The organism is Acidobacteriota bacterium, from assembly GCA_016196035.1.
Taxonomy (GTDB): domain Bacteria; phylum Acidobacteriota; class Blastocatellia; order RBC074; family RBC074; genus JACPYM01.
In genome coordinates, this window is sequence record JACPYM010000029.1 from 230687 (window position 1) to 285243 (window position 54557).

Sequence of the window (54557 nt, forward strand, 5' to 3'; positions counted from 1 at the left end):
GGTTGACTTGCGACTGAGTTGATCCGTGTAAAAGGCCACGTTGTGATCGCTCGTATCCTTTGTGCCCGCTGGTGGGCGTTCCTGCCCTTGATTGGAGCCGATATAAACGGGCTGGACGAATTGCCATTGGAATCTGCCCGCACTGCAATAGGCATCCAAACCGCGCTGTGTTGCGCCAATGCCTGTCACCGCGCCGCCCGCCGGGCCGCCGCCCAAGGGGCCGGTGCTGGGCGTGCCCGCTTCCTGATTGTCTACGCGAAAGTCGGAGTAATAGGCCAGGAAATCAAATTTATCGCCCAGCGCTTTGATCACGGTGCAAGTCAAGTCACGCGGATTGGGTAAGGACAGGTAGTGAAACGATTCGTAGAGCGCTGTGAAAGGCCCGTCCTGCCGCTTGATTGTAGAGAGGTCTACTTCTGGGCTGCGAATACCCGCGAGCGTTACCGTTTGAGGCGGCACTTGGTCAACGGGTGGAGCGCCCGGTGCCTGGGCCTCGGCGAAGATGGCGATTTGATCTCCGGCTTTATACGTTGCGGGCAGCGTGCCTTGTAGTGTGAGCGTGTTGCCATTCACCTTCACACTCGCCGCGACGCCGGGGCCAGCGGCCAGATAACGCGCTGTGCCGCCGCCACGTCCGCCGCCGCCGCGCCCGCCTGGGCCAAGGCCGCGAATTGTCCAAGCAACATCTGGATTGGACGTAAGCACTGGCTTGTGGCTATCAAAAGAAACGCGATACGTGAGACCCGCCAAGCCCGCCTCGCCCTCCGGCAACACCGGCCCGCGCGTTTCCAACGTGACTTTCAAAAAGAGTCCGTCAACGGCTGATACTTTCACACTTTTGATGTCGAGGTGCGCGGCGACCGCCGGATTCTCTTCAGCCTTGAGCACGGCGAGTTCTTTTTCTACGCCCGCGTTGACCAGCGGATAAAGGCCGACAATCGCATCACGCGCGGCGATGTCTTCGTAAGACAGTTCAATCGCGCCATCTTTCCATAGCACCGCTTGAAAGCGGTTCACGGTCGGCGTCCAAGTGAAATCCTGAATCCCGCCCACCGGTTCGGTCAGGCTCCAGGTAATGACCACGCGGTCGGCCAACTCTTTGACGTAGCGCGTGCCGGACATGCGCGGTTTGAAAAACACGCAAATCGCCGGTGTCGTATTGAGCAACGTGCGCGCCGCTTCCTGCAACTGCGCGAAGCGATCAATCGAAACGCCGCCGCCACGATTCGCTAATCCACCGGGGCCGCCCATACCGCTCGCATTTGGCGGCGCGCCAAAGCTAATTGATCCCGTCAGACCGACCGAAAGCGCCTCCCAACTTTTGCCGGAAAACGGAAAGGCGAAGTTGCGCAGCGTGATTTGCGGATTCGTGATAGCCGCGCCGAATTCCGCGTCCCACTTGAGCGCCACATTTTCCGCGCGATAACCCGTTCCCTCTGGCGTGAAGCGCAGCGTGCGCCGCCCCAGATCGAACATATTCGCCTTGCCCAGCGCGCCCTCATTCAACTCCATCACGATCAAATCGCCCTGCGTGCGGATCGTGCCGATGGAGCGCCCCGGCTCTTGCCGTATCTGCGACTGTGCGGCGTTGTGATAAGGCAGCAGTCCGAACACGGACAACAACGTTACCAGCACGCTGAGCAATCCGCTGGTTAAATAACCCCGGCGTTTTTTCATGACATCTCCTTCGCTTGGTTACATCCAGATGGGAACTTGCCGACAGCGCGGCCACACTGTGCACGCGCGCCGCGTCCCGCAAGCTGCTACAGTAAGACATCTATTGAGACCGTGCGTCTTGTATGCTTGTAAGTTGGCATGTACCGGCTTAGAGCGGTTTGCAATTGCGTTTACGGGAGCGCGTTGTGCTGGGACGGTACCGCGCGCGTGAGCAAGCGGGGCCTGTGCGATTCGACCAATGGCGTAAGCTTGACGCGCCGCTTGCTCACGCGCGCGGTACCGTCCCGCTGCGCGGCTTTTCCCATACACTGATGTGAAAACCGATCTAATTGGCTGAGGCGCGCTGCCACAGTTGCGGTTACGGTTGACGCGCGCCTTTGATGAAGACCGCCAGTCGCGCCGCAGACGCCAGCGCGGCTTGTCCGCAGGCTTCGGCTTCAACGCAGTGGCTGAGCTTGACCGTGGCCTGCGCTTGTTCCAGATAAACATTGCGCGGTGGGTCGTCGCGCGTGAACAGTCGGAAGCGCCCGCCATCGTAGCTGCGTTCCCAGCCGCGCAAATAGGCCAGCATCCCCGCGTCGGCTTGAGCGTCGTAGCGCAGTACAGCGCGTTTGCCATCGGCCAGTGCCAGCGTCTCAACCACTGTGTTGCCGCCTTCCGCGCGCAACATCACCAGTTGCTGGCCCGCCTCATCCACGGCGGCCAGCTTGAGAATGCCGGGAATGAGGAAGCGTAATTGCAGTTTGCCGTTTTCGACCGGCACTGCGACAACGGTTTCCTCTTGCAGCGCCCACACCGTCTTGCCATCCGGCGACAGCAGCGGCGCGTGGTACGCCTCCGCGAAGGTCAGGCGGCGCGCCAAGCCCTGTTGCAAGTCGGTGACGAGCCAGATGTCGCCGCGCAGGCGGTCTTCTTCTTCCTCAGCGCCTTTCAAGGCATCGGGCAGCACCGTCAAACCAAAAAAGCGCAACAACCGCAGCGTGAAGCTTTCGGGTGCGCGCGGCGCAGGCGTGGGAGTAGGCGTTGGCGTGGCTTTCACCTGGGCAGATTTGGCAGGCGGATTGCCGTTTGGTTTTTTTGTCGCTGGTGTTTGCGCCCAAGGTGTGGCGGGTGCGGCAAGCAACAACGCGATCACCCAGAAACACCAGAAACATAAGATACGCATCACCAATTCCTTTCACTTCGATACAGAAAAAACTACAGCGCAGAGACGGTACCGCGCGCGTCAGCAAGCGGTGCGTCAAATCAGGCGGATTGGTCTAACGTCAAGCCGCCGCTTGCTGACGCGCGCGGTACCGTCTCTGTGGCCGTCTCCATAACCCAACTGTAAACTGAGCTAACGTCTGGTCACGACATAAAGCGGGAACGTTTTGAAGCCCGGCGGCAATTCAAACGTCGCGTGTTGCCGGTTGTTGGTCAACGCCAGGACGCGCTGGGTGAGCCAGCTTCCCAGTTTGTCCACGTAAACCAACCCGCCGCCTGTGCTCACCTCCGGGTTTCCGTTCAAGCCTTCGAGCAAGGCCCAAGTGAAAGCGCCGTGGCCTTTGTCGCGCAGTTCCTCGGCCTTTTCGTCATTGGAGGAAGCCGCGAAAAAGACGACGCCTTTGTAGGTGCTTTTCAATTCCTTGAGCGCTTGGGTCAGCCCGCCGCCGCCTTTCTGTTTGCCGGTTCCCGAAGCGGCGGCGGCGCGGCAGGAATCAATAAAGAGAAACGGCTTGGTGCCATTGACCGCCGTCAACCCGTCGAGCAGCGTGCTCCATTTCACGTCGAACAGTTCTGGCTCTTCGTTGGCATCGTGTTCGTGCGCGTAAAAGAAATAGTTCTGTTTGCCGTCCAATCCGCCGTGCCCCGACAAATACAACATCACCACATCGCCTTGTTTGGTGTTTTCGCGCAACCAGCGCAGGCCGCGAATGATTTCGGTGCGTGTGGCCTGCTCGTTGGCGAGCACTTTGGTGTGGACTTGATTGAATAACTGACCTTGTTGCGCCTGAAAGCGCGCGGCGATTTCGGCGGCATCCTTGTCGGCGAAATCCAGCTTGAAGGCGGGCTGTTTGTAGCTGGCGATGCCGACCGCCAGCAGGACGAGGTTGGGTTTGTCCTCATCACTGCCTTTGCCGGTATACGTGACCTTGCGCAATTCGGGCAACGATTCAGCCTTGCCATTCGAGGCAATCACGGCCAGCGTATTCGCGCCCGTTTGCAAGCGCACCTGCATTTCGACCTGACTGCCGTTGAGCGCGGCCACCTGCGCGCCGTTAAGCAGCAGCTTCATTTCAGCGGGCGGCAACGCGACGGGCGAGGCGCGTTTGGCGACGGCCTTGATCGTCAGCATTTCGCTCGCGGTGACGCTCTCTTCACGTTCGGGCGCGGTGATGACGACCACCGGCGGCAGCAACGTCAGCACATCTGGCGTGCTGTTGTTGTTGTTGGCGGCAAAGCTGGCCCCGCGCTTTTCATTCGCCGTCTTGAGCGCGAGTTCCAGATTGCCGCGCGTGCGCAGGTATTCGTTGACGACATCGGGGCGATAGAACTGCTCTTTGAATTGTGAGGCGGGGAAATAGTCTGCGGCTTGGTCTATGCCGTGATTGACGTGCCAGCCGATGTAGCGGTCGCCGTTGAGGCTGGCGGTGTAATAACCCTGTGGCGTCCAGGCGACCCATTCGTTGTCTTGCGCGACAAAGATTGAGAGCAGCGGTTTGACCTCCTTTTCTTTAGACTCCAAATCCCATAGTCGAATCGTCTGGTCAGCAGAGCCTGATACCAGTGTGCGATTGTCGGGCGAGACCGCCACTGCCCGAACATCACCAGTGTGACCAACGAATTCGCGCAGCTTTTTGCCCGTTTGCATTTCGTAAAGTGTAAGAAAGCCACTAGCGGCCCCGCTCACGACCTGTTGCCCGTCACGGGTGAAACTAAAACAGTGATGAACAAAACCAGAGGACGAATTTCGAGAGATTGTGCGTTCGACCTTGCCATTGCGTAGAATTTGCAAATTTGGGTCTGAGTCGTTGATTGTCTTAAGTGAGTAAGAACCAGTGCTGACATTCGCGCGTGTAAAGGCCGTTTCATCCTGAGGAGTGCTGTCGAGGTTCACTTTATAGCCTGTGTTAGTCTGGAACACGATGCTGCGCTGTAAGGGCCTACGTTGATTAGCATCTTTATCATCATCATCATCATTCTCGTTACCGAAAGCAATGGACTGGCTATCGTGAGCAAAACCGACTGCAAAAACCCTTTGCCCTTTTCCTGCAAGCATATGGGCGATTTGGCCGTTCTCAGGATTCCAAAGGTAGATTGGGAAGTTAGCCCCCCCAGCAGTCGCCACCAGTTTACCACTAGGTGAAAAAGTGGTAGCGCGGACGATATTGTCGTGTTTGCCAAATCCCGTCACAATCGCGCCAGAAGGAAAAGCCAGTACATAACAGTTATAGCTGGGACCTTCACCGAACCCGGAAAGCAGGCGGCTACCATCAGGACTAACTGAGATGCTGAGTACTTGTGCCCCTTGCTGAGATAGCTCCTTAATGAATTCACCCGTATGTGCATCCCAAAGCAGAACTCTTTTATCACCACCAGAGAATAAGAAACGCCCATCCGGTGAAAAGGCGACGCTGCTAACGTGGTCACTGTGTTTGTTCTCCAGGTCTTTGATCAGCGTGCCGTGTGCCGCGTCCCAAAGCTTTAACGTATAGTCATAGCTACCAGTCGCGATCTGTTTGCCATCAGGTGAAAATGCAACAGCGTAGATTTCTTTGGTATGTCCGCGTAACGGTGGGTATGCCTCTTTTATTGGGTTCGCAACGAGGTCCCATATACGCGCGGTGTGGTCGCCGCTACCAGAAACTAAATAACGTCCATCTGGCGAGAAGGCGAGCGCAAGGATAATGTTGTCATGCCCTTTAAGTAACGTACCAACGACTGCGCCTGTACGGAAGTTATGTAGCCGAATAGCGGAGGCATTCGCCCGGTCCCCTACAAGCAATCCGCCAACCGCCAAATATCGCTCATCCGGTGATAGTGCCATCGCATAAATTTTCCCTTCGATACCATCGCCGATTTCCCCTTGAATGGTGCGGGCCAGCCGCCCGGTTTCGACATCCCAGACACGAATTACTTTGTCTTCTCCGGCAGAGATCAGATATTTGCCGTCGCGCGTGAAAATCACTTTCCAGATAGTGGATGTGTGGCCGCCAGTATTGAGCACCAGACGCGGGTCGTCGGCACGAGCGCAGACGGCGGCGGCGAGCAGCAAGAGCCAGAAGGAATGAAGGGGGATGTGTTTCATCGGGTTTTACCTCACACAAAAATTGCGAAGCCTTTGGAGTGCGGCGGCTCGACGCCGCTTTGTTATACCACTCGCGCAGCCCAGCCGCTGGCGGTCACCAACTGCTTCCGCTTCTCTCGTTCGCTGGTGCAGAGCGGGAAGCCTCGTTCGCTGGTGCAGAGCGGGAAGCCTCGTTGTTCGGCCAAACGGCGCCATCACGAAGCGGCGTAACAAAGCGGCGTCGAGCCGCCGCACTCCAAAAGAGCCGCCGCACTCCAAAAGAGCCGCCGCACTTCAAAAGAGCCGCCGCACTCCAAAAGAGCCGCCGCACTTCAAAAGAGCCGCCGCACTTCAAAAGAGGAGGTGCGCACCAAAGTTAAAAGTCATCTAGCACTTTTACGGCATCTGTTTTGAAACTGTAAATCGTCCGCACCATGGCTGGTGTCGCCGTGCGCTCGAACCAGGCAGCGGAACCCCAACGGTATTGATTGGCGATGGGAACCAAGCCGTGTTTGACCGGGTTCTGATGCACATAATTCAAGCGCGCCAGATACGATTTCTCGAACGTCAGTTTCGTATCCCAATAGTTGAACCAGACGACACGGCCCGGTTTGTTGACCAGCTTGTTTAATTCGCGCGCCGTTTCAGAGTGCAAATGGTCTACCAGGTTTTTCAAGTTCTGCGCGCCGGCTGCGCTGCGGGCGACAAAGTGATAATGGTTGCTGAAGACCGCCCAAGCCTCCAATTGCCAGCCTTTTTCTTTGGCTAGGGTCAGCAGTGAGCTTTCCAGCAAATCCAACGCTGCCGGCGTTTTGAATAAATGCTGTTTGTAAATCGTCGTCCCTGTAAGCATAAACACTCCGTCTGACCCCAACCGGTGCAACGGCGCATGCGGCCAATCTTTGCTGGGTTGTAGCTCTTCCATTTGGATGTCCCCTTTGGAGTGCGGCGGCCCGACGCTGCTTTGTTAGGCCACTTGATTTTTACGAACCACGATTGTTGGCGGAACCTCCCGCGTGCCAGCCATGCGCATTTGCGGTGAGGTCAGACAGCCGGAAGCAAGGCTGGTTTTCCCATTCGCTCAATCGCTAAGTGGAGTGACAAGGCGTCGTCGAGCCGCCGCACTCCAAAGAGTTACGGCACCACGCACGGCCCGGCAGGCAGGAGGTGCGCTAGTGCGTCGTAGCGAATGATCTGGGTTTTCTTTACGTCTTTTTGTGGACGGGTGACCAGCTTGCGCTGGATGACTGGCGTGTCGCCGCACGGGTCAGCACCGCGCACCAGCCATGTCACACCCTCTTTGCCTTCCCAAACCAGCCAGGCTTCCTGCCCGTCTTTCAACGTTTCGACGCCGCCCAGATCGGCGACTTTGGGCAGCGATTTGTCTACGATAAGCACGCCGTAATTGACCGGCAGCAACAGAAACTGGATGGCAACCAAGAGGCCGAGCAACAAACATCCCGCCCGCGACCACGCGGTTTGCGCGGCCAGACGGCGCGCCGCCAAGCACAGGCTGCCCGTCAACAGCAGGCCCGCCGTGAGCACGGTGAAATAGAACGCCGCCTTGTTGGCATCGAACAGCACCTCGCGCAAGCCCTGCGCCGCGGGCACGCAATCGGCCAGCAACAGATTGTGCAACGCGAAACAGTGGCGCATGAGGACTTGAATCAATAGCACGGCAATCACGACGCCCAGCCACGCCAGCCGCCCCGGTTGCGCCCACCACGCGGCTACGCGCCCGCCCTGCGTGCGTAACCACGCCACGCGCCCCAGCAGCCATCCCAGCAAGAGAAACGGCAGACTCACGAGCACGACGTTGGGCAGCAGCGAGGCGAAGAAGATTAGAAAGCGCGCGCCGGTGAACACATACCGTTCATCAAGCACACTCAAATCCGTCCCTACGCCGAGCGTGGTCAGATGAAAGCGCAAGGCCAGATAACCGGCGGCATAGAGCGCAAAACTGCCGAGCGTGGCGTAACCAGCCCAACCGCTCGACAACTCTTTCAGCTTGGCGGTCAACTCGTCGTAGGTATTCGTCATAGCAACTCTTGAGGCATTGCTGGGGCCAGGGAACAGACTACCGAGAGCGAGCCAAAGATTAGTGCGCGTCCGGTAAAATCGCAATGCTTGGGACTGAAGCGGGTGCGTCAAAGTTTTGCACAGGCGGAAACGAACGTTTCAGCGCGCGTAGCGCAACCTGCCGAGGTTGCGCGGTGTCGCAGCTACGGCCGCGTAGCGCAACCTGCCGAGGGTGCGCGGTGTCCAAGCTACGGCCAAGGCTTCACTTGCGACACCGCGCAACCTCGGCAGGTTGCGCTACGCGCACCGCAGCCGCCCGGCTTGCCTTTGTGCAAAACTTTGACGCACACCCGACTGAAGCTGGTTTAAGGCTAGCGCATCGGAATCTTCAGCCCATGCTCCTGCGCTTCTTCAATCGCCTTCTCATAGCCCGCGTCTACGTGCCGAATGATGCCCATGCCCGGATCGGTCGTCAGCACACGCCGCAAGCGCTTTGCCGCATCGTCTGTGCCATCCGCCACGACGACCATCCCTGCGTGCAGCGAGTAGCCGATGCCCACGCCACCGCCGTTGTGCACCGAGACCCACGAAGCGCCCGCCGCCGTGTTCACCAGCGCATTCAAAATCGGCCAGTCGGCGACGGCGTCCGAACTGTCCAACATTCCTTCCGTCTCGCGGTAGGGCGAAGCCACCGAGCCGGAATCCAAATGATCGCGGCCAATCACGATGGGGGCTTCGAGTTCGCCCTTGCGCACGAGGTCGTTCAAGGCTTCGCCAAACGTCGCGCGGTCGCCGTAACCGAGCCAGCAAACGCGCGCGGGCAAACCTTGAAAATGGATGCGTTCGCGCGCCAGCTTCATCCAGCGTTCCAAGATTGGATCGTCGGGGAAGATTTCCAGCGCCAGATCGTCGGTGCGGCGAATGTCGGCGGGGTTGCCTGAGAGCGCGACCCAGCGGAACGGCCCGCGCCCTTCACAAAAGAGCGGGCGGATGTATTCGGGCACGAAGCCGGGAATCTCAAACGCATCCGTTACGCCCTGTTTCACCGCCTGCGCGCGGATGTTGTTGCCGTAATCGAAAGTCACTGCGCCCAGCCGTTTCAATTCGAGCATCGCCTGAACGTGCGCGGCCATCGCGGCCATTGAATGCTTGACATATTCGCTTGGATTGTCGCGCCGCAACATCAACGCTTCATCCAGTGTCATCCCATTCGGCACATAGCCATTCAACGCATCGTGCGCGCTGGTCTGATCGGTCAGCACGTCGGGCACGATGTTGCGCCTGACCATCTCTGGCAGCACGTCGGCGCAATTGCCGACGAGGCCGACTGAAAGGGCGCGGCCTTGTTGCCGGGCTTCATTCAATAGCCGCAACGCATCGTCGAGGTTGTAACTGAGCGCGTCGCAATAGCCGGTGGCGATGCGTTTCTCGATGCGCGTGGGGTCAACGTCAATGCCCAGGAAGCACGCGCCGTTCATCGTTGCGGCCAGCGGTTGCGCGCCACCCATCCCGCCGATGCCGCCTGAGACGACGAGCTTGCCGTTCAGCGAACCGCCGAAATGTTTGACGCCGACTGCGGCGAAGGTTTCAAACGTGCCTTGCACGATGCCTTGCGAGCCGATGTAAATCCACGAACCGGCGGTCATCTGGCCGTACATCATCAGGCCGAGTTTATCCAGACGATGAAACTCGTCCCAGTTCGACCACTGACCGACCAGATTGGAATTGGCGATCAGCACGCGCGGCGCGTCTTCGTGCGTGCGGAAGATGCCGACCGGCTTGCCCGATTGCACCAGCAGCGTCTCGTCGTTTTCCAGCGCTTGCAGCGAACGGACGAGGGCGTTAAACGCGGGCCAGTTGCGCGCGGCCTTGCCGGTACCGCCATAAACGACCAGGTCATCGGGGCGCTCGGCGACTTCGGGGTCGAGGTTGTTCATCAGCATTCTGAGCGCAGCTTCCTGCACCCAGCCTTTGCAACTCAGTTGTGTGCCGCGCGCGGCGCGAATCGGATTTCGTTGATTCATCGTGATGCCTTTCTTCGTGGTGTTGACAGCTTCGTGCTAAATTCTCGTTGGCTCATCACCAACAATCAATGGAGAAAAACTATGACGAAAAAATGGCGCGTCGCCATTCTAGGGCTGGGGCATTGGTATTCGGCTTACAACTTGGTGCGGGCGTTGCGCGAATACGACAAAGCAGAACTGGTCGCGGTCGCGTGGCACAACGCTACGCAATTGGCGGAATTCAGCACGACGTTTGGCGTGCGCGGTTACGCCGATTACGAAACGTTGCTTGCGCGCGAAGAGCTTGACCTGGTGCATCTCGCCGCGCCCGTCGCCGAGTTGCCTGCGTTGACCATCATGGCAGCGCGCGCAGGCAAGCACCTTGTGCTGGGCAAGCCGATGGCCATGACGCTGGCGCAGGCCGATGAAATGGTCGCTGCCGTTGCGCAAGCGGGCGTCAAGTGCGTTGCCTTTCAAGGCCTCAAGCGGCTGCAATCAGCCAAACTGAAAGCGCGCATTGAAGCTGGCGAAATCGGCGACATCCTTGTGATGCACCAAACCGCGCGCTGGTCTATCGCCGAAGACTGGTACCGCTCCGGTCAGCCCGGCTGGTTCGTTGACCCGGCGCAAGTGCCGGGCGGCGCGTTTATTGACGAAGGCATTTATTGGATGGACTTCCTGCGCTGGCTGGCCGGCAGCGAAATCGTGCAAGTTGAAGCGAAGATGGCGAACCTCGTTCATCGCGCGTTGGCGGTCGAAGACTGGGGCATGGCGACGTTCACCTTTGCGAATGGCATCGTGGCTACGCTCGAAGCCGCGTGGACGATCAACGCACCACACGCGACTGGGCCTTCGCCCAAACGGAACGCAGTGTTGCGCACCGAAATCATCGGCACACGCGGCGAAATTATCGAAGACAGCTTGCGCTCGCCGAGCCGGGCCGTGCTTGCTGCAGGCGCGGCCAATTGGGTTTACGAACGCGAGTCGGCTGAAATCTTAAGCGCGCCCGCGCCTTTTCCGCTGGATCATTTGATCGAATGCGTCGAACGCGATTTGCCGTCACCGGCTTCGATTGAAGAAGCGCGGGCGTCCTTGCGCGTGGCGTTGGCTGCGTATGAGGCGGCGCGTGAGGGGCGATCTGTGCGGCTTTCGGACTGAACCCGAAGTAGAGGAGTACAAGTTCATTTCTTTTCCGCATGGAACATCCAGCGTATGCCGAATTTGTCATTCAGCGCTCCGTAAAGCCCGTAAGGTTGATCGCTGAGAGGGTCAGTTACGTCAGCGCCCTCTGAGAGCTTGCGAAAGAGGATAGTGGTATCGCTTGGTGTTCCTCCGCTAAGGTAAAGACAGAGGGTGTTCCCCTTTACCGGAGTTTGAGCAGGACGAAGCCAATCAGATGCCGAAATATCAACCAGCGGACTCTTGAGCCTGGCATTGAGCACTCTGGCGTGCAGGGAAGCAGGAAAAACAGCCTTCATCGGTGATTCACCAACTGTCGTAAGCGTCAACTCACCGCCAAAGACGGAGCGATAGAAATCCATGGCCTGCTTGCAATTGCCATCGAACAGTATGTAAGACGATAGCTGCATGGTTGAACCTTTCTCTTCTTTCAAAGTTGTATTCTGCTGCGACGTGGCGCTGCGGGGGGAATTGAGCGAGGCGCGCGGCGAAGCGCCGAAATCCATCAAAACGCCGATGACCAACAAAGTGATACGAAGATGCATTTAGACCTCCTGAAGTAAATACCGCAAGTGATAAAGACCGCGCGCTTGCTCCCTTACCCTTTGGCTAAGAGATCGTCTAACTGACTGTGCGCGACGGTGAGCGCTGGTTGCATGCCCGCCTTGACCATGCCATCTCGCGCCGCCACTGAGCGGCAAATAGTTTGAATCGTGACTTTGGTTCGATCACCCGGCAATCCTTCAAACGAAGCGAATTCCAAAACGACGTGACCGCGTTCGGGCAGGCCTTCAAATTCCGAAGTCTTGACGATGCGTTCCGGGGCGGTGACTTCGTGATAGACGCCGTTGAAACCAAATTGCATACCGTTGGCGTGCGTATGCGTGTGGTGATATGAACCGCCCGTCCGGCAATCCAGCACGTCAATCACCATGTTCAGCTCTTTGGGTAAGAGCCATTGCGCGAGCAACGCCGGATCAGTGAAAGCGTTGAACACCATTTCCCGTGGCGCCTCGAACTCGCGGATGATGAAGAACTCTTGCTTACCTGGTTCCGCTTTGATTTCTGTCGTATTTTTCCTGGTCATTTCGCTTTCTTCTGCTTGGCTGCTTTCATGTCGCTCAATAACGTGTCCAGCTTGTCGAATCGGTTCTCCCATATTTTACGGAAGCCCGCTAACCAGTCCTGCACTTCATCCAGCGCTGCGGGCTGAACAAAACAATATCGTTCTCGCCCCTGTTGCCGCATCTCGACCAAGCCGCACTCGGTGAGAATTCTGATGTGCTTGGAGATGGCTTGTCGGCTCGTATGAAAGCTGTCCGCCACGCCATTCAGCGTCAACGCCTGCTGAGCAATCAAACTAATGATTTCCCGCCGGGTCGGGTCTGCAATCGCCTGGAACACATCTCTTCTCATAAAAACATTATCTCTTGCGCAACTGAACGGTTGCACTATAAATGCAACCGTTCAGTTGCGCAAGAGATAATTTTGAAATTGTGTTGTTCTTGCCAACACCCCATTCGCCGTCGAGAACTTTCCAGTGGCCGTTGTCGCCTTCGGGAAGCTTCCAGCCGGTTAGATCGCGGCCATTGAAGAGCAAGACGAAGCCGGGCGGCGCTTGCCGAGCGTGCAACGTGGGCAACAGGCTCAGACTCGTCAGACAGAACAACAAGATTGGCTTGTGCCTGATGAAGCTCCCGGGAAATCTGGGTACGCAGCGCTTTCAGCGTGCAGGCCTGTCATGAGGCGTATTGAGACTGAAAGGAAATTCCTTTGGTTTGAATTGGTCTTACGCCACGTCTGCACGCTGGAAGCGCTGCGTACCCAGGGTTTGTTATTTCAACTCTTTGACCAAATGCGTGAGTGATTCGATATAGCCTGACAACTGCATGTCAACCGTCAGTGCGGGCACGTGCTCACGCACGCGCGCATAAACTTCTTGCAGTTGTGGCCCTGGCTTGAGTGGTTGCAAAAATTCCAGCCCCTGTGCCGCGCACAATAGCTCTATTGCCAGAATAATCTCAACGTGGCGGACGATCTGCGCAAACTTTAGCGCCGCCGTCATGCCCATCGAAACATGGTCTTCCTTATTCGCCGAGGTCGGCAGCGTGAAGACCGACGCCGGATGCGCCAGTACATTGTTTTCGGCGATCAATGAAGCCGCCGTGACTTGCGCGATCATCAGGCCGGAGTTGGTGCCGGGGTGCGGCGAGAGAAACGCGGGCAAGCCGGAAAGCTGCGGATTGACCAGCCGTTCGACGCGCCGTTCAGAAATCGTCGCCAGGTCGGCGATGGCGATGGCCGCGTAATCGTAAGCTAGCGCAACTGGTTCGCCGTGAAAGTTGCCGCCGCTGAGGACTTCGCCCGTTTCAACAAAGACCAGCGGGTTGTCGGTGGCGCTGTTGATTTCGATCTCGACGATGCCGCGCACGTGGGCGAGCGCGTCACGCACCGCGCCGTGCACTTGCGGCATGCAACGCAAGGCATAAGCATCTTGCACGCGCGGGTCTACGGCCTTGTCACGATGGGATTCGCGGATTTCGCTGTCGGCGAGCAATTCGCGCAAGCGCGTGGCGCTGGCGGCCTGGCCGCTATGCGGGCGCACGGCGTGAATCCGTTCGTCAAAGGCCACTGGTGTCCCGCGCAAAGCTTCGAGCGTCAGCGCGCCGATCACATCGGCGGCTTCGGCCAAACGCAAGGCGTCGTAAAGCGCCAAGCCGCCCACCGCCGTCATTGCCTGTGTGCCATTGAGCAGCGCCAGGCCTTCTTTCGCCTCCAGCACGAGCGGCGCGATGCCCGCGCGTTGCAAGGCTACGCCGCCGGGCCGCCGTTCGCCCTGATAAAAGGCTTCGCCCTCGCCAATCGTGACCAGCGCCAGATGCGCGAGCGGCGCCAGATCGCCCGAAGCGCCGACCGAACCGCGCGAGGGAATCACCGGATGCACGCCCGCGTTCAGCATTGCCAGCAGCGTTTCGATCACGATGGGACGGCAACCCGAATAACCTTTGGCGAGCACGTTGGCGCGGTGCAAGAGCATGGCGCGCACGGCGCGTTCGTCGAGCGGTTCGCCCACGCCGCAGGCATGCGAGCGCACGAGGTTGAGCTGCAATTGCTGCAATTCAGCGGCGGGGATGGTGACTTCGGAAAGCGCGCCGAAGCCGGTGTTAATACCGTAAGCGACTTCGCCGCGCGCGATGATGGCTTCGACAAACTGGCGCGCCTGTTCAACGCGGTGGCGGGCGCGGGCGGCGAGCGTAGCCGCTGCGCCGTCGGCGACCGCTGCGGTTTGGGCCAGGGTGAGCGAGTTGCCGTCGAGTTCAAGCATTTGATTGATGACCTTTCTGAGTTTCCGAATGGGCTATTCATAGTTCATTGGCTGGCGCGTCGCAATGCGCGGAAGGTGACGTGTCTGCGCGTATGATCATTAGGTCAAACCGGATGAATAGCGGCCAGTACATTTGGCCGCAGATGAACGCAGAAAGACGCTGATCTAATCTGATGATTAACCGTATTCATCTGCGTTTGTCTGCGTTTATCCGCGGCTGGTCAACCTGCCGGCAAAGATTCTGATTGAGCCGCAGCGCCCTTGTGTAGTATGCATGGCGCGCATTCCCGCCTGCTTGAACAATCCGGTTTGGACAATTTGCTTGCCTGTATGGAGGATCTGATGGTGAACGCGGTGTTAGTGAAGAATGAGGGACGGATCAACAGTCTGTTGAATGCCGAACGTGTGCGCGGCTGGTCCGGTGTCGTGTTGGTGGTGTATCTGGCGCTGCTGCTGGTTTCGTTTGCGACGGCGGTGCGGAATGAGGGGCAGACGATTTTTGGCACGACGTTGGGCGCTGATTTTCCAGCGTTTTATGTGGCAGGCAAGATCGTCAACCAACAAGGCGCGGCGCAGCTTTACAACCGCGACCTACAGGGCGTGCTCTATCACAAACTGTTTCCCCACGAAGAGCCTGAGGCGTTGTTGCCTTATCTGAACGCCCCTTTCTTTGCGTTGCCGTTTCCATTGCTGGCGCGTTTGCCTTATGCCTGGGCGTATCTGTGCTGGTCACTCATTACGCTGGGATTGTATCTGGCGGGCTTCACCCTGTTGTGGCGCGAGTTGGAAGGCTTGCCAGTCACGGCGTATCGCACCGCGCTGATCCTGGCTTTGTCATTTATGCCCTTCCTGGTCGAATGCGTGGCGGGCGGGCAGACCTCGGCATTTGGTTTTTTTGCCGTGGCGCTGGCTATCGTGCTGGAACGGCGCGGGCATTGGTTTTGGAGCGGTGTGGCGTTGGCGCTGTTGCTTTACAAGCCCACGTTGCTGGTGTTGCTTGGCCCCATGATCTTGTTGACGAGGCGCTGGCGCACGCTGGCCGGCATGGCAGCGGGCGTCGCGGGATTGCTGGCGCTTTCGGCGCTGACCTTGAGTCTGGACGTGACGCTCGGCTGGTTCAGAACGCTGCTGGGCTTTGCGCAACTTTCGACCAGCGGCACGTCGGGCGAGGCTTCGGGGTTGCGGATTTGGAAATATGTTGACGTGAACGCCTTCGCGCGCGCCTTCTGGGGTGGCAATGCACTGCTGCGCTGGTTGACGGTGGGTGTGGCGGTCGCAGCGTTCTTGCCCATGTTGGTGCGGGCTTGGTGGCCGCGTGGCGACCGCAGCAGCGAAAACAGGGAAGCCGATTGGGCGTTGGCGATTGCCTGGACGCCAGTGCTGAATTTGTATCTGGGCGTCTATGACGTGACCTTGATCGTGGTCAGCGCGGTGTTGCTGGCGGCTTGGCAATGGCGGCAAGGCGGTTTGCGCGTGGAAGCGAAAGTTTTGTTCCTGCTGCTTTACGTGACGCCGTGGTTGGCGCAGCCGGTGGCGAAAGCGACGGGGTTGCAATTGTTGACCGTCGTGCTGGCCGCGTTTGGGCTGTATGTATTGCGTTGGCGGCAGGCGGAGCAGGAAGGCAGGGCAACCGTGCAATTGGAGTTTGAGCCGGTTTGATCTTTTGTGAATGCTGGCGCTGTGCTGTGCACGGTCTTCAAGCGATTCTCAGCATCGTAGCTGAAACGCGCTGGGCCGCTGCTGGGCGTGAATGTATCGCGCGTCTGATTGCCCGCCGCGTCATATTCAAGCGCGCCGCTCTGTCCGCCCGGTATGCCCAGTCGGTTGTTCGTTGTGGAGGCCGCATAGACCAGATTGTTGATGGCGCTGGTCGGCGTCGTTGTGCCGCCCGCTGAAGTCAGTGCCCAATCGAACCAGTTGAAGTTGCCGCCGTTGTGCCCTATCGCTTATATGCGATGACTACCATACGAGTCTCCTCAGCTTGTAGAGGGTGAAAGTTGATGTAGTAAACCTGTTTGATTTGCTTTCCTGCCTGCGCAGATCTGATGTTGTTTGAGTCAAATGGTTTCTTGTCAACTCCGATGACCCACTCCCCTCCAAACTTTGAGAGATAAACTGATTCAAAGAGAAGGTCATATTTGCCGAAAGTGAAACGCACGCTCACTTTCTCATTGTTCTGAATTTGAGCAGGCACGATGAAGCTATCATCGGAAACATCCAACTCGGTCTTTTCGCCGACAGCGTAAATGACAATTTTCGGCTGCCTTGGCCCTCTTACTAGCTTACCGTCAATCTCAAACCTGAACTTTACAATCCTGGCTTGTGCGTTGGTTTGAATTGGTAAAACTGCAATCAAGCAAACGAGAAAGGCTTGAAACAAACTCATTTTGAACATCATTTTTTCCCCAATTTCAAAAATTGATTTAGCGGAAAAGTCCCTCTTTGACCGGAGTTGTTGTAAAAGTAGACCGTCTTATCTCTGGCCCCAACGACAATGTTATTTGTAGTTGCATTGCCAATGTCTACTGAAGATGGGGGCTGATTAAAGTTGTAAGTTGTTGTTGTGCCACCAATGACACCCGGTCCCGGCCCAATAACAACTTCGCCTTTGGGATGGATATGAAATGTTCCTTGAAGGTTAACGATTCGCCCAGCATCTGCCGAATTTGCGGGATCACCAGTTTTGATAGTAGCGGTAGAATCTTTTTGAGGATTGGACACCGAGCCAGCTTTTGCGGGCACAACTGCCTGATTGCCACTTGCATCAAGTCCCCATTGGCCACCTTCTTCATGAAATCCGCCCTGTGTGTCGTCAGTGGTTTTACTGTTGCCTCGCTGAACCGCAGTGCCGATTGCGTCTCTAACGGCAGCATCTGGGGCTTCAATGTAATCTGAAGAGCTTACCGAACTGACTGGAGTATTGCCTTTGGTTTTCTCAATCTGCTTTGCTGTTTTATCGTTGGTGACAATGTAGGCCTTTCCATCATCAATACCGTCTGTTCCGATCTTTTTACCATTTTGGTTGTAGAAGTCACCAGCAAGCATTCCGGTAGGGTCAGAAAAACGAAGCGGGTTGTTGTAAGAGTAAGAATATCTGTTCCAACTTTGTGGCCTGATGGCAGATGCAGAAGCCATTAGCGGATCAACGCCCGTGAACCGTCCTTGTACGCTGGCGCAATACCGCGCTTGTGCAAAATCTAAACCCGTTTCCGTGTCTCGCTCATACGCCCCAAACCGTTGCCGGATCGCACTCACCGCATACCCGCTCCCCGCATTCCCCCGCACCCCCACATTCGCCCCCAACTCTTCTCCACACGGCAAGTAATCGTGCCGCGTCACCGCATTCCACGCCCCACTGGCCGCAAGCTCCAGCCGCGTCGAACCCAACTGATCCGGCATCAACCACGTCACGGTGCTGCCTGCCGCCGTCACCAGCAATTGCCCGTTGCGATAGCCGTACTCCTTCTGCGGACTGCTTGCCGCGCCGCTCGCCGCATACTCCGCCAGCAACTCGCCGCCGATGCCATACGCTTGCCACGTTTCGACGCTATTCGCCAGCCGTTTTACGCGCTTGCCATCGCCGTCGTAAGTGTACGTGGCATAGGTAAAGTTCTGCGTGTCGTTCATTACCGTCTTCAAGCGATTCTCGGCGTCATAGCTGAAACGCGCGACGCCGCTTTGCGTGAAAGTGTCGCGCGTCTGATTGCCCGCCGCGTCATATTCGAGCGCGCCGCTCTGCCCGGCAGGCACACCAAGCCGGTTGTTGGTCGCCGACACCGCATAAACCAGATTGTTGATCGCACTGGTTGGCGTCGTCGTGCCGCCCGCTGTGGTCAGCGCCCAATCAAACCAGTTGAAATTGCCGCCGCCGATGTCAAACACCACTTTCATCACGTGCTGGCCTTTGCTCAACGTGATATTGGGTGTGCTGATGGTGGTGAAGACCGTCCAGCCGCCCGTGTTGGGCACGGCCACGGTGCCGGTCTTGTTGACGCCGTCTATCTCGACGTGGAAGGTCGCGCCGTTTTGCGCCGAAGCCAGCCGCGTTGACAGCGTATAGGTGCCGGTCGTCGTGACGTTGAGCGTGTATTTCAGCCATTCACCGTTGTTCGTCCAACCGACGTTGTGCCGCCATCGTTCGTCTCGATGTCCACGCCTTCGCTGGGACGGTATTGGCCACCGTTGTTGCTGGTGTCGGCATCGCTGTAACCAACGCCCTGCCCACCCCAATCGAAATCTTCTGCTTCGACGCGGCCCGGCGCTTGGCGGACGGCGTAATTGTAGGGCGTCGAATTGCTCGCGCCGCCAAAGGTTTGGCTGGCATCCAGCGTGCGGTTGCCAAAACGGTCGTACAGATAGGCCTGTAGCATAGGAACAGCGGGCGTTTGCGTGGCGCTGCCATAACTTTGCTCGACGATTTGCGTGATGCGATTTAGCGCGTCGTAGCTGTAGTAGTCAATCGCCGCTGCCCACGCCGTGGCGGGTGTGGCGCTCAAGGGAACGAACGTATCCATGCGCCAGACGTTGCCGTTGTTGTTCGTGCCGCCGTCGCCGATGGTGTAGTTGGTGTTGTAATACAACTGCGTCGAGCCGCGATCTTGCGAACCCATCGTCCAACTGCCGCTGCTGTTGCCGTCGTTGATGGTGTTGCTGTCGCTGCCGACCCGCATATCAAAAAGCTGCAAGCGGTTGTTGTAATGCCGCCGGTGATAAAGCGGTGTGGTGGTACCGAACCGCTCTTTGGTCAACTGGCCCGCCGCGGTGTAGCTGATGCCGGTGGCGTAATTGCGCGACACGCCATCGCCCAGCGTGCCCATCGCGCTGCTGGCGCGTCCGGCGGTGTCGTAAGCGTAATTGACCGTCCGCCCGGATGGATAGGTCTCGCTCAACATCGCGCTGGCGCGGTTATAGGTGGCCGTGACCGGATAGTTGACCGTGCCCGTCTGTTGCGTCTTGCGCACGGCGCGGCCCAATTCGTCATAGCCGAAATAATCGCCCTGACTGCCGCCGCTATAACTCATGGCGACCAGGCGTCCGGTCGCAAAGCCACGATTGAATCCGGCGGGCGCGCCGGTCGGGAATACTTGCGCGTCGTAAAGGTAGCTGACCGCTGGCGTGCCGTCGCTGTAAGTCTTGCTTGCGGGACGATTGAGCGCGTCATAAACGAGCGTCGTCGTAATGCTGCGCGCATCGGTCTTGGTCAACAGATTGCCGTTGTTGTCATAAGTGTAACCGGTCGTCCCGCTTTCGGGGTTGGTGGCAGAGGTCAGCCGCTTAATCGGGTCATAAACAAAAGTGCGCGTTTGCGTCGTGCCGCTCGTTCCGACTTGTTGCGTGACGGTGGTTAGGTTATCCAGCGCGTCGTAAGCGTAACTGGTCAAATAACCGGCATTGAAGGTTTGATTGGGGAACGTGACGCCGACCGTGGCGCTGTCGGCGGCGGTGATTTCCCAGACTTTCTTCAGCCTGCCCAACCCGTCGGTTTCGCTCATCCGTTGTTTCTGGGCCTGGTCGGTGGCGACTACTTGATTGCCGTTGTAAGCCGTACCCACCGTGGCGTTGTCAGGCGTGGCGACGGCCAGCACACGGCTCAGGGCATCATACGTCGTCGTTGTCCACACACCCGCAGGATTGACCGCGCCCACCAGATCGGCGGCGGCGTATGGGTTGGAGACGCGATAGGTGCGTCCAAGCGCGTCAAATTGCGTGTCGGTCACTTCCCATTGGCTGCCATTCCAACGCCCGCCGCGCCAGGTGCGCCCCAGCCCGTCATAACGCGCGCACGCTTTCAGTCCATTGCCGCTATTGCTCTCGCCAAACGTATCTTTGTCGCTGATCGTCGTGACCGATAGCGGCGGCTTACCGTTCACCGTGCCGGTGGTGTCGTTATAAGAAAACAGCGTTTGGGTGGCGACCGTCGTGCCGACCGCGCGAATGCCTTGCGTCGGGCGGTCGAGGAAATCGTTATAGTAGGCGCTCGCTTTGATCCCGTTGCGGTCTTCGCCATCAACGGGCTGGCCCAGGAAATAATCGAATTGGGTGTAGCCCGTATACAACAGCGGATCGGTGACTTTGGTGGCAAAGGCAAAGGTGGTCAGCCCGCCCAACTGCGTCGGCGCGGTGTTGGTCTGGGCGTTGCCGTCTGGCGCGCCAAAGCGGTCGGCGAAATCGAACTGGATCGCATTATTGCGCCCGTCAATCGCTTTGACCACGTTGCCCGCGCTGTCGAATTGCGCATAGTTGCTGACTTTGAGATTGCCGCCGTTGTTGAGCCAGTGATCTACTTGGGTGACATTGCCGCGCGTTTTGAAGGTCGCCGGGCAGGCGGCATACCCGCCGCACAAATCATAGGGGCTGCTCGTGCCGAGCGGACCGCTCAGATTCGTCCGGTTAATGAGATCTGCGTGATTGGTCGAGGTGTCGTACTTATCGTATTCATACTCGGTTTGCGCAGCCCAGGTCTCTGCGCCGTTGCTGGTATTGACGGCTGTGACCACTTGGCGCTTCGGCAGGTTCTTCAGATGAATGGTCAGGTCAAGATCGTAATCTTTGACGATGCCGCCGACCGTGTAACTGGTCACGAAATCAGTGTGCGTGTGACGGGTGGCGTAAGCAGGCGGCGCGCCTGATCCATAATCGTATTCGTAAACATCCGTCTGATTGAAATTCCGGTCATAGCTGAAAGCCTGTTGCGCCACTTGATTGGCGTCATTGAGCCGCTTCAGCGTCGTAGTGATCTTGGGATTGTTGGCGCGCGCGAAATCGCTGGTTTCGGCTTGGGTCAACGGCCAGGTTGTAGTGTATGACGGCTGTTGCCAGGTGTTTTCGGTGCTGTGGGTGACCGGGCTAGTGGAACCGCCCCACATTTCCGTCTTCCACTCCTTGCCGGGTTTCCAGGCGGAATAATCCGTCGGAAGTTGGCCTGGGGGAACCAGACCCGAACCGTAGTAATAATGCCGCTCCTGGCTTAACCACGTGCCTGAATAGTTCAAATTCGCCACGTCTACATAACCGACGTTGCCGCCGCCCAATGAGTCCGGACGGCTGATCGTGGTCAGATACTCATAAACAGTGCTGGTCTTATCCGCATACACGCGTCGCGCCGTCACGCGGCGATAAACCTGCTTGTCTATGAACTGTCCGCCGCCGCCATAACTGCCGCTGACTGCGGCATTCACGACGCCTGCCATGTAATCATATTCAATCGCCCCGCCAGTGGGCAGTTCGACGCGCGCCAGTTCGCCATAGTCGTTGTATTTGAGCCAATACCTGCGGCCATCGGGCAGTTCGACCGACCCGATGACGCGCAGATCGAAAAGCGTGCTGCTGCTGCCATTCATTTCCGGGAACAACTGTTGGTACGTCTTGATGGTGAAACCCGCGCGCAACACCTGACTCAGTTGATTGAACCAGATTTTGATTGGGCGTTGTGCGTCGCCATAGCCGATCCAGGTAATCTCATCGTGATCGTTGTAAGGCGTCGCCGGATCGTCGCCATACGCGATATTGATTGCGCGGCCCAGCGCATCCGTGACCTTGCCTAAGCCGCCGTAGCCATACTCGAACTTCAACTTGTTGCCGTTGCGGTCACGCAGCCACGACACATAGCCATCATCTATACGGTAGCGGCTGCCATCCGGCATCAGCAGAAAACCACTCGGAAAAATCTGTGTCACCGGTGAGCCGTCCGAATCCACAATCTCGGTGTCTGAGAAAAACGTCACGCCTGTCCCGTCGCTGCTGACAAAGGTTCGGCCGCGATTCGGCGTCAATCCCACCGAGCAGTAGCTGTAATAGGTCACACCCTGCATGCCGTTGAGTTGCGTATCGCGCAGTTCATACTCGGTGCCGTCGCCCGCTTTGAAGGTCAAACGTGTTAGCGTATCCGTCTGTGAAGATTCCGTCTGGTTGCAATACTGCGAAGCCGCCCCGTGCGCCGTCCAATCAGCAAGCCCGGCCCATAAGCCACGTCCCTACTCTCCCAATCATTTGGCTCCGGTGTATTGACGTAGGGAGGCGAGGGCGTTCTGATGAAGCGCCATTTGCGCTTGATTTTCAGCGGCACGGTAAAGCTGGTGCCGCCGCGCCCGCCCGCGCGCACCAGCGGCAAGCTGAAATTCAAATTGCCGTTGAAGTAATTGATATTGTCAAAGCCGGTCAGTTGATACGAACCGGCTGGCGCGCCGGTCTTCAAGCCTTCAGGTGTAAAGCCGTCGGTGGCGGTGTTGCCGGATTGGGCGTTGGCTGTGGCGCTGAGCAGTACACCCAACAAGGTGGCGCAAATCGTAAAGCGCAAGCTGTAACGCAGAGATTGACGGATGCTGTAACCAAGCGTGTTCATGAGTTCCTCTATTCTTTGCTTTCCAGGACGGCTGTCGGGCCAATGCTTGAAATAATTTGGCGGCGTTTTCGCTGACCTTAACGAGGCGTCAGCGTTATGGCGCAACTCAATTCGGGATGCCCGGTTGCGGTTAAGACATAATCGCCGGGCGGCAGATTGAACTTCTCGAACCAGTTGACCTGCCCTTTCCGTAAGCCCACGTCCTTGACCTTGTTGCCCTGTACGCGGTTCAACGTCGGCACTAAATCTTGCCAGCGGCTGCGATTGTTAATCACAAAGAGCACCTCGCCTGCGGGGCGTTTAAGCGCGGCAGGCTCAAAGCCGAAGTTGCGCAGGGTGATCAGTTCAGCCTCTATGTTGTTAGATGGCTGTGTTTGAATTGGCGCGAGACCTGCGTTCGAATCGTGCCTGGCGATTGCCTGCTTTTTTTCAGGAATCGCGCTGGAACGCGCTCGCACACCAAAGCCGAAGGCCGAAGCGCAAAGACAAAAGACGGTAAACAGCATGACCGGATGCTTGGCGGTTAGCTGCTGAAAGTGAGATGTTACTGTCGTAAACATAAAACCCCTCTGGAGAATAAACCTGCGGCTGGCAATTGAGTAGCTCAATTGCTTAAATATGTTTCGTTGCTGCTGTTGATACATTGGCCAGGCACACGTATTACATCAAATTTGCAGTACGGATGAAGCGCGGCTTAGCTGCTGTGACAATTGAGCCTGACGAAATCGTAAATAACTTGAGAGAGTGTTTGAGCGATATTCACTACGATTATCACTTGTTTTAGTGAACAGTGTTGTAAAAGGTCAGTTACCGAGAGGCTGAATCGTTTGCTAGGGCATTACGATGTGGCTTGTGTTAGTTACTTGTGATTCAGCGCGCGCAGTGTATTTTTTTGGCGGCTATGTCAAGCGATTTAATTCTGCAAACCAAGACGGGGCAGTAAAATGTTTTTGCCTGTGATGGTAACTTGCGTGTGGCCTTTTGTTAGTCTGTCTGACACGAGTTGGCGCAATTTTCATATTTGCGTGATTGCCGCGCTGCTGTACTTGGTCACAGCCGCTTTACGCAGTCTGGGTAAGAGGGGCTATGGGTGGCAAGAAACGCAGGTGAGCCATTTGGCTATAACGCCCGCTGACTTAAGTGTATGACGATCCGTTCGGTATTGGGCGTGACGATGAAATATGGCGGTTGCTGATGGGTTGGCCGGGAATTGCTGGGGTGCCGAGCCGCTGGCTACTTTCCGCGCCGTTTGTGGTAAGCTACAGCACTCTAAACACAGACAGAAAAAGGGGTATCACAAGATGATTGACGCTCTCGCTTTGCAAGACCTGCGAGCGCAGCACGATGAGTTACGTTCCCGCGTCGCCGAACTGCGGAGGTTTCTTTGACGTAGAGGCGAAGCAGGCCGAGTTATTGAAGCTCGAAGAGTTGATTTCCGCACCGTCGTTTTGGAACGATCAGGCGCAGGCGCAGCAGACGTTGCAACAACGCTCGCGCTTGGAAAAGGCGCTCAAGACGGCGGATGAGCAGCAGCGTTTGGTAGACGACGTCGAGGTGCTGTTTGAATTCGCGGCGGAAGACGATGCTTCGGCGGCAGAGTTGCGCGATTCGTTGCAACGGCTGGCGGCGGCGGTCGAAGCCAGTGAGACGCAGATGCTGTTGGGCGGCGAGAATGATGCGCGCAATGCCATCGTTGCGATCAATGCAGGCGCGGGCGGCACCGATGCGCAGGATTGGGCTGAGATGCTGTTGCGCATGTATTTGCGCTGGGCCGAACGCAAGGGCTTTGTGCGCGAGGTGCTCGACGTTCAAAAGGGCGAAGAGGCCGGGATCAAATCGGCTACGTTCCGCGTTGAAGGTGATTATGCGTATGGCCTAATGGCGGGCGAAGTCGGGGTGCATAGGCTGGTGCGCCAGTCGCCGTTCAATTCGGGTCAGAGCCGCGAGACGAGTTTCGCTTCGGTTTTTGTCACGCCGGAAATTGACGACAACGTCGAGATTGAAGTGCTGGATAAAGACCTGCGCGTGGATACGTATCGTTCGACGGGCGCGGGTGGTCAGCACATCAACACGACCGATTCGGCGGTGCGCATCACGCACATCCCGACAAATATCGTGGTGACGTGCCAGAACCAGCGTTCGCAACATCAGAACCGCGATGTGGCAATGAAGGTTTTGAAATCGCGCCTCTACGAAATTGAAGTGCAGAAGCGGCGCGCCGATACCGACAAGCTGGCCGAAGCCAAACGCGATATTTCGTTTGGCTCGCAGATTCGTAACTACGTGCTGCATCCCTATCGGTTGGTCAAGGATGTGCGCACGAAATTTGAGTCGAGTAATGTGGACGCCGTGCTGGACGGCGACCTGGACGATTTCATCAAAGATTACTTGCTGTCGAAACGCACGATGGCGGCTTAGGCTGGTACGTATCTTGAAACCTTTGACAGGATGGACAGGATTGTCGGCAGGATGAACAGGATTTGACCAAGAGCAACGATTGGTTTGCCACTCCCAATCCTGTAAATCCTGAAGAAATCTTGTTCATCCTGTCTGAACGTTTTGCGGTTTGATTTCGCTGTTGCCCCTCTTACAAGAATTACGAGAGTTTGGAGAGTTGCTTGGTGTGGCTTGAGAACTGGGTGGTTGAGCAGCGCAGTGCTGGATTGACGCTGAACTCCTCCACAAACTTTCACAACTTTCCGAAACGCTATGTCTATCCGAGAAACCGAAACGATCAACGGCAAGCCTCGCAGCCGCGCGGCGCAACCCAGAGGCGGCGGGCGCAAGACTGCCGCTGAACGTGTGACGCGCGCGGGCCGTCATACCAAATCACATCGCACGAGCCGGGCGACCAAAGCCGAACCTACCTTTTCCTTCGCCAGTTGGACAGCCAACACCGATTGGGCTGAATTGCTGAAAGACTTGGCCGGACTGGTGCTGCTGGTCTTTGGCGTAGTCTTGTTGTTTTCACTGGTCAGCTATGACAAGGCCGATCCTTCGGTGAATACCGTGGGATCGAATTTGCAGGTCAAGAACTGGATTGGGCCGGTGGGCGCGAGCATGGCTTCGCAATTTTATAAGGCCTTCGGCTGGCTGGCCTGGGGCTTCCCGCTGCTGATTTTGGGTGGGGGCTGGTGGTTGTTGCGTCCGCGCCAATTGCCAATGCCAGGCGTGAAGCTCTTTGGCTGGTTGTTGGTGCTGGTCGCCCTGGTCGGGTTGCTGGCGTTGTCAGATTTGGGCAGCCCGCAGAATGGCGATTTCCATCGCAGCGGCTGGATCGGACAATTGCTGGTGCGCGATGGCTTGGTTGGTTCGCTCAACCAGATCGGCTCGTTTATTTTGCTGGCGGCACTGTTGCTGGCCGGGATTCTGATCTCGACGCCGTTCTCACTGAGTTGGCTGCCGAAACTGGTGGATGATCTGTCGCCGGGTGGGGGCGAGGGAGCGCGTTGGAGCGATTCGTTAATGGGCACGTTTCGCCGCCGCTATGATCTGGATGAAGAGGACGACGCCGATGCTTTGCCGCAACGGCGGCGTGCGGTGCGTCCGCTGCTGAAAGATTCAAGCGCGGCGCGAGCGTTGGCGGGCGGAAAAGATAGGGCGCAACCCGTGATTGTCGGCAGTGAGAAACGCAAACCTGAACCCCCCGCGCCAGTGATTGCACCCACTGAGCCGGAAAAGGACGAGTGGTTCGCGTTTGAAGATGATGAAAAGACCGGCGCCAATGCGGTCGTGGTGAATCGCGAGACTCGCCCCCTGGCGCAAGCCGACGCGCCAAAACGCGGACGCGTGTCGGGCAGAGAAACTGAGCCTGAAATCGAGCCGGTGAATGGACATGGCACAAAACGCATCCCAACTTCATTGCGCGGCGACCAGCGCCCGCTGCCGCTAAAGAAGCGGCCTGCCAGCGAACGCGCGCCCTGGGATGACGATACGGACGAAGAATTCGATGAGGCCAATGTGCATGATGGCGCGCCGCCGCCGCCGCAACCGCCGCCGCGCCGTACCGTAGACGAGATGCTCTCTTCGGCTACGGTTAAACGCATTGAAACCGCCGAACTCGAAAAGGCGCCCGAATCGAAATTAAAACAGGTCGTCAAAAGCGTTGCGCGACTGATGGCCAATTTCAAACTGCCTGATTCGGACATGCTCTCGCCCGCAGCGGCGCGTCCCGAAGTGGCGGATGCCGAACTGATGGAGCGCGCCCGGCAACTGGCCGAAAAATGCGCCGAGTTCAATGTCTCCGGCAAAGTCACGCGCATCAGCCCTGGCCCGGTCGTCACAACCTTTGAATTCAAACCCGATCCGGGCGTGAAATACAGTCGCATTACCGGCTTGGTGGACGATCTTTGTTTAGGGTTGAAAGCCGAATCGGTGCGCATTGATCGCATTCCTGGTAAATCCACCGTCGGTATTGAAGTCCCCAATACGACGCGCGAAACGATCCGTTTGCGCGAGGTGATCGAATCGAAAGAATTCCGCGACTCGACCTCGAAATTGACTTTGGCGCTGGGCAAAACGATTTATGGCTCGAATTATGTGGCCGACCTCAAGAAGATGCCGCACTTGTTGATTGCGGGTGCGACTGGCGCGGGCAAGTCGGTCGCCTTGAACTCAATTCTCGTCTCGATGCTTTACAAGGCTTCGCCCGACGAAGTGAAGTGCATCCTGGTTGACCCCAAACGGCTGGAATTGGGCCTTTACGCTGATCTGCCGCATTTGCTGACGCCGATTGTGACCGACCCGAAGCGCGCCAGCTATTCGCTGAAATGGGCCGTGTCGGAGATGGAGAACCGCTACAAGCACCTGGCCGCCTTCGGTGTGCGCAACATTGACCAGTACAACACCGATGTGTGTGCAGGTTACGATCCGAAGCGCGATGCCGACAACGACGACAAGCCTAAGCCGCTGCCATACATCGTTATCATCATTGACGAACTGGCCGACCTGATGATGGTCTCGGCGCGCGATGTCGAAGAGAGCATCACGCGGCTGGCGCAAATGGCGCGCGCGGTCGGCATCCATTTGATCCTGGCGACGCAACGGCCCTCAGTGGACGTGATCACCGGGCTGATCAAAGCCAACTTCCCCTCGCGCATCTCCTTCCGTGTTTCCTCCAAAGTGGACTCGCGCACGATTATTGATACCAATGGCGCCGAAGGCTTGCTGGGGCAGGGTGATATGCTCTTCCTGCCGCCTGGCACGTCGCGTCTGGTGCGCGTGCACGGGGCATACGTAGACGAAAAAGAGGTCAAGCGCGTGTGCGACTTCATTCGCTCTCAAGGCCAGCCTACCTACGACGAGCGTGTCACCTTGAGCGAGAAAGAGATGGAAGGCTCTGAGGCGAGTAGCGATGCACGGCGTGATGAGAAATACTATGATGCCGTTAAGATCGTGATTGAGATGGGACGAGCCTCGACTTCGGTTTTGCAAAGACGCTTAAGAATTGGCTACGGACGGGCCGCTTCGATCATTGATATGATGGAGCATGAAGGCATCATTGGGCCTGAAGAGGGTGCCAGCAAACCGCGCCAAGTTCTTGTAAAAGCTGATTTCCTTGAAAGAATCGGGCAGTTACGTGAGGAAGAGTATTAACTATCAATTGAATATAGTACATTGGTGCTATATGAGATGGTTTTTTACTATTATCCACAGGCCAATCCTACTAAGACGATGCTTAAGACTAGGATAGCTTAAAGGTTCTGTGAGTAACTTGTTTCGGCCGTGCATCTGATTGCACAATAAAGGTTTAGATGGATGTCGAAAAAGAGTGCAAACCGCTATAAACTGCTCTTTTTGCTCACTTTGTCATTGCTTTCCACAGTGTTTTCCACAGTGTTTCCCACAGCTTTTGTGGAAATGGGTGGAAGCGGTTGAAAACAAAAGACAAAGGCGAATTAAACATTTATCTAACAGGGAGATGATCTGGATTTGATACGTGACGAGAAGCAGCAAGATATGAAGTTACAGTTGGCACTCGACACCCCAGACTTGATTCACGAACTCGATTTGGTCGGCAAAGTGGCACCGTACATTGACGTGATCGAAGCCGGTACGCCTTTGTTGATTCGCGAGGGGATTCGCGCTGTCCGCGAATTGCGCCGCCGTTATCGTGGTCGTCCGGTCGTAGCTGACATCAAGGTGATTGACGCAGGCGAACCAATTGCCGAACTGGCGTTTGCCGCTGGCGCCAACATTGTCACCGTGCTGAGTGTGGCTTCGGATGAAGTCATTGCCAAAGTCGTGCGATCGGCCAAACGTTATGACGGGGAAGTGATGGCGGATAGCTTAGGTGTTGCCGATATTCCAGCGCGGGCGCGGCAATTGCGCGAACTGGGTGTGAGTTCCCTTTGTATCAACCGCCGGGGATTTGAAAAGAGTGATGACAGCCGCGAAGTAAAGGCCACCCGCTTGGCTGACTTAGTGGGCAGCATTGAGTTGCCCGTTTATTTGGCTGGTGGAATTGATCATGATGAGTTGATGCTCTTGCGTGATTTGCCTTTGGCGGGCGTCATTATCGGCGCAGCCATTGCCGAAGCTCCGAACGCCATTGAGTCTGCCAAACGAATGCGGGCCATTCTTGATCATCAAGTCTTCTAGGCAATCATGTCAGGCCGCTATTTATCCTGCGTCAAGCGAAGAGGACAGATGTCACGAATTGTAGACAGGTAAGAGTGCCATGCTGGTAGCAGTGAGACAGAAACGCAGGTGGGGCAGGACTGTGGATGGGCTTCCCAAAGAGATTGTCGTTAGGCGACAGCTTCTAACACGGAAGTTGAAGGTTGGGTTTTTTCAGGAATCAAATCATTGCCGAGCGTGGCTTCAATGCTGGCTTTGATTAAGCAAATCACCGGCAACAAGTCCAGCATAACTTCAAGTAACCCGAATACATAGCCCTTCCGGCGCAGCACGTTGGGAGCATTCCCCAATACAAAAACCATGCCGACCACCGGGAGCACCTTTGCCAAACGCCACGCGAGAATCAAATACTGCTTCATTGCTTTTTAACGACTTCCTTACTGCTAAATTTGAATTTGGAGTTTACTGCGCGGGCAAACACCGACTGATTGCTCAGCAAATGAGATGCCATCCAGAGGTGACACAGGCCAGAAAAAATTACTGAGCCCCAACTCCTGGCTGATCTTTCTTGCTGAAGAACTGCGCAGGTTAGATTTGCAGGTCCGTCCGCACACTTCAATCCGCAGGAAGTTGTTGAAAGCTGTACCCGGTATTATGTTCAGGTTAAATCTTGCCGGAGCGAGAGGGAAATTTTTCATTCCCCACACGGCTATGTATACTGACCGCCTTCGCGGCGGCTGACAGACTGGTAGGTAACGACGGCTTAAACACAGGAGACACATCGTATGTTCCGTTTATTGCCCAAGGAAGACAAGTATTTCGATCTCTTCAACCGGGTCGCTTCCAACATCACCGGGAGCGCGCAACTCTTACAACAACTCTTTTCAGATTTTGAGCGGCGGTCAGCTTACGCCGAACAGATCAAAAAGCTTGAACATGATTGTGACGTCCTCACGCACGACATTGTCAAACGGCTCAACCAAACTTTCATCACGCCCTTTGATCGAGAAGACATCCACTCGCTGGCCAGTTCGCTCGACGACGTTGAGGATGACATTGATAGCGTCGCGCGCCGGGTGATGCTCTATCGGGTGGATAAATCTACTGAAGATGCCCGCAAGCTGGCCGATGTGCTCATTCGCCTTACCGCCAGTCTGGAACGCGCGGTCATTGCGCTCGAAAAGGATAGCGAGACGGTGCTGAAAGAATGCATCACCATTCACACCCTGGAAAACGAGGGCGACTCGCTTTACCACGACGCCGTCGAACGGCTTTTTTCGCACGAGACGGACGCCATCCAGATCATCAAGCTCAAAGAGATTTACGAGAAGATGGAGCGTTGCATTGACCGCGCCGAAGACGCCGCCAACGTCCTCGAATCAATTGTGCTCAAGAACGCCTAAGCTGGCCGGTTTGCCCAACTGCATGTCAAGCGCTGCGGACAGCGCTTATCCCCAGAGGTCTGCATGAATTCTTCTCACATACTCGTCATCATCATTGTCCTGTTGGCGCTGGCCTTTGATTACACCAACGGCTTTCACGATGCGGCCAATTCGATTGCGACCGTCGTTTCGACGCGCGTGCTTTCGCCAGGCAAAGCCGTGGCGCTGGCGGCCTTCTTCAACTTTGTCGCGTTTTTCTTTGCCGGCCACCACGTTGCCTCGACCATCGGCAAAGGGCTGATCAACGTCAAGCTGGTAGATGAATGGGTGATTCTGGCTGGGTTGGTCGGCGCGATTAGCTGGAATCTCTTGACTTGGTGGTTTGGGTTGCCAACCAGTTCTTCGCACGCGCTGGTCGGTGGTTACGCGGGCGCAGCGGTGACGAAAGTCGGCTTTGGCGTGTTGTTTTGGAACCTGGCCGATTGGCCGAAAGGCTGGCCGGGGACGCTCTCGTTCATCGTCATTTCGCCGGTGCTGGGGTTGATCTTTGGCACCTTGCTGATGGTCTTGGCGCATTGGCTCTTTCGCAATTTTGCGCCTTCGCGCGTAGATAGACTTTTCCGGTTTTTACAACTCTTTTCCGCCTCGCTGTTCAGCTTTTCGCATGGCTCGAATGATTCACAAAAAACGATGGGGATCATTATGGCGGCCTTGATTACGGGCGGCTATGTCTCCGCTGGTACTTCCGACCCGCCGCTCTGGGTGGCTTTTTGCGCTTATGCGGCCATCGGCTTGGGCACGCTTTCGGGCGGCTGGCGGATCGTCAAAACGATGGGGTCGAAGATCACCAAGCTCAGACCCATTGGCGGCGCTTGCGCGGAAACGGGCGCAGGGTTGGCGATTCTGATCGCTTCGGAACTCGGCGTGCCGGTTTCGACCACGCATACCATCACGGGTGCCATCGTCGGTGTCGGCTCGACACAACGCCTCTCGGCAGTGCGTTGGGGGGTGGCGGGCCGCATCGTCTGGGCCTGGATCATTACGATTCCGGCGGCGGCGGGAATTGCGGCGGCGACCTATGGCGTCATTTCGCTTTTCAAGTAAGGCTGGTGTCCACTATCTCAACTCAGCGGCATAAATCGTTTTGTACGCCTGCAAATTGTTCAACACCTTAAAGACATAATCTTTTGTCTCGCGCTTGGCGACCTCGATCACAAAGCGGTCAACATCCTTGCTGCCCGTCCGCGCCACCCAACGCGCGACCGATTCCTCGCTGCCGTTGTAAGCCGCCGCCGCCGCTTGCGACGAACCGAACAGATCAAACAGATTTTTCATGTATTGCGCGCCGACCAGAATGGCCGTATTCGGCTCGTAAAGATCATCCTGCTCAAAATCGGTAAGCTGCAATTGTTCGGCAATCTGAATGGCCGTCGGTGCGATGAATTGCAGCATCCCGCGCGCCGCCGCCGCGCTTTTGATCCGCGTGTTATAGCTGCTTTCCTGCCGGGCAATCGAAAGCACGAAACGCGGATCAACGCCGCGCGCGCCCGCGTGTTTTTTCAACGCGCCGCGAAACGGAAAGGGATAAAAGACCTCGGCCAATTCGCGCGGCAACAATTCCAATCGGTAATCTTCGGGCAGATTGCGCAGCAACGGCTCGAAGAGGCGGAAGGTGTAATTCGCGCAATCGCCGCGCGCGCAATAATACGCCACCGTGTTGTTGCTGACGGTTTGCGCCGCCGCCAACTCCGCCGCGCCTTCATCGTACAAGCCCAGAAACAGCAACTCGTTGGCAATCGTTGCGTGGCTGGTGCCGGTTGCGGCGGGCGTTCCCTCTGGCAACGGAACCGCGCGTCCAGCCGGAGTGAAGTTCAAGGCGGGCGCTTCATATCCTGGCAGCTTGGCGTATGCCGCGCGCAGCAGGCCGAACAGTTCCTGGCGCGTCTTTTCATCCTCAACCAATCGCAGCGCCTGATTTACCGCGAACTTTGTTGCCCCAGCGTTCGCAATTGCCGCCGCCTGACGCGCTTGCGCCAGCCAAAACTCGCGCCGTGCCGCGACCATATTTTTGGCGCGTAGGTTCGTCGCCAACGCCCGCAGCCGCGCGGTCGCTCGCTGACCGTAATAGGCATAGGCCGCCGTCGAATGGCCGCGCCCTTCATTCAAGGTCAGATATTCGGTGATGGCTTCATCGAAGCGGCCAAGCATCTCCAAACAATACGCGCGCATAAAACTGACTTCGGGCAAATTGGTCGTCGCGACCTGCCCGTGCACGTTCAGATTCTTCGCGCGCAACGTCGTGAAATCCGCGAGTGCGCCCACGTAATCCTCTTTGCCCAATCGAATCTTGGCTTGTTGAAACAGTGCGGTCACGCCGAAGAAACCTTCGCCGAACTCGGCCTGTGCGCGCTGCGCCCATTGCAACGCCTGTTCCGGTCGGCCTGCGGAGCGCAACGTGTCAATCGCATTCAGGTGCGCATAGCCGATGAATTTGCCTTTAGGGTAACGCTGCAAATACTGTTCGTATCGCGCAATTGCCTTGTCGGTCTGATCGGAAAACTGATGGCAGTGGCCGGCGTAATAGAACCCCTGCTCGCCCTCTTCAGTTTGCGGAAACCCGCTGCCCACGCGCTCATACCACGGCAGCGCCTCGGCGAATTTGTTTTCCAAAAAGTAATTACGGCCCAACTGAAACAAGCTCTCTGCTCGTGCCCGGCTTTGCGGGAAGCCGTTAATCACCGCCAGCCAATGCGGTCGCGCGCCCGCGAAAAAGCGGTTGAATTGCAACACCCGCGCGCGCCGCAGATGTTCGGCTTCACTGAGGAGCTTGCCTTGCGCTGCATCCAGCTTGTCCAGATTCACAATCGCACGCAACGCCGTGTCATCGGTTGAACCGCTGGTCAGCGCCGCTTCGAACGAAGCGCGCGCGGCTTCCGGTTGCCGCAAGGCCGCCTGCGCCTCACCGATGCGCGGCAAGACATCGCGGCGCGGCCCCAGTGTCCGCAGCGTCGTCAGCACCGCCTGATAATTGCCCGCATGGAAATAACTCTCGCTCAACCGCCGCAACGCCCGTTCGCGCCACAGATGATCGGGGAACTGCGCGACCAGCTTTTGCAACGTCGCCTGCTCTTCGGTCAGCTTGCCACCCGCCCGCGCAATCTCGGCCAGATGCCACAGCGCGTATCCGGCCAAGGGCGAGTTGCGCGCGACAATTTTTTGAAAGTGTGGCGCAGCTTCGGCAAACGCGCTCCGCTGATCGAGCAGGCGCGCCAGTAAATAGTCGTAATTGTTGCGAGCCACTGTTTCAGGTGAAGTTCGCAGCAATTCGCGCAATTGCTGTTCGGCTCTGGTGGGATCGGTTCGATCAATGGCGGCAGGCAGTTGCGTATAGCCACTTGGCGGCGGCGTAACTCCAAACAGCAAAAGAAGAGTGAGAAGGGAATACAACTTGAACATTGACTGGTTGCAATCACGAAGCCATTTTTTCCAAGTCCCGCAGCGCTTTGGCGGGGCGAAGCCTTTGGAGTGCGGGCGGCACAGGCCGCCGCCTTGGTATTTCCGTCATCGCTAGCCGATCAAGGGCATACCAAAGCGGCGGCCTGTGCCGCCCGCACTCCAAAGACGCTGCGCGTCAACATAAGCTCAGGCTTCGATTATTTGACCCGGCTCGTTTTGCGTTTGATGAAATCCATCATCACGTACTCGCCCAAACGCAGGCTGGTCGTGAAGTAGGCCTTGCCGTGCGCGATCTCGGTTAGGCGTTTGACGAATTCGACCAGGTAATAATCGCTGGTCAGCATGAACGTATTGACGATGATCCCGGCGCGGCGGCATTGCGCGGCCTCGGCCAGCGTCGCGTCAATAATCAGCGGATCAAGGCCCATCGAATTCTTATACAACCGGCGTGTCTCTGATTTTTTGCCGCGCTGTTGCCCGAACGGATTGTCTTCATCCAGAAACAACGCCGAAGGCTTGCCGTCGGTAATCATGATGATCTGGCGCATGTCCTTGCGTTGCGCCTGCAACAGCCGCCGCGCCAGCCGCAGCCCTTCGCAGGTGTTGGTGTGATACGGCCCGACCTGCACGTTGGCGAGTTTGCCGAGCGGTACTTCCTCCGCGCCGTCGTGAAACAAGACCAGCTTCAGCGAATCGCCCGGATACTGCGTGCGGATCAGATGCGACAACGCCAGCGCCACACGCTTCGCCGGCGTGAAGCGGTCTTCGCCATAAAGGATCATCGAATGCGAACAATCCAGCATCACCACCGTCGCACACGACGATTGATACTCCGACTGATGCACCAGCAAATCTTTGTATTCCAGATTGAGCGGGACGCCCAGTCCCTCTCTGCCAATCGCATTCAACAACGTCCCCGTCACATCCAGATTGAGCGTATCGCCAAACTCATACGGCTTCGACGCCTCGTAAGCTTCCACCCCCGTGGACAGATATTTCGTGTCATGCCGCCCGAACGAAGACTTGCCGAAACTCGCCATCAGATGCTTGAGCGTCTTGTAACCCAGAAAGTCCACGCCCTTCTGCGTGACTTCAAACTTGATGTTGGGTTTCTTGAAATTGCCAGTCTCGCCTTGTTGCTGCCGGTTGCGCCACTCGGCGCGTTTGGCTTCATCATCGCCGAACATGCCCTCCAGCGCTTCCTGATCGCCCTGCGCGTTGAGATAGCCTTCTTGCAACAGCCGCTGAATCAGCCGGTCAATCAACTGCTCCAACCGCTCGTCGCGTGCATTGCCGTCCTCATCAAAAAGCTGGTCGTACTGCTCTTGATCCAGCAGGCCGGAATTTTTCAACGCCTCGCGAATGGCGTCGCGCAAGGCTTGCAGCGCATCCGCCGGGTCGCGGAAGTTGTCGAAGTCATCATCATCCCAGTAACGCGAACGGCGGCGGAACTGGTCTTGAAAACCGCTTCGCAAGAGGAATTCCGAAAGCGCGTCCATCAGCTCTTGCAAGTTGAGGTTGTCCCAATCATCGCCTGTCCATTTGGAGTATTTGGTAAAGCGCATAATTTGCCACTCCTTCCTATTCTTTACTTTTTGGAGAGCAATCTTTCTTGATAGTTTTTAGAGCAAGCGACACAAAAGAACAAACCGCGCCCGGTTGATGCGAGCGCGGTTTGTCTGGTTAATCATCGAATGGATGCCAAACAGGCAGTTGATGGTTCGTACAAATTCGCTAAACTAACGCACTCCGTCTCAGCTATTCATCGAAGACAGGAACTCGCCATTGGTCTTGGTCTTGTCTAAACGATCAAGTACAAGCTCCATTTGTTCAACCGGCGAGAGCGGATTGAGCACGCGACGCAAGACCCAAATACGGTCGAGGTCCTTCTTGGCGATAAGCAACTCTTCCTTACGTGTGCCAGATTTTTGCAGGTCAATCGCGGGAAAGACGCGCTTGTCGGACAGCTTGCGGTCAAGATGGATTTCCATATTGCCCGTGCCTTTGAACTCTTCGAAGATCACATCGTCCATACGGCTACCGGTTTCGACCAATGCCGTGGCGATGATCGTCAGCGAACCGCCTTCTTCGATGTTGCGGGCCGCGCCGAAAAAGCGCTTCGGGCGTTGCAGCGCGTTCGAGTCCACACCGCCAGAGAGAATCTTGCCGGAGGGCGGCACGACAGCGTTATGGGCGCGCGCCAGCCGCGTGATCGAATCAAGCAGGATCACAACATCGCGGCGGTGTTCGACCAGGCGTTTAGCTTTCTCAATCACCATATCCGCGACTTGCACGTGGCGCGAGGCGGGTTCGTCAAAGGTGGAGGAGATCACTTCGCCGTTAACCGAACGCTGCATGTCGGTGACTTCTTCGGGGCGCTCGTCAATCAGCAACACGATCAGCGTGACTTCAGGATGGTTCTCGCTGATTGAATTGGCGATGGCTTGCAACAGCATCGTCTTGCCGGTGCGTGGCGGCGCTACGATCAACGCGCGCTGGCCTTTGCCGATGGGCACGAACAAGTCGCAGACGCGGCCTGACACGTTCTCGTTGTTGCTCTCCATCCGCAGTTGCTCGTTCGGATAGAGCGGCGTCAGGTTGTCGAAGAAAATCTTGTCGCGCGCAATGTCAGGCGGCTCGAAGTTGATCGCTTCGACCTTGATGAGCGCGAAATAGCGCTCGCCCTCTTTGGGCGGACGAATCTGGCCGGAGATCGTGTCGCCGGTGCGCAGATCGAATTTGCGAATCTGCGAGGGGCTGACATAAATATCGTCGGGGCCAGGCAGATAGTTGTATTCGGGCGCGCGCAGAAAACCGAAGCCGTCGGGCAGGGTTTCGAGCACGCCTTCTGAAAAGATCAACCCGGACTTTTCGGTTTGCGCCTGGAGGATCTTGAAGATCAACTCCTGTTTGCGCATACCTGTGGCGCCGGGGACATCGAGTTCCTTGGCAATGCCGGTCAGCTTGGAGATATTCATCTCCTTCAGATCTGCGATGTCTAAAAACTCTTTGCCATCGCCAGAGTATTCTTCTTCGTCATAGTCCAGAAAGTCGTCTTGCGGTGGCGTCTTGCTTTTCTCTGCGATTGAGGTTCGGTCCTTCTTCATCATGAGCTTGTCGTCGTGCGTCCTGCCGCTTGGCGCGGGCGACTTAAGGCCCGCGTTGTTGGTGGCGCTGAATGAGAGACCGCTAGGTCTCTTTTGTCCCAGGGTGGGGAACTTTGATAGAAAGCGTGTCAATACTTTGGACACGCCAATACGTGCTGGCTGCCGCTACCACACCAGGCAGTCGGCATACATAAAGAGTTGTGTACGGGATTTTCTTCAGGCGACAAAAACCGGCTTTGCGCGGCTTTTGCCAGGGAGAATGTTGTTTACCTTCGTTATCAAAAATGCTTGATCAAGTTCAATCCCTAAATTCTGATTGATCAGTCATTCCGCTTGAATCAGGTCGCTTTGAATCGGGAGCTTGAATCGGCGCAGCGTGGAGCATGAAAGGCTTTGTCGAGTGACGCCACCAACAAGGGAAATCGGGGGAAGCGGTAAACTGACCGGTCACCGAGTGGGATTATTACTTTGACAAAAGACTGGAACGAATTACATCCCAAAGCTGGTTGGCGCCTTCACGAGTAACCGCAGAGTAGGGGATGATGCGTTCAACTTCCAGCACTTTCTTTGCCTGCTGTTGTGACGCCTGACGCTCGTTGGCGGAAAGCTTATCATTTTTCGTTGAAACCACCAGATAAGGAAGCCCAAAGTGTTGTAGCCAGGATTTCATCTGAAGGTCTAACGGGGAAGGCTCATGCCGAGCATCTACGATTAGGATAGATAGCACAAGCTGTTCGCGTTCCGCAAGGTATTTTTCAATCAACTGCCCCCAGGCCGCTCTTTCCGACTTGGAGACTTTGGCGTAGCCATAACCGGGCAAATCAACAAAATAGAACTGCTCTTCAATCAGAAAGAAATTGATCGTTTGAGTGCGGCCCGGCGTCGAACTGGTGCGCGCCAGACCTTTCACACCCAACAGACTGTTCAACAAACTTGACTTGCCAACGTTCGAGCGCCCCATAAACGCGATTTCTTTGCGGCGATCTTTCAGGAAAGACGCGGGCGTGGTAGCACTCGCAACGAACTTGGCGCTGACGCTCTTCATTTTTAACCAGTCACCGAGCTTTCAGCCACGCCAGTTACCAACGTATTGGTCTGCCAGAGGGAAGACGTGATCTCTGGCGTGCTGTCCAGACTCGGCCTGGCGTGCGGTACGGGCAGACGCTCCAGCGCTAGCTGCAATACTTCGTCCATCGTTTCAGCCAAATTGACTTGAATCTCTTGCAAAATGTCCGCAGGCACTTCGGCTAAATCCTTCTCATTCTCTTTCGGCAGAATGATGATAGTCATTCCCGCGCGATGCGCCGCCAGCAACTTTTCTTTCACACCGCCTATTGGCAGCACTTTGCCGCGCAAGGTGATCTCACCTGTCATGGCGACTTCGCGATGCACGGGGATGCGGGTAAAGACGGATGCCATAGCCGTAGCCATCGTGATCCCTGCCGAAGGGCCGTCTTTGGGGATTGCGCCTTCGGGCACGTGAATGTGCAAATCGTGGCTCTTATGCATGTCAGTCGCGATGCCCAATTCAGCCGCGCGTGAGCGAATGTAAGTGATCGCAGCCTGCGCGGATTCCTGCATGACATCACCGAGTTTGCCGGTGAGCGTAACCTTGCCGCTGCCTTCCACCAGCGTCGCTTCAATCTGCAACACATCGCCGCCGACTTCGGTCACAGCCAAGCCGTTGACCAGCCCGATTTCGCTGCGCTCGGCCATTGTTTGCGGGCGAAACTTTGTTGGTCCCAACAGTTTCTTGGCCGCCGCTGTGTCAACCAGGAAGTGAAACGGCTTGCCGCTGTCACCATTCTTGGCTGTCGCGGTTTCTTGCACGACGCGGCGCGCCACCTTGCGGCAGATCGAACCGATTTCGCGTTCCAGATTGCGCACGCCCGCTTCGCGCGTGTAGTACTCAATGATCGTCTTGAGACCGTCGTCCTTGAATTCGAGTTGCTCCGGTTTCAGACCATTGGCTTCCGACTGTTTGCGAATCAGATGGCGGCGGGCGATTTCGCTCTTCTCGCGTTCAGTGTAGCCAGCCAGACGAATGATTTCCAGACGATCCTGTAACGCTGGCGGTATCGTATGCAAGACGTTTGCCGTAGCAATGAACATCACCTGCGACAGGTCATATTCAACATCCAGGTAATGGTCGTGAAAGGTGTGATTCTGTTCCGGGTCGAGCACTTCGAGCAGGGCCGCCGCCGGGTCGCCGCGATAATCGGAAGCGAGTTTGTCCACTTCATCCAGCAGCATCAGCGGGTTCACCGTGCTGGCTTTCTTCATCATCTGGATGATTTGACCGGGCAGTGCGCCGATGTAGGTGCGGCGATGACCTCGAATCTCGGCTTCGTCGCGCACGCCGCCTAAGGCCAGCCGCACAAAGGCGCGCCCTGTCGCTTTGGCAATCGAACGTCCCAGCGAAGTCTTACCCACGCCAGGCGGGCCGACAAAACAGAGAATCGAACCTTTGGGTTTTTCGACCAGTTGGCGCACGGCCAGATATTCGAGGATGCGTTCTTTGACCTTGTCCAAGCCAAAATGGTCAGCGTCGAGGACTTCGTGGGCGTGGTTGATGTCGCGGATTTCTTCGCTGCGTTTTTGCCAGGGCACGCCGATCAGCCAGTCCACGTAATTGCGCGAAACGGTCGTCTCGGCGGACATGGGCGGCATCTGTTCGAGCTTCTTCAATTCACTCAACGCGCGTTCCAGCGCTTCTTCAGTCATCCCGGCTTCTTCGATCTTCAGCTTCAATTCGTCGAACTCGGCGCGCTCATCCTTGCGGCCCAGTTCTTTGTGAATGGCTTTGATCTTTTCGTTCAGATAATACTCGCGCTGCTGCTTTTCCATTTGGCGCTTGACGCGCGTCTGGATGGTGCGGTCAATGTTGGTCTTTTCGAGTTCAACTTCAAGGATTTCGATCATGCGCAACAGGCGTTCGTGCGTCGAATAAGTTTCAAGCAGGCTCTGCTTGTCTTCAATCGGCAGCTTGAGTTTGTCGGCTAGGTGATCCACCAGGTGACCGGGGTCAGTGATTCTTAGCGCGGCTTGCACTTGTTCGAGGTTGGTATCTTGGGCTTGTTTGAGATATTGCTCCACCAGTCCGGCGATGCGCGTCAGCAACGGTGCGACACGACGCGGGTTCTCGGCCACCACGGGCGCGCGCCGCAACGTGGCGTAATACAGGCCATCGCGTTCTTCCACCCTGACAACGCGGGCACGCTCGCGTCCTTCGACTAAAACCTTGATGGTGGCTTCATCCGGTTTGCGCAAGGAGTTGGCGATGTAAGCAAGGGTGCCGACCTGGTAAATCTGACTGGCATTCGGTTCTTCAACAGTGGCGTCGTGTTGCGTTGCCAGGAAGATGATCCGGTTACCCGTCAAGGCCTCTTCCAGCGCCCGGACCGACGACAGGCGGCCAATCACAAACGCCGCTTTGGTCTGCGGAAAGACCACCACATCGCGGATCGGTACCATAGGGTAACGGACGACATCACTGGGAGTACCGTCGTGAAACTCTTGCATTGCTGATCAACCTCAAAAAAACAAACTGAAATACAAAAGCAATCGTCATCTAGGCGCAACATCTAAAAGTTACGCCAGGAATATATGTCGGAAAAACGAATTGGAAATGCCCGGAGAGAAAAGCCGTTGTCTTGCGACAAAGACCGTTGCCGTCAGTCAAACAGTGAATGATTCAGGATTGGGAGTCTGCTCAATTACGCCGGTTTTCAAACTTACCGTCGCGTCGTGAATAGGCAAGCTGGAAAATCAAATGCTGCCAAGCACTGTAAAGAAGGCCGCCTGCCCTTAGCCAGCCTTCTCAAGCGGGAAAACGGCGCGGCGGTCGCCAACCATTTCTGCCGTCACGTTGAACTCTTTGATCTTTTTCTGACTCGGCAGCGTGTACATCGCTTCCAGCATCAACTCTTCTAAAATCATGCGCAGCCCGCGCGCCCCAACCTTACGTTCACACGCCTGTTTCGCAATCGCGTGCAGCGCATCATCCGTGAAGCGCAACTTGATGCTGTCCCATTCAAACTGGCGTTGATACTGTTTGACCAGCGCGTTCTTGGGTTGCGTCAGAATCTCGATCATCGCCCGTTCATCGAGTTCATGCAGCGTCCCGGCGACCGGCAAACGGCCTACGAATTCAGGGATCAAGCCGTACTTGATCAAATCTTCCGGCTGCACCTGTTGCAGCAGATCATTGGAGGCGCGTGCCTGTGCCATCGCGCGTATGTTTGCGCCAAAGCCCATTGCTTTTTGTCCAATGCGCTTTTGAATCACTTTATCCAACCCGACAAAGGCGCCACCGCAAATGAACAGGATGTTGGTTGTGTCTACGAGGTAAAACTCCTGGTGCGGATGCTTGCGGCCGCCCTGTGGCGGGACGTTGGCAACGGTACCTTCCAGAATTTTCAGCAGGGCCTGTTGGACGCCTTCACCTGACACGTCGCGCGTGATCGAGGGGTTCTCGTCCTTGCGGCAAATCTTGTCAATCTCGTCAATGTAAATGATGCCTTGCTGCGCGCGCTCGACATCGCCGTTGGCGGCTTGTAGCAATTTCAGGATGATGTTCTCGACATCCTCACCCACGTACCCGGCTTCGGTCAGTGTCGTGGCGTCAACAATGGTGAACGGGACTTTGAGCATGCGCGCTAGCGTTTGCGCCAGCAGCGTCTTGCCCGTGCCGGTAGGGCCAATCAGCAGGATGTTGGACTTTTGAATTTCGACATCACCGCGCCGCTTCATCATCTCGATGCGTTTGTAGTGTTGGTAAACAGCGACGGCGAGTTTCTTCTTGGTATCGTCTTGGCCGATGACATATTCGTCGAGGAAATCTTTGATCTCGGCAGGCTTGGGCAGCGGCGGGCGGGCGGCGGCGGCTTCCTGTTGCGCGTCATCACTGATGATTTCGATGCAGATGTCTATGCACTCATTGCAAATGTAAACGGTAGGCCCCGCGATTAGCTTTTTGACTTCGTTCTGGCTCTTGCCACAGAAGCTACAGCGTAGCGTATCTTCACCTCGTCTCATCACCGGGTGGCCTCCATTGGGAAAAATGACGGGAAAAATGCTGTTGTCATTGAGAACCTCTTCTGCACCTAGTCTGGTGTGGTGGATGGTCTGCGGCTCGCATCATAAACAAGAGCTTAAGTCGTGTGCAAGCCTTCACTGGGGCTTGCTATTCGCCAAAGAGCAGTCCGGATTTCAGTACTTCGCAAGCGCGCACGACTTTTCACAGATTTGCGCTTCTTCACCAGGGAAAAGCCGTTCCCCTTGCGGATTATGCCGGTCATGAAGATTGAAACTGCACAAACCCTTGACCTTCTGCTCTTCGCCTAGCAGTCGCTTATACCAGGGGCGGTTTAACGAGGGCGTTTTTACCCCCAGATCGCGGTAATCGTCCAGCAACTGAATGCAAACCTCTACGCATTCATCACAAATATATCCTGCGCGTCCTTCGAATAACCGCTCCACCTCGCCTTCACCTAAGCCACAAAAAGAACAGCGCAAGCCCGGTTGCAACAACGGCGAAGCGACCGGTAATTCCGGCACCGGCTCCGTCATCACGTCCAGGTTCAGCATGGAGTAGGAATTCTGCATAACCTGAAAAGTGAAACGCGGAGCGATACAGGCGGCATTACCCGCCTGCGTTGCTCCGCTAGCTGTTACTCGCGGTGTGCGATCACCAGATCAATCAAGCCATACTCCTTTGATTGTTCTGCACTCATAATACGGTCGCGATCAACGTCTTTTTCAATCTGCTCGACCGCCCTGCCGGTGTGGTTGGCGAGAATGCCATTGAGCCGTTCGCGCATACGCAAAATCTCTTTGGCCGCAATGTCAATGTCAGTGGCTTGTCCGCCGATTCCGCCAGCGTGTGGTTGGTGAATTAGGATGCGTGAGTTGGGGAGCGCGAACCGGCGTCCGGGCGTTCCGGCTGCCAACAGCACGGCCGCCATCGAAGCGCATTGCCCGATGCAGAAGGTGGTGACGGGATTTTTGACAAACTGCATAGTGTCGTAAATCGCCAGTCCCGACGTCACCGCACCGCCCGGCGAATTGATGTACAGGGAAATTTCTCGATCCGGATCTTCTGATTCGAGGAAGAGCATCTGCGCAACGATGAGGTTGGAAACCATATCGTCAATCGGCGTTCCCAGAAAGATGATGTTGTCTTTGAGCAGCCGCGAGAAGATGTCGGTAATGCGTTCGCCGCGCGAGGTCTGCTCTACTACATAAGGCACGTAAGCTTGCGAATTGATCATAACTGCTTTTGAACCTATTCGGGGAAAGCCGGTCAGCCGCCATAAGTGCTGACCGGTATGTTGTGGCCGGTTTGGAAAATGATTACTTGAATTGAGTTACGCACGGTCACTGTTTGCTCAATCAAGCCTGCTCTGCCGGTTGATCCTCAGTTGCGGGCGCCGCCGCTGCCTGTTTGGCCGCCGCCTCTGCGGCGAGTTGTTCGGCGGTAACTTCTTCGACCGTGATCTCTGCGTGGTTGACAAGCGCATCAACCGCTTTCCCATAGCGCAACCGGTTTTCGATACTAGGAAGCTCATCTTCCTTTGTCAAGCGAGCCTTAAGTTGCTGCGGCAACAGCTTCATACCATAGGCCATGCGCGCGATTTCGTGGTCAATTTCGTCACCTGTGACGCGCACTTTCTCAGCCGTGCCGATGCGTCCAATCACCAATGCCGCGCGCACGTCACGCACCGCCATCAAACGCGCTTCGCCAAAGCGTTCTTCCCAATTGATGGTTTGGGCGACTTCCTTGGGCAAACCGCTTTGGGCCAATTGGTAGGCAAAGTTCTGCATCCGATCCTGGGCCTGCTGTTCAACCAATACGTCGGGCACCTGGAATTCATAAGTGTCGAGCACTTTCTCCACCAATTCATCGCGCAAACGGGCATCCGCCTCACGTTCGGCGGAGTTCGTCAAATCCTCGCGCACCCGCTCGCGCAGTTGTTGCAGCGTCTCGAATTCCTGTCCGAATTGTTGCGCGAATTCGTCATTCAATTCCGGCAATTCTTTTTGCCGCACGGCGACGACTGTGGCGGTGAAATCTACGGTTTTGCCTGCCAGCCCTTGAGAAGTGAAATCTTCGGGATAGACCACGCGGAATTCACGTATATCGCCTTCTTTGGCATTGGCCAAATGTTCATTGAATTCCGGCTGCACGCCTTCCGCGCCCAATTCAATCTGCACATCATCCGCCTTCAGGTCTTCCTCTGGCGGTTCTCCTTCAGCAACAACATACTTGCCCACCAAATTGACCGAGACGAAATCGCCAGTTTGCGAAGGGCGGTCTTCCACCGGCACGAACTCCGCCGAGTTCTCACGCCAGCGCTCAATCACCTTTTCAATGTCCTCATCGGTTACTTGGCGCACACGCTTGATAGCCTTGAGGCTTTTGTATTCTTGTAACTCGAAATTCGGAATGACCTCGACGCTGACCTTGAAACTCAGCGGTGTGTCTTCTTCAAAGGAGAGGTCAGCGATTTGCGGTTCACCTACGACATTGAGTTTGTGGTCTTCCAGTGCATGGCCCAACGCGTGGGGCAAGAGCCGTGACAAAACTTCTTCTTTGACATCCTTGGCAAAGCGTTGTTTGACCATGTGACGCGGGATTTTGCCTTGGCGGAAACCGGGAACCTTGGCGTGGCGCGCATAGGCTTCGTAGGTTTTCTCGAATTCGGCCTTTACCTCGGCGGCGTCTACTTCAATGGTGAGGTCTTTCTTGACCTCCGAAACATCTACCAGAGCGACTTGTGCTTTCAACGTTCAATACCTTTCTTCAACCATAATTCAAAACGCGGGGACTCAAAAACGCGGTAAACGCCCACGTGCGGCTTGCCCCGCAGTTTTTGCCAAACATTCAGATCGGATTACAGGCTTTGAAATCGTGGGCGGGCAAGTTGATGAGTCGCGGCGTTTTCATACTTGAATGCGAAAGGGGGGACTCGAACCCCCACGCCTTGCGGGCACTAGATCCTAAGTCTAGCGCGTCTACCAGTTCCGCCACTTTCGCGTGGTGTTAAGCGAAAACGCAGCCTAACAAATTTCCGAAAGCCGCGCAACCAAGCCTTAAAATGCGTTCAAACCAGACTTAGGCCGCGCTTTCGCCAGATTTGACAGGCCCGCGCGAGCACGCTAAATATGCCTGCAAGATTGAAGAGGAGCTAAACAATGACTTTTCTGGAACGCATCAACCGAGACATCACTACAGCCATGAAAGCCAAAGAGGCCGCGCGGCTCTCTACCTTGCGCATGGTCAAAACCGCGCTCAAGAACCGCGAGATAGATAAAATGGCCGCGCTCACGGACGACGAGGCGCTCAAAATTTTGCAATCGCTGGTCAAACAACGCCGCGACAGCGTCGAACAATACACGCAAGGCGGACGTCCCGAACTCGCCGCGAAAGAAGCCGCTGAGATCAAAATGATCGAAGCTTACCTGCCCGCCGCGCTCGACGAAGCCGCCATCGCTGGTATTGTCGAGGCCACCATCACTGAGCTTGGGGCAACCTCGGCGAAAGAGATGGGACAAGTGATGAAAGCCGTGATGGTCAAGCTTGCGGGGCAAACCGCCGACGGAAAAGTCGTCAGTCAACTTGTCAAAGCACGGCTTGGCGCATAGGGATTCTTGAGGAACAAACGGTTTTTCAGGTTCGTAAGGCTGACTGCGCTGGAACGGCTGTAAGAACGCCACTATCAGCGACTTTCAGTAACTTGAAACAAATCTTTAGGAGTTGTGCATTATGTTTGGAACGCTCTTGTGGTTGGCCTGTGTGATTTTGGATATCTTTGCCATCAACGATGTCATGAATTCGTCGCGCGATTGGGCGACCAAAGTCGTGTTGATTGCCATCATTCTGCTCGTGCCGTTTATCGGCGCCGGTCTTTATCTGTTTGCCTTTCGCGACAAAAGCTTCTCGGCATAATCAGCGCTGGCGAATTTCGTTATTTGGCTTGCTGACGTGGTGTGGTGCTATGCCGCAACACTGCGCCGGGGCGAGCGTTGGTCACTTGGCCCTGCTCGACTACCGGCACGCCATTGACGATGACGAACTGAATGCCAACCGGCTCAGCCAGTGGTTGCGTCATCGTTGCTTGATCCAACACCTTGTTTGCATCGAACGCCACGACATCCGCTTTCATTCCTACCTTGAGCAAACCGCGATCTTGTAGTCCCAGCCGCCACGCCGGATAGGCGCTCATCTTGCGTATCGCTTCTTCCAGTTTCAACCACTTCCATTCGCGCACATAACGTCCTAGCACGCGCGGGAACGTCCCCGCGCCACGTGGATGCCGGTTCGCGATTCCGCCATCGCTGGCAACCATCACCCACGGTTGTTGATAAAACGTGCGAATATCCGGCTCGGTCATGGATTTGCAAACCACACTCGCGCCGCCGTCCTTGACGATCTGCATGTAAACCTCAACAGCGGTTTGATTGTTGGCGCGTGCAATCTCGTCGAGCGTCTTGCCTTCATAGGCGCGATGCGTAGCGCAATTCGTCACCAATACATTCGCGCCGCCGCCGACATCGTTCAGACCCTTTTTCACCATCACCGGATCGTCATGCTTACGACTTGGCACCAACACCGTGATTGTCGAAGCCCAGGCATCGTAAGGGTAACAATCCGCCGTGACATCTAAGCCAGTGCGCCGGGCCGCTTCGATCAGCGCGACGACTTCGCGCGCTTTGCCCCACACGCCCATCGTGCCGAGCTTGATGTGCGAGATTTGCACCGGCAAACCGCCCTCACGGCCGATGCGTAGCGCCTCGTTGAAGGCGTTCATTGCATCATCGGCTTCGTCGCGCACGTGGCTCATATAAATGCCGCCGTATTTGGCGGCCACGCGTGCCAGCTCGATCACCTCTTCAGTCGTGCTGGGATATCCGATGTCGTATTCCAAGCCGGTCGAAAGTCCAACCGCACCCTCGCGCATCGCTTGTTCCACTAACTCGACCATCCGCGCAACCTCACGCTCAGTCGCCGCGCGCTTGTAATCTTGCCCCATCACTTGCTGCCGCACCGTCGCGTGGCCGACGAATGCCAACACATTGACCGAAGTGCGTTGTTGTTCCAGCTTGCTCAAATAATCCGCCAAGGGAAAGGGCGAGCCGCCATCCGGCCCGATGGCGAGCGTGGTGATGCCTTGCAGTATTTGGCTGCGGGCCGTGGAATCAGTCAGCAAACCTCGTTCGGAATGGTTATGTACGTCAACGAACCCAGGCGCAACGATCAACCCGCGGGCGTCAATCACGCGTTCGCCTGCGTGCGGTTTCAGTTTCCCAATCGCACTGATTTGGTCGCCGATGATACGGACATCTGCTTGCCTGCCATGCGCGCCAGTACCATCAATTACGATCCCGCCAGCGAGCAAGAGCGACGTCGCCGAGTTGTTTTGCGGCGCTGATGGAATTGTCAGGCAAGCGAGTACGAGCCAACACGCAATGACCTTTTTCATGCTGCCTCCGCTAACAACGACAGTACTGCATTGTCTACAGCACTGCCGTTGGGATTCTCTTTGATCGAACTTGGTAGAAAGGCTTGTTACTGACCTTGCAGCTTGCGCGCAGCCTCATTCACCTGGGCCGCCATGCCGTCCAACGTTTGGCTGACGACCTTGACCTGTTCGTTGGCCTCTGCCCAGTTCTTTTGCTCCAACGCCTCGCGCACACCGGGTAAGGTCTTCACGCCATAGCCAGTGTAAAAGCCTGGCGCGTATATCTGGTGCTTGAACCATGCGCGGCGCGGCAGCCCCGCGTCAGACAATAGTTTGCGCTCTGATTGATAGAGCAGGGCATTCAGCGCTTTCAACTCAGGTGTTGAAAGCGGCGCACCGTTGCTTGGCTTGCTACGCACCGCTCTATCATAGCTATCTGCCGCGTTGCGCAATTGAATGGCAGCCTTGCGCAACGGTGCGAGGTCAACATTCTGCTTTGGCAGCTTTGCCAATTCATCAACGTAGCCGCTGATCGTCTCAGCCAGATTGGTGAACTCGAACGGCAGCACTTGCGCATCCGCCAGCCGCAGCGTCGCGGTGCCTGCGGCTTGCACAAGCGTGCGGCCGTATTCAAACGTGCCATCCGAAAATTTTTGATACCAGGCGATGGAATCATAGATCGAGTGGTAAATGCCGCCGCCTGCTTCGCCGCCAAATCCGATGTTGAGGGAAGCGATGCCAAGATGGTCAATGAAGGCCGTGTAATCGGAGCCTGAACCCAAGGCGCTGATGCGCAAGTCGCCGCGATTGCGCAATTCGTTACGTTCCTCATCGCCCCGCGCCTGTTCCAGCCGCCGCGCCTGCATTGCCTCCCAAAGCGATTGCTTGCGCTTGGGGTCGTTGACCGAACGCGCTACATCGTTGATGAAGTGTTCGAGTGAATGCGAACCGCTGGCATTGAACCAGCCTTTGCTGGTGCTGTCGCTGTTAAGATACGCGACGGCTTTCTGTTTCAACTCTTCCGCGTGCTGTTCGACCCATTCGGTGGAACCGAGCAAGCCTTGTTCTTCACCATCCCAAGCGCAAAAGATGATCGTGCGTTTTGGCCGCCAGCCTTGTTTGAGCAATTCGCCAAAAGCGCGCGCTTCTTCGAGTACCGCTACCATTCCGCTGACCGGATCATCTGCGCCATTGACCCAGGCGTCGTGATGGTTGCCGCGAATGATCCACTCATCGGGAAAGGCGCTGCCTTCGATTTTGGCAATTACGTCGTAAAGCGTCACCTGCTTCCAATCGAAGGTTGCTTTCAGATGTACTGTCGCAGGACCCGGACCAGTGTGATAAGTGACTGGCAAAGCACCGCGCCAATTATCAGGCACGACTTGTCCGCCCAAACTTTTCAACAACGGCAACGCATCGCCGTAGGAAATGGGCAGCACCGGAATTTTCAAAATAGTTTTCGCTTCTTCGCGCGTCAGGCGTTTGGCCTCTTTTGTCGCGCCTATACCCGGTGTCAACGGATCGCCCGGATGAATTGGCATATCCATTACACTGCCACGTTGCGCACCGAATTCCGGCCGCCAGGGTCCTTTGGGATAAACATCGCCTTGATAATAACCATCATCTTTCGGATCGGAATAAATCAAACAACCCACCGCGCCATGTTCGTAAGCAACCTTAGGCTTGATACCGCGCCAACTGCCGCCATAGCGCGCAATCACAATCTTACCCTTTACGTCTACGCCAAGCTTGGCCAGGACTTCGTAATCAGCAGGCACACCGTAATTCGCATAGACCAACTGCGCGGTGACATCGCCTTCGCCCGAATAAGCGTTGTACACGGGCAATTGATTTGCATCGCCCGAATCAGCGTCTTCCTTTAGGGCAGGTTCTTTCAAACTGGCGTTGTATTTTTCTGGCGCGATCAATTCAACTACACGCTCTTTCGGTGTCGGGAAAAGCACGTCATATTCTTCCAACTTCGTTTGCAAGCCCCATGAAATCAGGCGCTCGCGCATCCACTCAGCATTGCGTTTATCAGCGGGCGAACCCAGATGATGCGGCTCCGCCGCGAGTACATTCATGTATTCGCGCAAGTTTTCTGTTTTAGGTACGGCTCGGAAATTTTCTTCCCAGTCAATGCCGTGCTTGGTTTGCGCATGGATGTTCGTAAGCGAGTTACGTTTGCGTGCAACAACGGTGAAAACAGGTGAAAACGTCTGGAGGGCTAATAAATACAGGCTAATCGTCGCGGCAATGCGAATCAAGAGGCGGTTGCGCATGCGTTCTCCTTCAAGTGATTGATGTGTTGAGATTGCTGAAACTACAACGAAAATTTGTGCGAAATGATTATCGTATGAGATGTGATGACAAACAAATGTTGCGCGCATGTTTTTCTGCGCGCACGAAAATGAATTTGCCGATGATTGCTGAAAGGTGCATGGGTATTGATGATTTCGCGTTTATAGAACTGAATGGCGAAGCTTGCATGCAAGTTGCCGCGTTAAGCTTGTCGCCTGCAATAAACTTTTTTCTTGACACATGTATTGAACGAGTTTATAAGCACATCTAGTGTGTTAATCGCTCTAGGCTACAAGTGATATTTCAATACATCATCTTGTGGTCAGGCTATTCAGAGAGAAAGGAGATTAAAATCATGGCAGCAAAGAAAGCAGCTAAGAAGGCTCCGGCGAAGAAAGCCGCCAAGCCCGCGAAGAAAGCCGCGAAGAAAGCCGCGAAGAAGTAGTGCTACTTCATTCCAGGCTGAATTGGGGCAACCCAATTCATTGTTCAAAAGATAACGATGGGGGTGAGCAATCACCCCCATTTTATTGCCTAAACTCAGCGCACAGCCACAGCATTCAACCATGATCAAGTTCAAAGAAACCGGGCTTTATAGCGCCGCATTACTGCTGGGCATTGTCGTATTGCTAATCGGCCTGGGCATCCATTCGTGGAAGCTGTTTGCCGTGGGCGCGTTGGTGGCGGGCGCGGGCGGCTGCTTTGGCATGCTTGCAACGCTGATGAAGAGTTCTTGAATTCACGCATCTTGTTTCGAGGTTTTGTTTGAGCACGCGCTATCTCATTCGTCACGGACAAGCAGGCCCGCGCGACAATTACGATGTGTTGTCGGCGTTAATTACGATGTGTTGTCGGCGTTGGGCTAACAACAGGCGCAGCACTTGTGCGGCTATTGCACCGCACAAGCAAACGCGTTGGACGCTGTTTACGCGGGCAACTTGCACAGGTCACAACAAACCGCGCAAATCTTCAGCACGAGTTTGCAAGCGTACAGCCAAGCCACTGTCACAATTCAAGCGGAGATCGTTGTAGATGAACGATGGCGCGAATTCAGTTTAGCGACCGTCTATCGCGGCTTGGCGGCGAAGTTATGCGCGGATGAGGCAGGCTTTGCGGAGGATTTTGCCGAGATGCAAACGTTGTTGTTGACAGAACCGAATACGACACGCGCGGCGGTCGAGCGTTGTGACCGCGCGGTGATTCAGGTGCGGATGGAAAATCGTTATCCGGAATATGCGAGCGAAAGCTGGCTGACCTTTCGCCGCGTCGTTGAAAGCAGTTTGCCTGAGTTGCCGGAACGGAGAGAAAAGCAGATTGCGATCTTTACTTCCGCCACGCCCATCGCGATTTGGACTGGGCTGGCGTTGGGATTGACGAATGCCAAAATACTCAGCCTGACGGGCGTGCTTAATAATGCCGGCATCACGACCTTCAAATTGCACGCGGGCGAATTGCGTTTGCTGAGCTTTAACAACACGTCACACTTGACTGATCCGGCGCTGCGCACGTTTCGATGAAGACAGTATAAAAGCAAAAGAAAAAGGGATGCGTGATGCGCATCCCTTTTTCTGTTTAATACACCCGCCGCGATTCGAACGCGGGACCTTCAGCTCCGGAGGCTGACGCTCTATCCAGCTGAGCTACGGGTGCCGAAATCGCTGGTGAACATACAACAGGCTTACCACGCGGTCAACCGGCTAATCAGAGCGTCTGCCGCCAAACACAAGGCGATATGCACCGAGCAAAATCAGCGAGCCGACAATTGCCATTGGGATTGTGGCGACAGCAGACGGGTCATGCGACCACCAACGGCTAATTAGCGTCCCAATCAGGGCGCCAATCATGCCGATGATCGCCGTCCCGACAATGCCGCCAGGGTCTTTGCCCGGCATGATCAGCTTGGCAATCGCGCCGACGATCAATCCCGTCAGCATCATTCCCAACAGACTCGACAAACCTGTCATAGCTGGTTCCTCCGTTCGTTAGGCCTCGGTGCCGTGACACTTTTTGTATTTCTTGCCCGAACCACAAGGACAAGGATCGTTGCGTCCGACCTTGGGGTGATCGCTCACCACCGTGCGCGGTTTGCCGGCATCTTCGCCCGCCGCTGCCGCACCTGCATTGGCTTTGGTGAACGTCATCTGCCCGCGACGCGGGCGGCGTTGTAAGCGCTCTTCGGGCGGCTGTTCGACGGTCACTTGCAAGTGGTAGAGCATGCGCACGGTTTCAACGTCTATGCGATAAAGCATCTGCTCGAACATCTCGAACGACTGCTTCTTGTATTCGACCAGTGGGTCTTTTTGCGCGTAGCCGACCTGATTGACCCATTCTTTCAAATGGTCAATCGCCATCAAGTGATCTTTCCACTGCGCGTCAACGATGTTCAGCCGGATGATGCGTTCGTAATAGCGCATCGCCTCTGGGCCAACGAGTTGCTCTTTCTCAGCATAATCTTTCTGTAGTTGTTCCCAGACTGCCTGACGGATTTCATCGCGTTCTAGCTTCTCTAAATTGATCTGCGCTTCGTCCAGATCCAGGCCAAATTCAAATTGCACCTGCACCTTGAACCCTTCCAGGTTCCATTCGTCGGGTGACGCATCCAGGCTCATGAACTGGTCGAGCAAATCGTCGAGCACATCACCCGCGATTTCCTGCAATTCACCGCGATGATCGGGCTGTTCCAGCAGCGTGCGGCGCAGACTGTAAATCGTCTCGCGCTGCTTGTTCATCACGTCGTCATATTCGAGCAGGTGTTTGCGGATCGTGTAGTTGTGCGCTTCGACGTTCTTTTGCGCAGCTTCGATGCGCTTGCTAACCATCTTCGATTCGATGGCGACGCCTTCTTCCATGCCGAGCTTTTGCATGATGGCTTTGACGCGGTCGCCCGCGAAAATGCGCATCAGGTCGTCTTCCAGCGAAAGGAAAAAGCGCGAAGAACCGGGGTCGCCCTGACGGCCGGAGCGTCCACGCAACTGGTTGTCAATGCGGCGCGATTCGTGGCGCTCGGTGCCGAGGATGTGCAATCCGCCCAGGCTGACTACTTCATCGTGTTCGTCGGAAATGCTCGGTTTGACCTGTTCGATGGCCGACTCAAGTTGTTCGGGCGAAGCTTCGTCAGGATTGACCTCCTGCCGTTTGAGCAATTCGCGGCCCAGATAATCGGCATTACCGCCGAGCAGAATGTCGGTACCGCGGCCAGCCATGTTGGTGGCAATCGTGACCGCGCCTTTGCGTCCGGCCTGCGCGACGATTTCGGCTTCGCGTCCGGCATTTTCTGGCTTGGCGTTCAGCACATTGTGCTTGATGCCCATTTGTTTGAGGCGATTTGAGATCACCTCAGAGTTTTCGACCGAAACAGTACCAACCAGAATCGGCTGGCCTTTCTCGTTCAACTCTTTGATCTCTTCGGCCACCGCTTCCCACTTCTCACCCAGCGTGCGGTAAATGACATCAGAGTTATCAATGCGCACCATTGGGCGGTGCGTCGGAATAAGCGCAACATCCAGGTTGTAAATCTTGGCGAACTCGACCGACTCGGTTTCGGCGGTACCCGTCATGCCGGCCAGCTTCTGATACATCCTGAAGTAATTTTGCAGCGTGATCGTCGCCAGCGTATGCGTCTCACGCTCGATCTTGACGCCCTCTTTGGCTTCTACTGCTTGATGCAAGCCATCCGACCAGCGGCGGCCAGTCATGATGCGTCCGGTGAATTCGTCCACGATCACCACGCCTTCGTCATTGACGATGTAATTCTTGTCGCGGTGATAGAGCGTATGCGCCACCAGCGCCTGATTCAGACAATGCAGGATTTCCATGTTCGACGGATCGAACAGGTTGCCATAACCGAGCATGCGTTCGGCTTTTTCGATGCCCGGCTCGGTCAGCGTCGCGCGGTGCTGTTTCTCGTCCACCTGATAATCCACTTCGGGCGTCAGTTTGGGGATCACCGCATCGGCTTCGTAATACTTGGTAGTCGTGTCGTCCGCTCCGCCGGAGATGATGAGCGGGGTGCGCGCTTCGTCAATCAGGATCGAATCCACTTCGTCCACGATGCCGAAATAATGGCCGCGCTGCACACAGGTCGCCACGTCGAACTTCATGTTGTCGCGCAGATAATCGAAGCCGAATTCGTTGTTCGTGCCATAAGTGATGTCGCACTTGTAAGCTTCCTGCCGCTCGAAATCGTCGAGGTCGTTTTGGATGATGCCGACCGTCAAGCCCAGGAACTTATAAATCTTGCCCATCCATTCGGCGTCGCGCCGCGCCAGATAATCGTTGACCGTGACGACGTGCACGCCCTTGCCCAGCAGTGCATTCAGATAAACCGGCAAGGTCGCCACCAGCGTCTTGCCTTCACCGGTGCGCATCTCTGAAATCATCCCGCGATGCAAGACCATGCCGCCGATCATCTGCACGTCGAAATGGCGCATACCAGTCGCCCGCCACGAAGCCTCGCGC

Annotated in this window: 39 protein-coding genes, 2 tRNA genes and 1 pseudogene (1 of these 42 cut by a window edge); 11 read left to right on the plus strand and 31 right to left on the minus strand. The window is 56.1% G+C overall.

What is annotated here, in order from left to right:
- The 6 genes from HY011_10215 to hutU all read right to left on the minus strand — a co-directional run.
- A protein-coding gene (locus HY011_10215; protein MBI3423304.1) for a hypothetical protein crosses the window boundary here: on the minus strand, nt 1-1677 show its 5' portion. 621 nt of this gene lie to the left of the window's left edge; 1677 of the gene's 2298 nt are visible here — the first part of the coding sequence; its start codon is at nt 1675-1677; the stop codon falls past the left edge of the window.
- A 358-nt stretch (nt 1678-2035) separates the two neighbouring features.
- Nucleotides 2036-2842: a hypothetical protein gene (locus HY011_10220; protein MBI3423305.1), complete on the minus strand. Its 807-nt coding sequence runs from the start codon at nt 2840-2842 to the stop codon at nt 2036-2038.
- Between the two features lie 171 nt (nt 2843-3013).
- Nucleotides 3014-5965 carry a caspase family protein gene (locus tag HY011_10225; protein ID MBI3423306.1) on the minus strand — a complete coding sequence of 984 codons (2952 nt, stop codon included), beginning with the start codon at nt 5963-5965 and terminating at the stop codon, nt 3014-3016.
- 355 nt (nt 5966-6320) lie between these two features.
- Nucleotides 6321-6869, minus strand: coding sequence for a transposase (locus HY011_10230; GenBank protein MBI3423307.1), 549 nt, complete (start codon nt 6867-6869; stop codon nt 6321-6323).
- Between the two features lie 209 nt (nt 6870-7078).
- Nucleotides 7079-7984 carry a hypothetical protein gene (locus HY011_10235; protein MBI3423308.1) on the minus strand — a complete coding sequence of 302 codons (906 nt, stop codon included), beginning with the start codon at nt 7982-7984 and terminating at the stop codon, nt 7079-7081.
- A gap of 350 nt (nt 7985-8334) precedes the next feature.
- Nucleotides 8335-9987 (minus strand): urocanate hydratase, encoded by a 1653-nt coding sequence (gene hutU, locus HY011_10240; protein ID MBI3423309.1) that lies wholly within the window; start codon nt 9985-9987, stop codon nt 8335-8337.
- Between the two features lie 81 nt (nt 9988-10068).
- Here hutU and HY011_10245 point away from each other — a divergent pair, with 81 nt between their 5' ends.
- A complete protein-coding gene (locus HY011_10245; protein ID MBI3423310.1) occupies nt 10069-11124 on the plus strand; it encodes a Gfo/Idh/MocA family oxidoreductase in 1056 nt (351 codons plus the stop codon).
- Nucleotides 11125-11147: 23 nt separating this feature from the next.
- On the opposite strand, the gene HY011_10250 is transcribed toward HY011_10245, so the two are convergent.
- The 5 genes and pseudogenes from HY011_10250 to hutH all read right to left on the minus strand — a co-directional run bounded on the left by HY011_10250 (nt 11148) and on the right by hutH (nt 14470).
- Nucleotides 11148-11555, minus strand: coding sequence for a glyoxalase/bleomycin resistance/extradiol dioxygenase family protein (locus HY011_10250; GenBank protein MBI3423311.1), 408 nt, complete (start codon nt 11553-11555; stop codon nt 11148-11150).
- Nucleotides 11556-11743: 188 nt separating this feature from the next.
- On the minus strand, nt 11744-12232 hold the full coding sequence (locus HY011_10255) for an SRPBCC family protein (GenBank protein MBI3423312.1): 489 nt from the start codon (nt 12230-12232) through the stop codon (nt 11744-11746).
- Entirely contained in the window at nt 12229-12561 is a 333-nt protein-coding gene (locus HY011_10260) for a winged helix-turn-helix transcriptional regulator (GenBank protein MBI3423313.1), read from the minus strand. Before HY011_10260 ends, HY011_10255 begins: the two co-directional genes overlap by 4 nt.
- 106 nt (nt 12562-12667) lie before the next feature.
- Nucleotides 12668-12754 (minus strand): annotated as a pseudogene (locus HY011_10265) (DUF1080 domain-containing protein).
- Between the two features lie 225 nt (nt 12755-12979).
- The gene (hutH, locus tag HY011_10270; GenBank protein ID MBI3423314.1) at nt 12980-14470 is read right to left on the minus strand and encodes a histidine ammonia-lyase; all 1491 of its coding nucleotides are present in this window, start codon (nt 14468-14470) and stop codon (nt 12980-12982) included.
- A gap of 342 nt (nt 14471-14812) precedes the next feature.
- Here hutH and HY011_10275 point away from each other — a divergent pair, with 342 nt between their 5' ends.
- Nucleotides 14813-16129: a DUF2029 domain-containing protein gene (locus HY011_10275; protein MBI3423315.1), complete on the plus strand. Its 1317-nt coding sequence runs from the start codon at nt 14813-14815 to the stop codon at nt 16127-16129.
- 280 nt (nt 16130-16409) lie between these two features.
- Here the strand turns inward: HY011_10275 and HY011_10280 are convergent, their stop codons facing one another.
- From HY011_10280 to HY011_10295, 4 genes are all read right to left on the minus strand, one after another.
- On the minus strand, nt 16410-16868 hold the full coding sequence (locus HY011_10280) for a hypothetical protein (protein ID MBI3423316.1): 459 nt from the start codon (nt 16866-16868) through the stop codon (nt 16410-16412).
- Complete coding sequence (locus HY011_10285; protein MBI3423317.1) at nt 16865-18700, minus strand: carbohydrate-binding protein; 1836 nt, start codon at nt 18698-18700, stop codon at nt 16865-16867. Before HY011_10285 ends, HY011_10280 begins: the two co-directional genes overlap by 4 nt.
- Before the next feature lie 3646 nt (nt 18701-22346).
- On the minus strand, nt 22347-22811 hold the full coding sequence (locus tag HY011_10290; GenBank protein MBI3423318.1) for a hypothetical protein: 465 nt from the start codon (nt 22809-22811) through the stop codon (nt 22347-22349).
- A 77-nt stretch (nt 22812-22888) separates the two neighbouring features.
- Nucleotides 22889-23455, minus strand: a complete 567-nt coding sequence (locus tag HY011_10295; protein ID MBI3423319.1) for a hypothetical protein — start codon at nt 23453-23455, stop codon at nt 22889-22891.
- Nucleotides 23456-24112: 657 nt separating this feature from the next.
- Between HY011_10295 and prfB the strand changes: the two genes are divergently transcribed.
- From prfB to HY011_10310, 3 genes are all read left to right on the plus strand, one after another.
- A protein-coding gene (gene prfB / locus HY011_10300; GenBank protein MBI3423320.1) for a peptide chain release factor 2 occupies nt 24113-25229 on the plus strand; the annotation gives its coding sequence in 2 pieces (ribosomal slippage) (nt 24113-24187 and nt 24189-25229; 1116 coding nt in all).
- Between the two features lie 291 nt (nt 25230-25520).
- On the plus strand, nt 25521-28406 hold the full coding sequence (locus HY011_10305; GenBank protein MBI3423321.1) for a DNA translocase FtsK: 2886 nt from the start codon (nt 25521-25523) through the stop codon (nt 28404-28406).
- A 363-nt stretch (nt 28407-28769) separates the two neighbouring features.
- The gene (locus HY011_10310; GenBank protein MBI3423322.1) at nt 28770-29411 is read left to right on the plus strand and encodes an orotidine 5'-phosphate decarboxylase; all 642 of its coding nucleotides are present in this window, start codon (nt 28770-28772) and stop codon (nt 29409-29411) included.
- 149 nt (nt 29412-29560) lie between these two features.
- Here the strand turns inward: HY011_10310 and HY011_10315 are convergent, their stop codons facing one another.
- Complete coding sequence (locus tag HY011_10315; GenBank protein ID MBI3423323.1) at nt 29561-29809, minus strand: hypothetical protein; 249 nt, start codon at nt 29807-29809, stop codon at nt 29561-29563.
- A gap of 366 nt (nt 29810-30175) precedes the next feature.
- Between HY011_10315 and HY011_10320 the strand changes: the two genes are divergently transcribed.
- Both HY011_10320 and HY011_10325 read left to right on the plus strand, forming a co-directional pair.
- The gene (locus HY011_10320; protein ID MBI3423324.1) at nt 30176-30793 is read left to right on the plus strand and encodes a DUF47 domain-containing protein; all 618 of its coding nucleotides are present in this window, start codon (nt 30176-30178) and stop codon (nt 30791-30793) included.
- A gap of 63 nt (nt 30794-30856) precedes the next feature.
- On the plus strand, nt 30857-31876 hold the full coding sequence (locus HY011_10325; GenBank protein MBI3423325.1) for an inorganic phosphate transporter: 1020 nt from the start codon (nt 30857-30859) through the stop codon (nt 31874-31876).
- Between the two features lie 12 nt (nt 31877-31888).
- Here the strand turns inward: HY011_10325 and HY011_10330 are convergent, their stop codons facing one another.
- The 10 genes from HY011_10330 to HY011_10375 form a co-directional block, all read right to left on the minus strand.
- A complete protein-coding gene (locus HY011_10330) occupies nt 31889-34195 on the minus strand; it encodes a transglycosylase SLT domain-containing protein (GenBank protein ID MBI3423326.1) in 2307 nt (768 codons plus the stop codon).
- 230 nt (nt 34196-34425) lie between these two features.
- Nucleotides 34426-35793 (minus strand): VWA domain-containing protein, encoded by a 1368-nt coding sequence (locus HY011_10335; protein ID MBI3423327.1) that lies wholly within the window; start codon nt 35791-35793, stop codon nt 34426-34428.
- Nucleotides 35794-35982: 189 nt separating this feature from the next.
- Nucleotides 35983-37335 (minus strand): transcription termination factor Rho, encoded by a 1353-nt coding sequence (gene rho / locus HY011_10340; GenBank protein ID MBI3423328.1) that lies wholly within the window; start codon nt 37333-37335, stop codon nt 35983-35985.
- A 463-nt stretch (nt 37336-37798) separates the two neighbouring features.
- Nucleotides 37799-38380: a YihA family ribosome biogenesis GTP-binding protein gene (locus HY011_10345; protein MBI3423329.1), complete on the minus strand. Its 582-nt coding sequence runs from the start codon at nt 38378-38380 to the stop codon at nt 37799-37801.
- A 2-nt stretch (nt 38381-38382) separates the two neighbouring features.
- Nucleotides 38383-40857 carry an endopeptidase La gene (gene lon, locus HY011_10350; GenBank protein MBI3423330.1) on the minus strand — a complete coding sequence of 825 codons (2475 nt, stop codon included), beginning with the start codon at nt 40855-40857 and terminating at the stop codon, nt 38383-38385.
- Between the two features lie 285 nt (nt 40858-41142).
- Nucleotides 41143-42375, minus strand: a complete 1233-nt coding sequence (gene clpX / locus HY011_10355; GenBank protein MBI3423331.1) for an ATP-dependent Clp protease ATP-binding subunit ClpX — start codon at nt 42373-42375, stop codon at nt 41143-41145.
- 171 nt (nt 42376-42546) lie between these two features.
- Nucleotides 42547-42924, minus strand: coding sequence for a ClpX C4-type zinc finger protein (locus HY011_10360; GenBank protein ID MBI3423332.1), 378 nt, complete (start codon nt 42922-42924; stop codon nt 42547-42549).
- Nucleotides 42925-43007: 83 nt separating this feature from the next.
- Nucleotides 43008-43607, minus strand: coding sequence for an ATP-dependent Clp protease proteolytic subunit (locus tag HY011_10365; GenBank protein ID MBI3423333.1), 600 nt, complete (start codon nt 43605-43607; stop codon nt 43008-43010).
- A gap of 121 nt (nt 43608-43728) precedes the next feature.
- The gene (gene tig / locus HY011_10370) at nt 43729-45123 is read right to left on the minus strand and encodes a trigger factor (GenBank protein ID MBI3423334.1); all 1395 of its coding nucleotides are present in this window, start codon (nt 45121-45123) and stop codon (nt 43729-43731) included.
- Between the two features lie 167 nt (nt 45124-45290).
- A tRNA-Leu gene (locus HY011_10375) sits at nt 45291-45373 on the minus strand.
- A gap of 158 nt (nt 45374-45531) precedes the next feature.
- Between HY011_10375 and HY011_10380 the strand changes: the two genes are divergently transcribed.
- Nucleotides 45532-45981, plus strand: a complete 450-nt coding sequence (locus HY011_10380) for a GatB/YqeY domain-containing protein (GenBank protein ID MBI3423335.1) — start codon at nt 45532-45534, stop codon at nt 45979-45981.
- 121 nt (nt 45982-46102) lie between these two features.
- Entirely contained in the window at nt 46103-46285 is a 183-nt protein-coding gene (locus HY011_10385; protein ID MBI3423336.1) for a PLDc N-terminal domain-containing protein, read from the plus strand.
- Between the two features lie 19 nt (nt 46286-46304).
- Here HY011_10385 and HY011_10390 read toward each other — a convergent pair whose 3' ends face one another.
- Both HY011_10390 and HY011_10395 read right to left on the minus strand, forming a co-directional pair.
- Nucleotides 46305-47819, minus strand: a complete 1515-nt coding sequence (locus HY011_10390) for a D-aminoacylase (protein ID MBI3423337.1) — start codon at nt 47817-47819, stop codon at nt 46305-46307.
- An 86-nt stretch (nt 47820-47905) separates the two neighbouring features.
- Nucleotides 47906-50080 (minus strand): M28 family peptidase, encoded by a 2175-nt coding sequence (locus tag HY011_10395; GenBank protein ID MBI3423338.1) that lies wholly within the window; start codon nt 50078-50080, stop codon nt 47906-47908.
- Nucleotides 50081-50665: 585 nt separating this feature from the next.
- On the opposite strand from HY011_10395, the gene HY011_10400 reads away from it, so the two are divergent.
- Entirely contained in the window at nt 50666-50836 is a 171-nt protein-coding gene (locus HY011_10400) for a hypothetical protein (GenBank protein ID MBI3423339.1), read from the plus strand.
- 177 nt (nt 50837-51013) lie between these two features.
- Nucleotides 51014-51616, plus strand: a complete 603-nt coding sequence (locus tag HY011_10405) for a histidine phosphatase family protein (protein ID MBI3423340.1) — start codon at nt 51014-51016, stop codon at nt 51614-51616.
- A 59-nt stretch (nt 51617-51675) separates the two neighbouring features.
- Here HY011_10405 and HY011_10410 read toward each other — a convergent pair.
- From HY011_10410 to secA, 3 genes are all read right to left on the minus strand, one after another.
- Nucleotides 51676-51749: transfer RNA gene (locus HY011_10410), tRNA-Arg, on the minus strand.
- Nucleotides 51750-51796: 47 nt separating this feature from the next.
- On the minus strand, nt 51797-52063 hold the full coding sequence (locus HY011_10415; protein MBI3423341.1) for a GlsB/YeaQ/YmgE family stress response membrane protein: 267 nt from the start codon (nt 52061-52063) through the stop codon (nt 51797-51799).
- 18 nt (nt 52064-52081) lie between these two features.
- Nucleotides 52082-54557: preprotein translocase subunit SecA (secA, locus tag HY011_10420; protein MBI3423342.1), on the minus strand; the 2476-nt coding region annotated here is incomplete at its 5' end.

Excerpts from the sequence above, each read along its gene's own strand:
- HY011_10315 (MBI3423323.1), bottom strand. The coding sequence starts at position 29,809 with ATGAAGCAGTATTTGATTCTCGCGTGGCGTTTGGCAAAGGTGCTCCCG.
- HY011_10380 (MBI3423335.1), top strand. The coding sequence starts at position 45,532 with ATGACTTTTCTGGAACGCATCAACCGAGACATCACTACAGCCATGAAA.
- HY011_10310 (MBI3423322.1), top strand. The coding sequence starts at position 28,770 with ATGAAGTTACAGTTGGCACTCGACACCCCAGACTTGATTCACGAACTC.
- HY011_10305 (MBI3423321.1), top strand. The coding sequence starts at position 25,521 with ATGTCTATCCGAGAAACCGAAACGATCAACGGCAAGCCTCGCAGCCGC.
- HY011_10220 (MBI3423305.1), bottom strand. The coding sequence starts at position 2,842 with ATGCGTATCTTATGTTTCTGGTGTTTCTGGGTGATCGCGTTGTTGCTT.
- HY011_10230 (MBI3423307.1), bottom strand. The coding sequence starts at position 6,869 with ATGGAAGAGCTACAACCCAGCAAAGATTGGCCGCATGCGCCGTTGCAC.
- HY011_10225 (MBI3423306.1), bottom strand. The coding sequence starts at position 5,965 with ATGAAACACATCCCCCTTCATTCCTTCTGGCTCTTGCTGCTCGCCGCC.
- HY011_10280 (MBI3423316.1), bottom strand. The coding sequence starts at position 16,868 with ATGATGTTCAAAATGAGTTTGTTTCAAGCCTTTCTCGTTTGCTTGATT.
- HY011_10345 (MBI3423329.1), bottom strand. The coding sequence starts at position 38,380 with ATGAAGAGCGTCAGCGCCAAGTTCGTTGCGAGTGCTACCACGCCCGCG.
- HY011_10255 (MBI3423312.1), bottom strand. The coding sequence starts at position 12,232 with ATGACCAGGAAAAATACGACAGAAATCAAAGCGGAACCAGGTAAGCAA.
- HY011_10320 (MBI3423324.1), top strand. The coding sequence starts at position 30,176 with ATGTTCCGTTTATTGCCCAAGGAAGACAAGTATTTCGATCTCTTCAAC.
- HY011_10260 (MBI3423313.1), bottom strand. The coding sequence starts at position 12,561 with ATGAGAAGAGATGTGTTCCAGGCGATTGCAGACCCGACCCGGCGGGAA.
- HY011_10325 (MBI3423325.1), top strand. The coding sequence starts at position 30,857 with ATGAATTCTTCTCACATACTCGTCATCATCATTGTCCTGTTGGCGCTG.
- hutH (MBI3423314.1), bottom strand. The coding sequence starts at position 14,470 with ATGCTTGAACTCGACGGCAACTCGCTCACCCTGGCCCAAACCGCAGCG.
- lon (MBI3423330.1), bottom strand. The coding sequence starts at position 40,857 with ATGCAAGAGTTTCACGACGGTACTCCCAGTGATGTCGTCCGTTACCCT.
- HY011_10365 (MBI3423333.1), bottom strand. The coding sequence starts at position 43,607 with ATGATCAATTCGCAAGCTTACGTGCCTTATGTAGTAGAGCAGACCTCG.
- HY011_10415 (MBI3423341.1), bottom strand. The coding sequence starts at position 52,063 with ATGACAGGTTTGTCGAGTCTGTTGGGAATGATGCTGACGGGATTGATC.
- HY011_10335 (MBI3423327.1), bottom strand. The coding sequence starts at position 35,793 with ATGCGCTTTACCAAATACTCCAAATGGACAGGCGATGATTGGGACAAC.
- HY011_10400 (MBI3423339.1), top strand. The coding sequence starts at position 50,666 with ATGATCAAGTTCAAAGAAACCGGGCTTTATAGCGCCGCATTACTGCTG.
- HY011_10295 (MBI3423319.1), bottom strand. The coding sequence starts at position 23,455 with ATGTATCAACAGCAGCAACGAAACATATTTAAGCAATTGAGCTACTCA.
- hutU (MBI3423309.1), bottom strand. The coding sequence starts at position 9,987 with ATGAATCAACGAAATCCGATTCGCGCCGCGCGCGGCACACAACTGAGT.
- HY011_10395 (MBI3423338.1), bottom strand. The coding sequence starts at position 50,080 with ATGCGCAACCGCCTCTTGATTCGCATTGCCGCGACGATTAGCCTGTAT.
- HY011_10290 (MBI3423318.1), bottom strand. The coding sequence starts at position 22,811 with ATGAACACGCTTGGTTACAGCATCCGTCAATCTCTGCGTTACAGCTTG.
- HY011_10390 (MBI3423337.1), bottom strand. The coding sequence starts at position 47,819 with ATGAAAAAGGTCATTGCGTGTTGGCTCGTACTCGCTTGCCTGACAATT.
- HY011_10250 (MBI3423311.1), bottom strand. The coding sequence starts at position 11,555 with ATGCAGCTATCGTCTTACATACTGTTCGATGGCAATTGCAAGCAGGCC.
- HY011_10245 (MBI3423310.1), top strand. The coding sequence starts at position 10,069 with ATGACGAAAAAATGGCGCGTCGCCATTCTAGGGCTGGGGCATTGGTAT.
- HY011_10235 (MBI3423308.1), bottom strand. The coding sequence starts at position 7,984 with ATGACGAATACCTACGACGAGTTGACCGCCAAGCTGAAAGAGTTGTCG.
- HY011_10360 (MBI3423332.1), bottom strand. The coding sequence starts at position 42,924 with ATGCTGAACCTGGACGTGATGACGGAGCCGGTGCCGGAATTACCGGTC.
- HY011_10275 (MBI3423315.1), top strand. The coding sequence starts at position 14,813 with ATGGTGAACGCGGTGTTAGTGAAGAATGAGGGACGGATCAACAGTCTG.
- HY011_10385 (MBI3423336.1), top strand. The coding sequence starts at position 46,103 with ATGTTTGGAACGCTCTTGTGGTTGGCCTGTGTGATTTTGGATATCTTT.
- rho (MBI3423328.1), bottom strand. The coding sequence starts at position 37,335 with ATGAAGAAGGACCGAACCTCAATCGCAGAGAAAAGCAAGACGCCACCG.